Below are 56453 nucleotides of genomic sequence, written 5' to 3'. Positions count from 1 at the left end.
TACAGCATGTGCAGGGCCAACACGGCGTCGACGGTGTTGTCGGCGAAGGGCAGAGCTTGGGCGTCGGCCACCAGGACCGGTTTCTCGACGTCGGTGAGGATGCCCGCCGAGATGTCCATCCCGACGACCTGAAGGTCGGGCCGGTTCTTGTGTAGGCGGTTGACGAACTTGCCGTTGCCGCAGCCGACGTCGAGGACGATCCCGCCCGTACCGGCCAGCTCTTCGACGACGATCCCGGGCAGGTCGTACTGCGGCTGCTGCCACCGGTAGATGAACTGGCGGGCGGCCAGGTGGCGTCCGTCGGCATAGGCGCTGTTCGCGAGGATCGTCTTGTCGGCGACTGCGGCGTCCTGCTGTGCAGTGTTGCTCGTCACTGGGGCAGCTCCGGAGGATTCGTGAGTGCGGGTCGAGAGCAGGCTTCTCTGACATTCTCACGGAGACCCAGGACGATCGGGGAGCCTGCGTAGGCGGGCTCGGCGAGACGAGTGCTCAGTGCCCGAAGACGGCTGGAGATGCTCGCTGTTCGCCGGTCCGGTGCGGCGTCCAGCACCACCAAGAGCTTCTCCTGCACGCCGTCGAGGTCGCCGTGGGCGAGGTGGGCGTTGGCGAGGTCAAGGCGGGCGGCCAGCAGGTCGCCCGAGGACTGTTCCTGCTGCGGTGCGGACTCATACAGGGCGATGGCCCTGGAGGACGCCTCGATGGCGCGGTTCACATGCGACCGGGTACCCAGGGCAAGGAGGGCGGTGCCCGCATAGGTCCACTGCTTGGCCTCGGGAAACGTGAACACGCCGGGAAGATCCACGGCGACTACAGTGCTCCGCGCCGCCTCGGCAGCTTCCACGGCTCGTAGCGCGCTCGCGGTGTCGCCGAGCGCGGCGGTGGCCCGCGCTTCGAGGCTGAGCAGACGAGCTGCGATCGTCCCGCTGTCCGCGTACGGCAGTCCGGCTCTGGCCAACTCGGCGGCCTGGCGGTGGTCCTGCTGCCAGTAGGCGATCAGGGATTGGACGGATCGGATCCAGGCCCGGAGACCGTTGTGGCCGGCTGACTCCGCGCAGCGCCAGGCCGTTCGCGAATGCGTAGCCGCAGCTGCGTACTGGCCGAGGTCGAGGGCGACATGGGTGGCCAGGCCACAGAGGCGTCCGGCCTGCAGGTAGAGATGGCTTGTCTGGTGGGGGTGTTGGCGGCCTCGGAGTAAGTCGAACACTCCTCGCCGGAGGGCTCCGATGTCGTGGAAGAGCTCGGATACCGGCTTGCTCACGTAGTCCCCTGCAAGCCTTGCGATGTCCGCGTCGGTCTGTTCGAGCAGCGTGTCGTCCACGTTGGACGCGCTCGCGAAGCGGAGGAAGAGTGCGGACTCTTCCGAGTCGGCTGCCACGGCCGATACGAGGTCGTTGTCGTGGCCCGTCCGCCGAACAGGAGCAAGCGGCGCGCTGCTGGACGGTGGAACTGCTTTGGCGGCTGGAGGGGGTGATGCCAGCAAGTCGGCCAACTGGTCGACCGAGAGTTTCAGGGCGCGGGCGAGCTTCGGCCGCATCCAGGGCTGTGGGGCACCCCTGCCGCTCTCCCATCGCCCCACGGTTGTGCGGTCCACATCGAGGGCTTCAGCCAGTGATTCCTGGGTGTGGCCGACAGCCTCCCTGCGCTGGATCAGCCGGGACCTCCTGGATGCCATCCCGCGTCCTCCAGAGGTACGTCGGTTCGTCTGCAGCCATAACAGGCCAGGTCATGCCCGGGTTCGCAGCAAGGATGCCTCATCGCCGCTTCAATTCTGCTCTGTTTCACCGGCGTTGGAGGCGGTTCTGTAGATACCTGCCGGGTGAATCCCGGCGCGAATCGGCCCGCTGCCGACCTCGTTCCGGTGAAAGGTCCGCGCTCATGTCCGTCGCCACTCGCCAAGCGGTCACCCCTGCCCCGTTCGGCTTTCGCGTGCTGCCCACTGCCGAGGCCGTACCGAACGCCCGGCGGCGGGTGATACGGGCCGTGCGCAGTTGGGGACTTCCGCTCGCGGAGGACGCGCTCCGCGATGTCGAGTTGCTGTCCAGCGAGCTGATCACCAACGCTGTGTCCCACACCCACGCCCCGTGCGTCGTGTGCGTGTCCTGGGACGGTGAACGGCTGCGCGTCGAGGTGACGGATGTCGGCCACGAACTGCCGGCTGCCGGCGGGGTCGATCTCGACGCCACCGGCGGGCGAGGACTGTTCCTGGTGGCAGCGCTCGCGACGAACTGGGGCGCCGAGCCGGACCCCGCCGGCAAGCGGATCTGGTTCGAGGTCGGCACCACCGCCGCAGTCTCGGGCGACGAGCGACTCACCGCACTGGTGAGGGCCCCGCCCCGAAGGCACGGGACGTCGTCCCGACCAGTGCCTGACACGACTTCCTCCCGCCCCGACGCGGGCTTGGGGGGATGCAGGTGGCCGCGCCGGCCAACGGCCGAGCGGCACAAGTACCTGAGGTTCCTTGCCAGCGGCTTTGTCCTGGCAACGGATCCATCGCTGCACCAACGACGGGGCTGGGCAGCCGCCCGCCCCATGATCCCGAAGGAGTGCTTCATGCCCGAGAACCTGACGACCAGCACCGAGCCGGACGGCGACGGCCTGCTGGTCGCCCGAGCGAAGGTCGCCGCGGCTCGCTCGCGCGGCGAGCAGCCGTCGGACGGCGGCTCCACCGGCCGAACCGACACCAACGACTGACGGCTGCATCACGATGGCCGCCGAGCACTTCTCGGTGGTTGAGCGTCTGGGCGGGGATGACTTCCTCGCCCGGACGCTCGGCCGCAGCTTCAAGGTCGCACGCGGTGAGGCCGCGTCGCTCGCCGGACTGATGAGCTGGGATGACCTCAACGCCATCCTGACCCACCACCGGTTCGAACCCCCTCGCTTCCGCCTCGCCGCCAACGGGGAGCAGGTGCCCGCGCACACCTACTCCCGGCCGATCACCACCCGGCGGAGCACCGTCTGGCACCAGCTCCAGCCCTCCGAGCTGCACAAGAGGCTCGCCGAGGGTGCGACGCTGGTCTTGGACGCCGTTGACGAACTCCACCCCGGCATCGGGTCCCTGGCCGGCCAGCTGGAGCGCTGGCTGCGAACCGGCGTACAGGTCAACCTGTACGCCTCCTGGACCGGCACCGAGGGCTTCGGCGTCCACTGGGACGATCACGACGTGGTCGTCGTCCAGCTCGACGGCGCGAAGCGCTGGCGAATCTACGGACCGACTCGCACAGTCCCCCTGCACCGCGACGTCGAGATGCCCGAGCCGCCGCCGGACGAGCCCATTGCCGACCTGGTGCTCAACGCTGGTGACATGCTCTACCTGCCCCGGGGCTGGTGGCACGCCGTCGCCGCCTCCGAGGGCCAGCACTCGCTGCATGTCACGTGCGGGCTGCAGAGCACAACAGGCGCCGATCTGATCACCTGGCTGTCGGAAATGCTGCGCGCCCACGAGGCCGTCCGAGCGGATGTCCCGCGCTTCGGCACCACCGAGGAGCAGCGAGCCTTCCTCGACACGATCGGCAAGCTCCTCGCGGCCGAGCTGGAGAGCGACGACCTGCTCGCCCGCTTTTCCTCCGCCCGCGATGCCACCGAGCGAGCCCGGCTCGCGCCGTCGCTGCCCCACATCATTGCGGCCCCGCCGGATGCCGACCTGCAGGTGCGCCTGGTCACCACGCGGCCCGCGCTCGCGGCCATGCCCGACGGTACCGTCCGGTTTACTGCCGGAGGTGAGGAGTGGACGTTTGCCGCCAAGGCCGAGCCGATGCTCGCGCTCCTTGCCGACGGGGAACCTCACCGGCTGGCCGATCTCGCTCAGGCCGCAGGCATCACTCTCGGCCAGGCGGCCGGTGTCGTGACAGAACTGGTCGACGGCCAGGCCGCCGCGATCGGAGGCCCACGATGACCGCCCGGCTGGGCCTCGGCACCTATCGCTGCCTCGATGTGGCCGAGGCCGCGCTGATGGCCGCCTCCCGAGGTGCCGACTGGGTGGACACAGCGCCCAACTACGCAGGCGGCCAGGCAGAGATGTCTCTCGCCGTGATTCTGGCTGCCTACCCGGATCTGTGCGTCTCCACAAAGGTGGGCTTCGTCCCGGCCGGCGCCGGGCACATCGGTGTGCGAGCCGGTGCCCTGTCCCCAGCGGACGCCGAACGCGGGCACTGCCTCGCCCCGGGCTACATCGCCTGGCAGCTCGCGCGCACCAAGCTCATGCTCGGCCGGGTACCCGACCTGGTGTTCGTGCACAACCCCGAACATGCCTGCCCGGACAGCGAGATCACCGGCAGGCTCTACAACGCCTTCCTGGCTCTGGAGGAGGCATGCAGCCAACAGATCATCAGCGCCTACGGAGTGGCAACCTGGCGCGGTTTCAGCAGCGGCCTCTTCGACGTGCCCACGCTGGTCGAACTCGCGACCAAGGCGGGCGGGCCGAGTCATCACCTGTGGGCCATCCAGCTCCCGGTCTCCCTCGTCCACCTCGCGCCCGTTGCCCAGGCTCTCGACGGCCGCGGTCCGTTGGCCGACGCCCTGGCCGCGGGACTGGAAGTGTTCACCTCCGCCCCGCTTCACGGCGGCGAAATCCCTGGCCTGGTGACCCCGGAACTGTCCGAGCTGATCACTCCTGGCAAGACCCCTGCCGAGACCGCCCTCGCCGTCGTTGCTTCAGCCCCAGGGGTGAAGCGCGTGCTCCTGTCGACGGGAAACCCGGAACACTGGATGCGGGCCGCCGAAGCCGTCGGCCGACCGCCGTTGTCTCCGGACGTACTCCGAAGGGTCGTTGATGTACTCGGTACCTGAGCCGGACACCGCCAGGCGGATGCGCGGAATGCATGCCGCAGCAGCAGCGGCGCTCGACGCGACGCCGGTCGGCTCCCACGAAGCGTGGGGCTGGCGCGGTCGTACCCTCAGCCGCCCGGTTGCCACGGCGTCCGGCGAGGGCTGGCTCCGCCTGGTGTCCGCCCCGGCTGCCAAGGCCGGCGGGAAGCTCTGGGAGGGACCGCAGGAGGCAGAACGGCTCATGCCTCCTGCGGTACCCCGGCCGCGCCTGCGGGAGCGGCGTACCTGGACCGAGGGCGGGCACGGCTACCTGGCGGAGCTTTACGACAAGATCACCGCTTCGACCATCGCTACCCACGAGCCGATCCTTCGGGAAGCGCCCGACCTGGACGACGCCTGGTGGGACTCGCTCAGCACCGCCCTCGACGCCATTGCCACCGTTCCCAGCAACCGGGTGGCGGTTCGGCAGGAATATCTGGACCGCGCCATGCCCCAGTACCTGGGCATCCCCGTCAACACCACCGTTCCCGCCTGGGCGACGGCCCACGGCGACCTGCACTGGGCCAACCTCACGAGCCCTACGCTCACCGTGCTCGACTGGGAGGGCTGGGGCGTCGCGCCCGCAGGCTACGACGCAGCCCTCCTATACGCCTACAGCCTCCTCGTCCCGGAGACTGCCGCCGAGGTCCACCGCCGCCTCGCTCACGTCCTCGCCACCCCAGCCGGGCTCTTCGCTGGACTGGTCGTCATCACCGAACTGCTCCAAACCACCACGCGAGGCGACAACCTCGGCCTCGAGGGGCCCCTGCGTACGTGGCTCTCGGAGATCACCAGATGAGAGCACCTCTGCGAACGGCGCAGGCGCCACGACGGCCGCTCTCACCATCGGCGACGCTCTGGAACCATCACTTCGCCGGCCGAGATCGAGCGGCGACAGTCGCCATGGAGATCTTTCGCAACGCCATCGAAGGCAAGGTCGGTGCAGCGTAACCTGCAGATGTGACAGATCATCACGTGCCAGCAGTCTCAGCCCCAGGGCCGCCTAACTTCCAACTGCATACACTCGGATGGCGCGCCTTCCAGGACTTGGTGGCAATGATCTTCCGCGAGGTGATTGGGCAATTCTTTCAGCCCTTCGCGGACAGTGCGGATGGTGGAAGGGATGGCGCCTTCTACGGCGAGTGGAGAAGTCATCCCGGCGCCATGTCGGAAATACCTTCAGGGGCTGGCGCTTTCGTGATCCAGTGCAAGCACACTAATCGCGACTCCACGGTAACCGCTGCGGGCCTTCGGGACGAATTTGCCAAGGTCCCACGACTTGTACAAGCTAACCTGTGCGAGACATATATCCTGGTCAGCAACGCGCGACTCAGCGGCAACGCCGAGGAAGCAATCGTTAGCAGGTTGAGAAAATTGGGGGTGAAGTATCCCCTAGTTCTTGGCGGGCGCTGGTTAAACCAAACAATCGCCGCAAACCCGCGCCTTCGGATGCTAGTCCCGCGCATATACGGGCTGGGTGACCTGTCGCAAATTATCGACGAACGAGCTTACGCCCAATCCCGCGCCTTCCTTAATTATCTAAGCGACGACCTGTCAACATTTGTCACCACGAGGGGCTACTATCGCGCCGCTGAATCGCTTTCCGCCGAAAATTTTGTCTTGCTTCTCGGCGAACCTGCGGTCGGCAAGTCAGCAATCGCAGCAGCTCTAGCTGTCGCCGCGATTGACAATTGGGGTTGCAATGTCGTGCTCGCAGGCAGCGCCATTGAGGCAGTCGACCACTGGAACCCCCACGAGCCTAATCAATTCTTCTGGATCGACGATGCTTTTGGCTCTGTCAGGCACGAACGAGGAATGACAGACGAGTGGTGTCGTAGACTTCCGAAGATAATGGCCGCCGCAAGCATGGGGGCAAAGTTCGTCTTGACCTCGCGAGATTATATCTACAAGGAAGCTCGCAGATACCTCAAGGAGTATTCTTACCCACGCTTTCGGGAGGGCAAGGTCGTCGTAAGCGTGGAGGATCTGGACTACGTTAGCCGCCAGCAGATACTCTACAACCATCTTCGAATGGGTGATCAACCGACGCGATTCTTGTCGTGGATCAAGCCACACCTAGAAGTAGCCGCTTCGGTCGAGCCGTTTCGCCCGGAGGCGGCACGACGCCTGGGATCTTCAAGATTCACCCAAGGCTTGTGTATCACGCGGAGACGCGTTCAGGAGTTTATGGCGGACCCGGGATCTTTCCTTCGGGACGTATACGCCGGCATGGAGCGGTCTCATATTGGCGCTCTGGCCCTCGTCTACATGGCCGTTAATCTTCCCAGCCCCATCTATCTAAGTGATTTCCAGTCCGCCGCCCTTACTAGAATCGGGTGCTCATCCGCCAGCGCCCTCCAATCGCTCTCGCAATTGGAGGGAACATTCCTGCGCTACGGAAGCTCCGATTCCGACGGGGGCGCGGACTGCTGGTCTTTTCGACATCCAACGCTACGCGAGGGGTTCGCCGCCTTGATGGCGGAGGATCCCACCATGTTGGATCTCTTCATTGAAGGGATCCAAGATGGCTCTGGGTTGTCACGCCTTGACGCGCTCAACGGAAAATCCGTGGGTACGCTCGTTAGGATTCCACCCAAACTCTACCCCCGCCTTTCCGAGATCCTTTGCCAAATTCGACCGAATACCCAAGATTATAGGTCTTGGAGCCAGTATTGTCGATTCCTCGCATACCGCTGCAGCGACGGCTTCCTCACGCTTCACATGGCGCGAGATTGGTCCCTGGTCGAGGTATTGCTGAAAATTAGGCCGATCCTAGCGCTTTCCCCAGAGGTTGATGTACTCGCCAGACTACGGACCGCAGGAATTCTCGACGAGCACACAAGGCATCGCGCATTGAAGGAAATCAAGAGGATTACGGAAGAGTTTCCCGATGGATCATGGTTCGACTCTCCCGACTTTCGACTACTGATGGATCCGGGTGAGCTAATGGCCATTTCGCTCTCGGCCCGCAGATCCATCATTCCGCGCCTCGGCGAAATTTTGAGAGATTGGTCCGATCGGGCCCCCCAGGATGGCGACGCCACCTCCCATTATCGCCCTCTCTGCGAATCTTTCTACGCTTTTCAGGAGCTCATGAGATCGGATGACTCTGCGGTGTGGGAGCTCGAGAAGGCGCTCAGAGCTATCGACGAGATCAGCCGCCCTGAAAGGTTCAAGAATCAACAGTTGCTCACTCAGTCCGGCGTCCTCCACTCACCTAACGAGGAGGATCTCCATCCTGGATCAGTAGCTTCTCGCAGCACCTTCGACGATTTGTAGCAAGCAGGCTCTAACCTGCGCGTTTCACTTGGGGCCGTGTCCGGATCATGAGCGGGAACGCGAAAGTGCCTTCTGAACTGGGACGATGAGGCTTGTCTAAGGTCTCCGTCAGCCCAGCAGGAAGGCACTTTCTACGTGCACACTACCGGGTCACGTCCCCGGCTCGTCGTCTCCACCGACGGGCGCGGGGTCGTCAGCCACGCCGGGTCGCGCCTGCTGGCCGATCTCGCCGATGCCACCGGCCTCACGCAGGCCTTCGGCGACGCCCTGCGTCGGCTCCGCCCGCGCGGCACCGGCCACGAACCGGGCCGGATCGCCGCCGATCTGGCGGTGATGCTCGCCGACGGCGGCGAGGCGATCGCCGACCTCGCGCTGCTGCGCGACCAGCCCGAGGTCTTCGGCCCGGTCGCCTCCACCCCGACCGCGTGGCGGCTGCTGGCCGGCATCGATCCTGCCGCGCTCGCAGCGTTGCGCTCGGCCCGCGCCGCCGCCCGCGAGATCGTCTGGCTGCAGGCCGGCGAGACCCGCGACGGGATCCCCGCTTCTCACGCGGGCGGACGTGAACTGCCGGGCCTGGTCCTCGACATCGACGCCACCCTGGTCACCTGCCATTCCGAGAAGGAGCACGCGGCACCGACCTACAAGCACGGCTTCGGCTACCACCCGCTGCTGTGCTTCCTGGACAACACCGGCGAGGCCCTGGCAGGTGTGCTGCGGCCGGGCAACGCCGCGGCCAACACCGCCACCGACCACATCAGCGTGCTCGATGCCGCGCTTGCCCAGATACCCGACGCCCACCGCCACGGCACCGAGATCCTCATCCGCGCCGACAGCGCCGGCTCCGCCAAGGCCTTCCTGGCCCACATCCGAGCCCTGCGCTCCCGCGGGATCCGGGCGTCCTTCTCCGTCGGATGGTCCATCACCGAGCCGGTCCGCCGCGCGATCCGCCACCTCCCGGAACGGGTATGGCATCCCGCCCTCGAACAGGACGGCTCCCTGCGCGACGGCGCCCAGGTCGCCGAGCTGACCGGCCTGGTCGACCTGCCGGGCCTGCCCGAGGGCACCCGGATCATTGTCCGCCGCGAACGCCCGCACCCCGGCGCCCAGCTCACGCTGTTCGACCTGGACGAGGGCATGCGCCACCAGGTCCTCCTCACCGACACCCCCAACGGCCGGGGCTCCCTGCAACTACTGGAGGTCCGCCACCGCGCCCACGCCCGCATCGAAGATCGGATCCGCTGCGGCAAGACCACCGGATTCGGCCGCTTCCCCTCCCGTCACTTCCAGATCAACGCCGCCTGGCTCGAGCTGTCCCTGGCCGCCATAGACCTGCTCGCCTGGGCCCAAACCCTCCTGCTGGACGGAGAGTTGGCCACGGCCGAGCCGAAGAAGCTCCGCTACCGGCTGCTGCACGCCGCCGCCCGCATAACCCGCGGCGCCCGCCGACTACACCTTCGGATCGCCACCACCTGGCCCTGGCGCCACGACCTGGCAACCGCCTTCACACGACTGCAGGCCCTGCCCCGACCCGTCACCTGATTTCCCCGACCATCCCTGCCCACCCACGAACCGAGGACCTTGGAGGCACCGGCCACGCGTCGGGCCCTCGGCATGCCCCCACACCCCCACACAGGCACAACACGTCGCCAGTGCCATCAACCGAGCTCAGCCAGGCCCAACTGAAAAGCGGAGGCTAATGCTGCAAACTGTCCAATCGGGCAAATGGCATGCGTTCGTCGCTATACCTCTGAATCAGTCCCAGCCGCCTGTGTCGCCCACTGCCAGAAAGCCTCCGTCTGCTCAGGCGATGGCGAGACGGCGACGCCGAAGATGGCGGGCAGGGCAGCACCGCTCGGCTGGTGGCTACCCGCCCTCGCACGGCCACCTGCTGGTTCGCCTTCGCCTTCCTGGGCGTGCCACGTGCGTACGAATGCCGTAGGACCGTAGTACGCGACAACTTGCTCCGCCCCGAGGGCGCGGGCCGGGGTAAGGATGACTTACCCCACAACTTGCTCCGCCTGCGGCATCAGTCCGGTCACTCCCGGCGGCCTGTCCATCGCGGTGTTCCTGGACGACAGGACGGCGTTGCAGTCGTCCCACTCGTTGCATGGCTGGTCAGGGTGGTACGGGTGGTGATCCAGGGACGGTAGGACTCGTTGCGGGGAAGTAACCCGTCCCCGCCCTGAGCTGGGCGGGGACGGGTGGTACGGGTGGTAGTGGGTCAGGTGCCGGTAGCGGGTTGCTCGACGGGCTCCGGGCAGTAGCGGCTCCAGGGGTCGACAAAGCTGTTGCGGGTGAAGCCCTTGCGCTGGGTGTCGCGGTCGAAGCGGATGTTCGCCGAGCTGATGCCGTAGTCCTTGAGCAGGAGCTGCAGGCCGCGCGCGGTCAGGCCGTTGATGCCGTGCTCGGCCCAAGGTGCCTCGCTGTCGGCGTTGAGGGCGGTCAGGAGGTGCTCGGTGGACAGGGCGTCCGGGTTGCCGCCTGCGGCGAAGACGCGGCGGATGTCGGCCAGGATCCTGGTCTTCAGGCCGCCGTCCTCGTCCTGGCCGGACTCGTGCGCGGTCATGGCGCGGCAGGCCGCTCGGGCGCGGGCGGGCCAGTCGCCACCGGCGAGGTCGGCGACCGACACCAGGGGCTCCCAGGTGTCGGCTGCGCGGTCCTCGACCGGCATCGACGGCTCCATGTCGGTTGCCGTGTCGGTCAGGGGCGTCAGCCAGCCTCGAAGGCCGTTGCGGGTGCGGTGCAGGGCTGGGGTGTCCCGCTTGGAGCGGAACGCGGCGACCTGCTCGCCCGGTGCGCGGCGGCGCATGCGGATGACCACCGAGCGGTCCATGATCGTGTCCGGGAGGTCGCCGATACCGGCCAGGGCCGCCATGGCGAAGGTGGGGAACTTCATCGGCTTGTGATCGGGTCCGGACACCCGCAAGGTGGGCCGGTTCCGCTGGTGACCGGCGTTGAGCAGACCGCGCAGGTCCTCGTTCTTCTCCGCGGCCTTGATGCTGCCGAACAGGGTGTCCGCCTCGTCCACCAACAGGGTAGGCGGCTTGTCGGTGATCGACCGGAAGATGGCGGCCGGGGTGGCGTTGACCGTGATCAGCGGGTCGTGGACCGTCTCGGTGATCACGTCGAGCAGCCGGGACTTCCCGCACCGCTTGGCAGGGCCGATCACCGCCAGACGCGGGGCGTGCTGCCACGCGGGTTGCAAGTGTGTAGCGGCCACCCACAGGGTCACCGCGTCCAGCGCGTGGGCGGACGGCAGGATGACGAACCGGGCGATGGCTGACCGTAGTTCGGACAGCAGCTCCGCGCCTGGGGTGGGCGGGCTGACCGGACTGACCGGGTCAGTGACCGGCTCGGTGGTGACCCGGTCGGTCAGGGCACCGAGCTCCCGGTCAGTCCGTTCGGTCAGTATGTCGTTCTGACCGACCGCCGGTCGGTAGTGACCGGGTTGACCGGGGATGGCAACGGCGGGCCAGCCCTCCGCCGGGTCTCCCGACGCAGGCTGGCGGGAAGTAGAGTTCACGGTGAAGCTCCTCGCTGGTGCGCACGACCTCGCCCGTCGCGCTGCCACCGGTTGAACTGATTCGCTGATCTGGGGACTTCGTCCGGCCCTTGGTGTTGGTAGCACCGAGGGCCATCGCGTTCCCGGCCTGCCGAACCGACGAGCCGACTTGGCTCAACTCGCAGGCGGGTGGAGTGCGTTGCGCCGGTTTGCGACCGGCGGGCGACGCGACGATACGACCGCCCTGGCGGAAGATCCACTGCTCCGGCGGCAGTCCTCTCACGGCAGACAAGCTCGTGGTTCGACCTGCAGCCTTGTCGTCACGCAGCCGCACCGTCCGGCGCGACGTCGATGCCCAGCACCCGCAGGAGGTCTGCGGTGATCACCCGGTACTTCTTGCCCAACCGCAGCACGCGGCACGGGTAGGCGTCCCGCCTCGCCAGCTCGTAGCCCTTGCTGCGGCCAAGGCCGATGGCGCGGTTGGCGGTGTCCAGGTCGGTGGCGGCCGGCAATGCGAGCAATTCCGCCCGGCTCATGCCAGTGAGCTCCTGGTTGCCCGTCTCAGTTCGCACAGCTGTCTCCATTCACAGGGGGCGAGCCCCGGTCGGCGGCCCCGGCACGTCCGGGATCGAGGAGCAGCTTGCATCCCAATAAAGTGTCGATATGACACACGACGAAGTGGAATCTTGGTCGTCGCAGGTCACGAGAACCGTGATCGCCGAGGTTCGTAGGCGCCGGAGGGAGCTGGGTATGACCGCGCAGGACCTGGCCGACGCCTGTGACGAGCTGGGCCACCCCATCCCGCGCAACGTCATCGCGAACTGGGAGTCCGGGCGCCGGCTGACCCTCACCGTCCCGGAGCTGCTCGTGCTCGCCAAGGCGGTCGACACGCCGCCGGCCGCCCTGGTCTTCCCGCTCGGCGGGAGCACCAACGTGGACTGCCTCCCGCACAAAAGCCGAGACCCGTGGACGGCGTTCAGCTGGTTCACCGGCGAGGACCTGGGCTTCGGCGACGCGGCCGCGTTTCGCGAGTACGCGGACGTCGAGCACCGCATCCGGACCGGGCACCACGACGCCTGGCAGCTCCAGTTCTCCGGCGCGAGGGAGGACTGGCCGCACGGCGCCGAAACCAAGTTCGGCCGCCTTGTGAAGGCCGTTCGCTCGGGGCTCGTGCCGATCCGACACCGCATGCGCGAGCTGGGGCTGGCTCCCCCTCCGCTCCCCAGCCACCTCGCATTCCTCGACACCGACCACAAGGACGACCAGTTGAAGGAGGGAACCCCGTGAAGGGCTCCACCTACCACCGCTGCTACTGCCGGGACGCCGACACCGGTAAGCCGCTAGATGAATGAGTCCGATTGTTGGGCTGGCCGCGACCATGACGAAGGGTGCCCGTTGGTTGGTTTGTGAAGACGAACCTGGACACCCTTCTGACGGCACTGTACGTGTTCATCGACGATCACATGGCCCCTCGTCACCGGATCGGGCGACCTCCGAGGCTCTCGGATGCGGAACTGCTGTGCCTGGCCGTGGCGCAGGTACTGCTCGGCTTCCCGTCGGCGAGGCACTGGCACCGCTTCGCGAGTGGCCGGCTGCGGCACCTGTTCCCGTACCTGCCGGGGCAGTCCGGCTACAACAAGCGTCTGAACGCGGCCGGCCCGCTCATCCCGCAGGTCGTCGGCGCACTGGCCCGGCAGGTGCCGACCTGGCACGACGACCTGCGGCTGATCGACTCCACGCCGCTGCCCTGCGCGGCCTCCCGTGAGACGGTCAAGCGCTCGGCCCTGGCCGGCACCGCAGGGTACGGCTACTGCGCCAGTCACTCCCGCTTCTTCTGGGGTCTGAGGCTCTACCTGTTGACCACGGCCGAGGGCATGCCGGTCAGCTGGTGCCTGGCCAACCCGAAACTCGGCGAGCGCGAGGTCATGGAGGCCATGCTCGGCCGTGACCGACACCTCGTGCGCCGGGGCCAGGTGATCCTCGGCGACAAAGGCTTCGCCGGAGCCGCGTTCGAGGCCTTCGTCACCGACGAGCTCGGCGCGCACCTGGTCCGGCCCGACCGCAAGGGCGAGCCTGCCCGATTCGGCAGGCTCGCCCGCGTCCGCCAGTGGATCGAGGCGGTCATCGACACCCTCAAGGGCCAGCTCAGTCTCGAACAGCACGGCGCACGAACCGAGGCCGGCGTCTTCGCCCGCACCGGTCAACGCCTGCTCGCCCTCGCCGCCGCGATCTGGCACAACTGGAACACCGGCGCCGCGCTCAAGCGCTCACTCATCGCCTATGACCACTGAGGACATCGGACTCATTCATCTAGGCAAGGCCTGCCCGAAGCTCAGCAGCCGCAAGCACGGCTCCTACGCGGTCCGCCAGGAGCTGCCCAACCGCGAGGACGGCTCACGCCGGTCCTTCAACCGCTCCAGCTACGAGTCCCGGAAGGCCGCCCAGGCCGATCTCGACCAGGTCCGCGAACTGCTGCACATCCCGGACTCGGACGACCCCGAGGGTCTCGCGCAGATCGCCGATCTGCTGGAGACGGTCGCCCACGAGAAGGCTCCGCTGCCCGACGTCGAGGAGACCCGGCGCCGACTCGCCTCCGGGCAGGACCTCCAGAACCGGCTGACGGTCAGCGAGTGGCTCGACCAGTGGCTGGCCGGCAAGCGCGGCCGCCAGACCGCGATCAGCCGCGACGAGAGCAGCATCCGGCTGTACATCAAGCCGCGGGTCGGCCACATCCGACTCGACCGCCTCCGAGTCCGGCACCTGGAGGAGATGTTCGCGGCCATCGAGGAGGCGAACATCGAGATAGCCGAGGCGAACGCCCAGCGGCAGGCCGCCATCGACGAGCTGGCGCAGATCCCCTGGAAGGGCCGGGATTTCCGGGCGCAGCGCAAGGCCCTCAAGGCCGCCATCGCCGAGATGGAGCCGTTCCGGCGGACCGTCAGCGCAGCTACCTGCCAGCGGATCCGCTCCACCCTCCGCGCGGGCCTCAACGCCGCGATCCGGCGGCAGATCATCACCTTCAACCCGGCCTCCCACGTCGAACTGGAGTCCGCGAAGCGCCCCAAGCCGCTGGTGTGGACGGAAGAGCGGATCGAGCAGTGGCAGCTCACTGGCGAGCGGCCGTCCCCGGTGATGGTCTGGACCCCGGAGCAGACCGGCGTGTTCCTCGACCAGGCCGCCGGTGACCGCCTCTACGCGCTGTTCCACCTCATCGCCTTCCGGGGGCTCCGGCGTGGCGAGGCGTGCGGCCAGCGGTGGGCCGACACCAACCTGAAGGTCGGGCTCCTCACGGTGGCCAAGCAGCTCGTCGTGGACGGCTGGGCGGTCTACGAGGACAACCCCAAGACCGACGCAGGCGCCCGCACCATCGCGCTCGACTCCGAGACCGTGGCCGTCCTGGAGGCGCACCGCGAGCGGCAGCGAACCGACCGCGAGCAGTGGGGCGACGCCTGGGTCGAGACCGGCCGGGTCTTCACCAAGGAGAACGGCGAATGGCTGCACCCGACCACCGTCACCGACCGGTTCCGCGAGCTGGCCGAGGAGGCCGGCCTGCCGCCGATCCGGCTGCACGACCTCCGGCACGGCGCGGCCACGCTCGCTCACGCGGCGGGCGCGGACCTGCACACGATCAAGGAGATGCTGGGCCACTCCTCGATCGGCATCACCTCGGACACCTACACGACCCTGCTCCCCCAGGTCGACCGGGCGATCGCCGAGGCCGCAGCGCAGCTCGTCCCCCGGGCGAACAAGCCGCGCAAGGTTGCCCAGTCCACCGCAAACCCCCAGCCCACCAGGCCATCCGCTCACGCATCGCTCACGCAAACGGCCTCGGACGAGAAGTCCGAGGCCGGCGATGGAGCCCCCAGAAGGCCAAACCTGCAGCTCATCCGGGGTGGAAACGAGAGCCCCCTGTCGGGTTCGAACCGACGACCCCCGCTTTACAAGAGCGGTGCTCTGGCCAGCTGAGCTAAGGAGGCACGGTGACCGTCCGCGAGGGATCACGGCGGCACCGGGGGCAGTCTACCGGGCCCGGCAGGTGGGGTGGGGGGATATCCGGGGGTTGGCGGGGTGGGTGGGCGTGATGGAACCGATGCCGAAATCGGGCGGGCTGGGGGCTGACAAGCGACGGAGGCGCAGGTAGCGTCGCCCGGAGTCGGTTCGCGAGATGGTTCAGACCACTGGTCGGGCTGACGGAGACGAACGACCGCCCCTTTACTCGGATCGTCCGGCACGTTCCTGCCGGTGAAGGAGAGAACGACCATGGCTTCTGTCACGTACGACCAGGCGACCCGCGTCTACCCCGGGGCGGACAAGCCCTCGGTGGACGCGCTGGACCTGGAGATCGCGGACGGCGAGTTCCTCGTGCTGGTCGGCCCCTCGGGCTGCGGCAAGTCGACCAGCCTGCGCATGCTGGCCGGTCTGGAGGACGTCAACAGCGGTTCCATCCGGATCGGTGACCGGGACGTCACGCACCTGCCGCCGAAGGACCGGGACATCGCCATGGTGTTCCAGAACTACGCGCTGTACCCGCACATGACCGTCGCCGAGAACATGGGCTTCGCGCTCAAGATCGCCGGCGTGAACAAGGCGGAGATCCGCACCAAGGTCGAGGAGGCGGCGAAGATCCTCGACCTGACGGAGTACCTGGACCGCAAGCCGAAGGCGCTGTCGGGTGGTCAGCGGCAGCGTGTCGCGATGGGCCGCGCGATCGTGCGCCAGCCGCAGGTCTTCCTGATGGACGAGCCGCTGTCGAACCTGGACGCGAAGCTGCGCGTCTCGACCCGTACCCAGATCGCCGGCCTGCAGCGCCGCCTGGGCATCACGACGGTGTACGTCACCCACGACCAGACCGAGGCGCTCACCATGGGCGACCGGGTCGCGGTGCTCAAGGGCGGCGTGCTCCAGCAGGTCGACACCCCGCGCAACATGTACGACAAGCCCTCCAACCTGTTCGTGGCCGGCTTCATCGGCTCGCCCGCGATGAACCTGGTCGAGGTGCCGCTGGTGGACGGCGGCGTGAAGTTCGGCGGCTCGGTGGTCAACGTCTCGCGCGACGACCTGGCCGGCGCCGGCACCGACAAGTCGGTGACGGTCGGCATCCGCCCGGAGCACTTCGAGATCGTCCCGGCGGGCGGCATCGAGGGTGTCGCGGTGACGGTGAACGTCGTCGAGGAGCTCGGCTCCGACGGCTTCGTGTACGGCACCACCAAGATCGGCGGCGAGGACAAGGAGCTGGTCGTCCGCGTGCACGGCCGGCAGATCCCGGCCCGTGGCGAGACGATCCACGTCGTGCCGATCGCCAACGAGACCCACGTGTTCTCGACCAGCTCGGGCGCCCGTCTGAGCAGCTGAGCACGGCGCGCCCTGCCGGTCGGTCGACCGGTCGGGCAAGCCGACACGACGGAGCCCGTCGGACCGTTCCTGGTCCGGCGGGCTCCGTCCGTACACCCCCACGTCAACACGGTGTGGGGACGAAACCGGACACGGTGTCACTCGATGGTGTCACGGAGGGCGATCCGGCCCGTACCCACCGCTACTCTCCTGAGGGTGAAGCAGCTTGTACGCCGTATCGGCCAGACCGTCGCCCTGACCCTGCCGGTCGTCCTGGTGACCACCGGCACCCTCGCCGTGACCCGGGTGCCATGGGCCCCGCCGACCAACCTCGACCAGCAGGTCGTGGCGGCGTCCAGTGGCGACGGCGCCGGGATCGGGCGTTCCGCCACCGCCACCGCGGGCACGTCCCCGGACGGGCTCGCCCCGCAGGAGTCGCTGCGGGTGGTGCTGCTGGACGAGCTGCGGGCCAAGAACCCGTCCGCCGCGCTGGACCTGCTGGAGCGCTCGATGCGCGAGCAGCCGTCGCTGACGCCGTACTGCACCTCGCTCGCCGGGGAGCTGGGCAAGGCGGCGGTGCGCAAGTACCAGGGCGACGTCCAGCGGGCCCGGTCCTTCGCCCGCCCGGTCTGCGACGGGTCGTTCGCGGCGGGCATCGCCGGCTGACCTCTCAAGGCCGCGGGCCGCGGGCCGCGGGCCGACGACGCCCGCGGCCTCGGGCTCCCGGCTCCGGCGGGCGCCCTATTGTTCAGGCATGACCGCTGACTCCGGCCCCACCGCCGACCTCGCGTCCCCGCCGACCCACCCGTCCCGGCCGACCACGACGCCCGTCACCCAGGCCGTGATCCTGGCCGGCGGCCAGGGCTCGCGGCTGCGGCCCTACACGGACGACCGCCCGAAGCCGCTGGTCGAGATCCCCGGGACGGGCACGCCGATCCTCGGCCACCAGCTGGCCTGGCTGGCCTCCGAGGGCGTCACCGACGCGGTGGTCTCCTGCGGGCACCTCGCCGCCGTGCTGGAGGAGTGGCTCGACAAGGCGGATCTGCCGCTGCGCGTGCGCACGGTGGTCGAGGAGGAGCCGCTCGGACGCGGCGGCGGCCTCAAGTACGCGGCCAAGGCGCTGCCCCGCCCGGACGAGCCCTGGTACGCCACCAACGGCGACATCTGGACCCGGTTCAGCCTGCGCGACATGGCCGCCTTCCACCACGAGCGGGACGCCGTCGCGACGCTCGCGCTGGCCCGGCCGCGGATCCCGTGGGGGGCGGTGGAGACCGACCAGTTCGGCAACGTGCTGGACTTCATCGAGGCGCCGCCCTCGCCGTTCCTGATCAACGCCGGTCTGTACGTGTTCAGCCCGGAGTTCGCCGAGCTGCTGCCGGACGTGGGCGACCACGAGCGCACCACGTTCCCGCAGCTGGCGCGCAGCAAGCGGCTGGCGGGCTACCAGCTGCCGCAGGGCGTGTACTGGCGCGCCATCGACACCGCGAAGGACCTCACCGAGGCGGCCAAGGAGCTCGCCTCCGGGGCCGGCCGCGCACCGCAGTAACCACCGCCCCCCAGCCTCCCCCGCCCCGCGCACGACGATCGGCCGGGTGCTCCACCAAGGAGCACCCGGCCGATCGCGTCCACGGGCCGTCAGGTGGACGTGGGCGCCCCCGGGTGGGAGGAGCGGGAGCCGCCGGACAGGTCGGCGAGCGGACCGCTGCCCAGCACCCCGCCGAGCAGCCCGGGGCTCGCCCCGGAGCTGGGGCTGGGCTTGGACGCCGCCCCCGAGCCGGCGGGGGCCGGGGTGCTGCGCTGGGCGGGCGAGGAACCGGCCGACGGCGCGGCGGCGGACGGCGCGGCGGGGGCCGGGGTCGTGCCGGCCCCGGTCTCCGCCTTGGCGGAGTGCCCCTTGCCGCTCGGCGTCGGGCTGCCCGGGCGGGTGGCCGGGGCGGAGGAGGGCGGGGTGGTCGGGCTCGGCGTGGGGGTGGCCGGGCGCGGGGCGGGCGAGGGCGAGGTGGACGAGCCCTGGCCGCCCGGGGTGCCGGTCGGGGCGCCGCTGGGCCAGACCGGCGTGCCGTAGTCGGTGGCCGGACGGGCCGGCGCCTGGTGCGTCCGGGCCCCGGTGCGCACCGCCGCGCCGAGCATCGAGCCGAGCAGCAGGGTCGCCCCGACCACGACCGTGGTGACCACCGTGCCGCGGCGCAGCACCCGGCGGCGCAGCGCGGCGGGGGCGTCGGCGCCGTAGCGCCGCCAGGCCTCCAGGTTGAGCCGCCCGTCCAGGGAGGCGAACGGAGCTCCGGCGATCAGCAGCGGGCTCCAGGCCGCCAGGAAGATCAGGTCGGGGGTGTCGTAGACCGGCACGGCCCGCCAGCTGACGGTGAACAGCAGCGCGGCGGAGAGGAGCATCGCCGCCCCGGCCGCGAGCCGCTGCCAGAGGCCGAGGAGGGTCAGCACGCCGACCACGACCTGGGTGAACGACACCACCAGGCCGGCGCCGACCGGGTGCGCCATGGCGAAGGCCAGCAGCGGTTCGGCGACCTTCCAGGGGTGCAGCGAGGCGAGCCAGCGCATCATCGAGCCGCGTTCGCCGCCGTCGAAGTAGACCGGGTCGCAGAGCTTGCTGAACCCGGCGTAGACGGACAGCGAGCCGAGGACGGCGCGCAGCGGCAGCAGGACCAGGCCGAGGTCGACCCGGCGGCCGGGGTACCAGGGCTGCTTGCCCTCGGCGGCCGTCGCGGAGACCTCGGGGAGTTCGCCGCTCGGGGTCCAGCCCTGCGGTGCGCCGACCGGGCCGATGCCCGCGTCGGTGGCGGTGCCGGCGCCCTCCCTGGGCTGGCGCGGGACGGTCCGGGCGCCCGAGTAGGACGGGATCACCTGGGTGTCCGACATGCCCGGGCCGCCGTCGTCGGGTCCGGAGCCGGTGAGCCGGACGGCGTCCAGCAGCTGGGTGGCCGCGAGGTCCCCGGGGGGCGCCTGCCCGGTCCAGGTGACGGCGGTGACCCGGCCCTTGCGGCGCGGCGCACCGCCTCCGACAGCCCCTGCGAGCGCCGGGACAGCGGAGGCGGGCACCACGACCTGCGGGGTGACCAGCGGACGGCGGATCAGGCCCTGGTTGGCGTACGGGTCGCCGAACGCGGCGCCGGTGGACAGCAGTCCGGCCGGGGCCTCGATCAGCGGCGCCACCGGGGCGCCGAGCCGGAGCCGGAAGCTCGCCTGGGTGATGCTGAGGCGCGCGGGGTCGGACGGCACCTTGACCGTGTCAAGGCCGGGGCCCGCGTCTATCCCGGTGCTGCCGCCGCCGAACAGGGGGCGCCGAGGTGTTCTGGTGTCCACGCCCGTCTAACCGGGTGACCACCGCTTAGGACACTCTCCCGAGTGGATGTCCGGCGCATACTTGAAATGATCATGAGAAAAGCGATCGGGCCTGGTCGGGCCCGATCGCTTTTCACTCGGATTGCGGAGAATTCAGAAGTTCCCCTGCGCCCCGCACACCGGCTGTGATCAGCGCTTGGCGCGCAGCCGCGCGGCCTCGTAGAGCACGATGCCCGCCGCGACACCGGCGTTCAGCGACTCGGTCAGCCCGGACATCGGGATCCGCACCCGCATGTCGCAGGTCTCCGAGACCAGCCGGGACAGGCCCTTGCCCTCGCTGCCCGCGACGATCACCACGGGGCCGGTCAGCAGCTCCAGGTCACCCAGCTCGGCCTCGCCGTCGGCGGCCAGGCCGACCACCATGAGGCCGGCCTTCTGGTAGGCCTCCAGGGTGCGGGTGAGGTTGGTGGCCCGGGCGACGGGCAGGCGGGCGGCGGCGCCGGAGGAGGTCTTCCAGGCACCGGCGGTCATGCCGGCCGCGCGGCGCTCGGGGATGACCACGCCGTGCGCGCCGAAGGCGGCGGCGGAGCGGACCACGGCGCCGAGGTTGCGCGAGTCGGTGACGCCGTCCAGCGCGATGATCAGCGCGTCCTGGCCCGAGTCGGAGGCCTCGACCAGCAGGTCGTCGGGGTGCGCGTACTCGTACGGCGGCACCTGGAGCACGAGGCCCTGGTGGTTGAGCCCGCCGGTCATCTGGTCCAGCTGCGGGCGCGGGGCCTCCATCAGCGGGATGCCGCGGTCGTTGGCGGCCTGGAAGGCCTCGCGGACGCGGTCGTCGGTGTCGACGAACTGCTGGACGTACAGCGCGGTGGCCGGGACGCCGCCCTGGAGGGCCTCGACGACCGAGTTGCGGCCGAAGACGAGCTCGGCGCTGCCCGCACCGCCCCGGCCGCCGCGACCGGCGCCGCCGGCGCGGCGCATGCCGGCGCGGGCCTTGGCGTCCCGCTCGCGCTTGACCGCGGCGTTGGCGGCGCGCTGCTTCGGGTGGCCCTTGCGCTCCGCTCCGGGCGGGGTCGGGCCCTTGCCCTGGAGCGCCTTCCGGCTGTGGCCGCCGGTACCGACAGACGCGCCCTTCTTCGACCCGGGGTTGCGGCGGTTCCTGCGCTGGCTGTTGCCGGCCATGGCTGTACTTCCTGTCTGTCCGGCATGCCCGGCCGCCCCGTTCTGTCCGGCGGCGGCCGACTGCATGCGCTACGTCATGCGGGAGGGCCGCACCGGTCCGGTACGGCCCACCCTCACCCCGATCGTCAGATGGGGTTACTGGCTGTTGATCGTCCAGCGCGGGCCGGACGGGGTGTCCTCGATCACCAGCCCGGCCAGGCCGAGCTGGTCGCGGATGGCGTCCGCGGTGGCGAAGTCCTTGCGCTGACGCGCCGCCTGCCGCTGGTCCAGGACCAGGCGGACCAGCGAGTCGACCACACCGTGCATGCTCTTCATTGTCCCAGGCTCGCCGCGCTCCGACCCGGCCCACTGCGGGTCGAGCGGGTCGAGACCCAACACTCCGAGCATCGCACGGACCTCGGCCAGACGCGCCACCGCGTTCTCCTTGTCGTCCGCGTTCAGGGCGCTGTTGCCCTGGCGGACGGCGGTGTGCACGACGGCGAGCGCCTGCGGAACGCCCAGGTCGTCGTCCATCGCCTCGGCGAAGGCCGGCGGCACCTCGGGGGCGGCGTCGACCGCCCCGCAGCGCTCGACGGTGCGCTGGATGAAGCCCTCGATCCGGCCGAAGCCGGCCTCGGCCTCGCGCAGGGCGTCCTCGCTGTACTCGATCATCGAGCGGTAGTGCGGGGTGCCCAGGTAGTAGCGGAGCACGATCGGACGCCAGCGCTGGACCATCTCGGAGACCAGCACCGAGTTGCCCAGCGACTTGCTCATCTTCTCGCCGGCCATGGTGACCCAGGCGTTGTGCACCCAGAAGCTGGCGAAGGCGTCGCCGTAGGCCTTGGACTGGGCGATCTCGTTCTCGTGGTGCGGGAAGATCAGGTCCAGCCCGCCGCCGTGGATGTCGAAGGCCGGACCGAGGTACTTGTGGACCATCGCCGAGCACTCCAGGTGCCAGCCCGGCCGGCCGCGGCCCCACGGGGTCTCCCAGCTCGGCTCGCCCGGCTTGGCGGCCTTCCACATCGCGAAGTCGCGCTGGTCCCGCTTGCCGGTCTCGCCCTCGCCCTCGGGCTGGCGCAGGTCGGCCAGCTTCTGGTTGGAGAGCGCGAGGTAGTCCGGGTACGACTTCACGTCGAAGTAGACGTTGCCGTCGGCCGCGTAGGCGTGGCCCGTCTCGATGAGCCCCCGCATCATCTCGACCATCTCGGGGATGTGCCCGGTGGCCCGCGGCTCGACGGTCGGCGGCAGGCAGCCGAGCGCGGTGTAACCGTCGTTGAACGCCCGCTCGTTCTCGTAGGCGATCTGCCACCACGGGATGCCGAACTCGCGCTCCTTGGCGATCACCTTGTCGTCGATGTCGGTGACGTTCCGGGCGAAGGTGACCTGGTAGCCGCGGTAGGCGAACCACCGCTGCATGATGTCGAAGTTGAGACCGGACCGGATGTGCCCGATATGAGGCGCCGACTGGACGGTAGCGCCGCACAGGTAGATCGAGACACAACCCGGTACAAGCGGGACGAAGTCGCGTACCTGGCGGGTGCTGGTGTCGTACAGGCGAATGCTCACAGCGTCAAGCGTAGTGGGCAGGAGGGGGTGCCCCGCGACATTCCCCGGGAATGATATGCAGCACTCCCGGGGAACCACGGGCCGCGCGGGCCGGTCAGATGTTGCCGACCACCTTGCGCGGGCTGAGCCGGACGACCACCCGGACGTCGTCCGGGCCGTCGAACCCGTACTCCTCGCCGCGGTACTTGCGGGACAGTTCGTCGATCAGCTCCCGGCCGCCCTCGGTGGTCATCGTCGCCGAGCCGCGCACCTCGACGTACTCGTACGGGTTCTCCGGCGGGTTGACCACGAGCGAGATGCGCGGGTCCCGCACCAGGTTGAGGTGCTTGCGGCGGCCCTGGACGGTGGAGAACAGGATGTCGTCGCCGTCCCGCGTGACCCAGACGACCGAGGACTGGGGGCTGCCGTCGGGCTGGATCGTGGACACCACGGCGAAACTCTTGCGGTCGAGCAATTCCTTGGCGGGGCCAGAGAGTTCGACGCCCATCGAGAACCTCTTCTCATCGTCGGCGGTACGGCCCGAGGGGAAGCCCCTGCCCGGGCCCGAAACCGCACACTACCGACCGATCCCCCGCCACACCGGGTGAACACTCGTCAGGGCCCGGCTATTCCGGCCCTGCTGACCGCGCCCTGCTGACCGCGCCCTGCTGACCGCGCCCGGCTCAACGCCGTTCGTACACCAGGGCCGTGGCGATCGCGGCCAGCCCCTCGGCCCGACCGGTCAGGCCCAGGCCGTCCGTCGTAGTGCCGGACACCGACACCGGCGCACCGGCCGCGGCCGACAGCGCGGCCTGCGCCTCGGCCCGCCGCTTGCCGATCTTCGGCCGGACGCCGACCACCTGGACCGCGATGTTGCCGATCTCGAAGCCCTCGGCGCGCACCAGTCGGGCCGCCTCACCGAGCAGCTTCACCCCGGAGGCACCGGCCCACTCCGGCCGGTCGGTGCCGAAGTGCGCGCCCAGGTCGCCGATCCCGGCGGCCGAGAACAGCGCGTCGCAGGCCGCGTGCGCGGCGACGTCGGCGTCCGAGTGCCCGGAGAGCCCGACCCCGGCGTCCGGCCACTCCAGTCCGGCCACCCAGAGCGGGCGGCCGGCCTCGAAGGCGTGCACGTCGGTGCCGATGCCCACGCGCGGCAGCACGGGGGCCGGAGCCCGGTCGGCGGGCGTCAGCGGGTCAGTAGGCATCGGCGGCCCTCCGGCGGGCGAGTACGGCCTCGGCGAGCACGAGGTCCAGTGGACGGGTGACCTTGAACGCCTCCTCGTGGCCGGGCACCACGACGACCCGGCCGCCGTAGCGCTCCACCAGGCCCGCGTCGTCGGTGACCGGCGGCACGCCGTCGACGCCCGCGGCCTCCTCGGCCAGCGCCTTGGCGTGCACCCCGACCAGGGTGGCCCGGTCGAAGCCCTGCGGGGTCTGGACCGCGCGCAGGGTGGCCCGGTCGGGCGTGTCGAGCACCGGCTCGGGGCGGCCCGGGCTCGGCTCGACCCGCTTCACCGTGTCGGCCAGCGGCACCGCGGGCACCACCGCCCCGGCCCCAGCCCGGACGGCGGCCGCCACCGCGTCCACCACCTCGACCGGGACGAGCGGGCGGGCCGCGTCGTGCACCAGGACGATCTCCACCTCGGCCGGGATCGCGGCCAGGCCGAGCCGGACCGACTCCTGGCGGGTGGCGCCACCGGCGACCACCCGGATGTCCTTGCCGTCCAGCCCGTGGCTGTCCAGCAGGGCGACCACCTCGGCCACCCCGTCGGCGGGCGCGGCGACCACGACCAGGCCGACCGCACGGCTGCGGGCCAGCGCCCGCACGGCGTGCACCAGGAGCGGCACGCCGCCCAGTTCCCGCAGGGCCTTCGGGGCACCGGGCCCCAGCCGCTCACCGCGTCCGGCGGCGGGCACCACTGCTGCTGCGACTGCTGCTGAGGCGTTCAGGTTTCACTCCTTCGGAGAAGTGGGTATGGCCTTGGCGTGCCCGGCGGGCGCTACGGGCCCCTTCCGAAGAATTACGGTCCAACCGTCCGCCGCACAATCCCGCAGAATCGGTCTTGCAGGGCGGAGAACGGCCTTGCCGGGCCTGGACCGGCTCGGGGCGGGGGCGTCGTCCGGACACGCCTCAGCGCCCGAAGTGCCACTGCACCACCCCCGGACGCTTCGTCCTGGGAGCGGCGCGCCGACACCGGGCGCTGTGAGCGTTGGGCGGCAGCCCGACTGCGCTACGAGGCCAGCACCTCGTCGAGCAGCGTCTCCGCCTTGTCCTCGTTGGTGTTCTCCGCCAGCGCGAGCTCGCTGACGAGGATCTGGCGCGCCTTCGCGAGCATCCGCTTCTCGCCGGCCGAGAGGCCGCGCTCGCGCTCACGGCGCCAGAGGTCGCGCACAACCTCGGCGACCTTGATAACGTCGCCAGAGGCGAGCTTCTCCAGGTTCGCCTTGTAGCGACGGGACCAGTTGGTCGGCTCTTCGGTGTACGGTGCGCGCAGCACCTCGAAGACCCGGTCCAGACCCTCCTGGCCGACCACATCGCGCACGCCGACGAACTCCGCGTTCTCAGCGGGCACGCGGAGCGTCAGGTCTCCCTGCTGCACCTTGAGCACCAGGTAGGTCTTGTCCACACCTTTGATCTGGCGAATTTCGATGGCCTCGATCAGCGCGGCCCCGTGATGGGGGTAGACCACCGTGTCGCCAACCTTGAACGTCATGTGACAGGACCCCTTCCGTGGCTTTCCAGAATAACACGCTTTTCAGCGCACCCGAAGGGCGTTTTCGCAGGTCAGGGCCGGTCTCGGGGCTTGACAAGGACCCCCATGACGTGCTGCGACCGGTGTTCGAGGGAGGCTTCCCGCAGGTCGGAGGCGGTTCCAGCGTTCGGCGAAACCCTGGGCAACACCCTGGAAACCATGATTGGATCTTGGGTTTTCACCGTTTATCGGGCCGTATCCACATCGTTATTCGATCTTGGTCGAAGCTTGTCCCGAGAGTGACCCGGACACGCCACAAGTGCGGCCGGACGGCCGCCCCGCGAACCCCGGGAGTGCGACACGGGGACCACCCCGTGAGGAGCGCATAAGTGAGGTCGATAATCTGAGGCCTGACCTATCGACACGTTGACTTAGGAGAAGCCGCCGCCGTGAGCCGCAGCCTTCGACGCGGCAGCATCGCCGCCATCGCCGCCATCGCCATCGCCTCGCTGTCGTCCTGCGCCGCCGGCAACACGCCGGACACGCTGCAGGTCAAGCCCGACAACGCGGCGGCAACCCTCGGAACGAACCTTCGGCTGAACAACATCGTGGTCGTCACCGGGGACGAGTCCTCGGGCGAGCACAACGGTCCCGCCAACGTGACCGTCAACATCGCCAACACGGGCAGCACCCCGGCGGAGCTGCAGTCCGTCACCGTCGGCAACGGTGCCACCGCCGCGTTCTCCGACGCCGCGGGCGCCCCGCTGTCCACCATCGTCGTCCCGGCCGGCGGCGCCGTGGCGATCGGTGGCGAGGGCAACCCGTCCGCCAAGGTCGCCTCGGTCGGCGTCCAGGTCGGCGGCTTCGTCCCCACCTCGTTCACCTTCAAGGACGGCCAGAAGGTCGACGCCCAGGCCGGCGTGAGCCCGAACAAGGGCCTCTACAAGGGCTTCGGCCCGACGTCGGCCCCGGCGGCCGTACCCACCAAGGGCGCCACCACCCCGGCCGCTCCGGCCACCCCGGCCACCACCGGTGCGGCCACGCCGTCCGGTACCGCCTCCCCGGGTGCCACCCAGTCCGCCGGCGCCCACTGACGCACCACCCGGTGTCCGGCGGGCCCTCCCGGGCCTGCCGGACACCAACGCGAAGGCCCCCTCCGGCGACTGCCGGCGGGGGCCTTCCGCGTCTGTCCGCGCCCGCGGTTTACGGCTCGAACTTGTAACCCAGGCCGCGGACCGTGACCAGGTAGCGCGGGGCGCCCGGGTCCGGCTCGATCTTGGCCCGCAGGCGCTTCACGTGGACGTCCAGGGTCTTGGTGTCGCCGACGTAGTCCGCGCCCCAGACCCGGTCGATCAGCTGCATGCGGGTGAGCACCCGGCCCGCGTTGCGCAGCAGCATCTCCAGCAGGTCGAACTCCTTCAGTGGGAGGTCGACCTTGGCGCCGTCCACCGTCACCACGTGCCGGTCGACGTCCATCCGGACCGGGCCCGCCTCCAGGGCGCCCGGACCGCCGCCGTTCTCGCCGGCACCGCCGTCCTCACCGCGGCGGCGCAGCACCGCCCGGATCCGGGCGACCAGCTCACGGGTGGAGTAGGGCTTGGTGACGTAGTCGTCCGCACCTATTTCCAGACCGACCACCTTGTCGATCTCGCTGTCCTTGGCGGTGACCATGATCACCGGCACGTTGGAGCGCACCCGCAGCTGACGGCAGACCTCGGTGCCCGGCAGGCCCGGCAGCATCAGGTCGAGCAGGACGAGGTCGGCGCCGTTGCGCTCGAACTGCTCCAGGGCGTCGGGGCCGGTGGCGGCGACGGCCACCTCGAAGCCCTCCTTGCGGAGCATGTACGACAGGGCGTCGCTGAACGACTCCTCGTCCTCGACCACCAGTACTCGGGTCACGATCAGGCCTCCGGGGCAAGCTGGGGGGTTGCGTCTGACAGGGGGTGTTCCCGCTCCCCCGTGGGGAGCGGACGGTCCGTGCGGCCTGTGGTGGCCGTCCGGTCCGTGGTGAGGGTTCTGGTGGGCGCGGCGGCGGCGCCACGGCCGCCGGTGGCACCGCGGGCGTCGAGGTCGCCGCTGTCGTCGAGGTCGTCGCCGTCCTCGGCCTCGGGCGCCTGCCCGGCGGGCAGGCGGATGGTGAAGGTCGAACCCTGGCCCTCGACGCTCCACACCGAGACCGTGCCGCCGTGCGAGGCGGCGACGTGCTTGACGATGGACAGGCCGAGGCCGGTTCCGCCGGTCGCCCGGGAGCGGGCCGGATCGACCCGGTAGAAGCGTTCGAAGACGCGCTCGCGGTCCTTCTCCGAGATGCCGATGCCCTGGTCGGTGACCGAGATCTCGATCAGCTCGCCGTCCGCCTCGCCGAGCGCCGCGGCGCTGGAGATCCGGCGGGTGGCGATCGCCACCCGGGTACGGGGAGGACTGTAGTTGACGGCGTTCTCGACCAGGTTGCCGAGCGCCGCGGCGAGCTGGCCGCGGTTGCCGTGCAGGTAGAGCCCGGCGATGCCGCCGGCCGTGATCAGGATCTGCTTGGCGGCGGCCTGCTGACGGCAGCGGTCGATCGCCTCGGCGATCAGCTCGTCCACCGCGACGGGCTCCGGGTCCACCATCAGCCGGTCGTCCTGCACCCGGGAGAGGTCGATGATCTCCTGGACCAGGCTGGCCAGCCTGGTCGCCTCGATCTGCATCCGGCCGGCGAAGCGCTGCACCGCCTCCGGGTCGTCGGACGCGTCGGCGACCGCCTCGGAGAGCAGCGACAGGGCGCCCACCGGGGTCTTCAGCTCGTGGCTGACGTTGGCCACGAAGTCCCGGCGGACCGCCTCCACCCGACGGCGCTCGGTCTGGTCCTCGACCAGCACCAGCACCAGCCGGGAGCCCAGCGGGGCGACCCGGACGGAGACCGCGAGCGGCTCGCCCGCACGGGCCACGCCGGGGCGGGGCACCTCCAGCTCGACCTGGCGGATCTCGCCGTCCCGGCGGGTGGCACGCGCCAGCGAGAGCATCTGGTCCACGGCGACCGCGCCGCCGCGCACCAGTCCCATCGCGTACGCCGCGGAGCTGGCCTTGACCACCTCGTCGCCCTCGCCCAGCACGATCGCGCAGGAGCGGAGGACGGAGAGGACGGTGTCCACCCCCGGCGGCAGCGGGGGCTCCGGGGTGCCGGTGCCCAGGCCCTGGTGCCGACCGTGGTGTCTGCTGCTGGTGCCGCCGTACCTGCCCCTGGCCTGCTCGCGCTCGCTCCAACGGAAGGCGATGGAGGCCGTGAGGCCGACGCCGAGCCCGGCTATGGCGCAGGCAGCGGCGGCGGCCACGTTCACGTCCATGTGGCCAGCGTAAGCGCACGGCCAGGCCACTCCCCAAGGGCCCGATCAAGGCATCGGCCACGCGTTGCCGAGAATTCACCTTCACGTGGCCGCTGATTCACCACACCGGCCGTGCATCGTCGCCCGGACGGCCCAGAGTTGGCCATGCAGCCCGTGTGGGAGTGGGCGGCGGGCCGAACCACCGGCCGCCGTCTCAGGTGTGCGCGTACGATTCGCGCCACCAGCAGCGGTCACCCGGACGACAAGACGATCGTCGGACGGGCCGGCCGGTCGGCACCGCCACCGACACAGCTACTGAGGAGAGAGCATGCGCGACGCGTACCACGAGGAACTCGATGCGATCGGCGACAGCCTGGTCGAGATGGCCCGCCTGGTCGGCTCGGCCCTGGGCCGGGCCACCACCGCACTCCTGGACGCGGACCTGGCACTGGCGGAGAGCGTGATCGCCGCCGACGAGAAGATCAACGACCTCCACCACGAGCTGGAGAACCGCGCGATCGACCTGCTCGCCCGCCAGCAGCCGGTCGCCACCGACCTGCGCATCGTCGTCACCTCGCTGCGGATGAGCTCCGACCTGGAGCGCTGCGGCGACCTCGCCCGGCACGTCGCCAAGGTCGCGCGGATGCGCTACCCCGACTCCGCCGTGCCCGGCGACCTGCACTCCACCGTCCTGGAGATGGGCCAGCTCGCCCAGCGCCTGGTGGCCAAGACCGGCCTGGTGATCGCCACCAAGGACGTCGACAAGGCCCTGGAGCTGGAGCAGGACGACGACGCGATCGACTCCCTGCACCGCGAGCTGCTGTCGCACCTGATCGACGACCGCTGGCACCACGGCATCGAGACCGCCGTCGACATCACCCTGGTCGGCCGCTACTACGAGCGCTTCGCGGACCACGCGGTGTCGGTCGCCAAGCGCGTGGTGTACCTGGTGACGGGCGAGCACGTGGCCGAGTTCGTGGCCGCCTCGGAGGCCGCGGCGGCGGAGTGACCTCCTGCGGGTGCGGTGCGGCCGCCTCGGGGCTCGGCAGCTCGGGACTCGGCGCCTCGGGGCTCGGGCTCGGGCTCGGGGCTTCAAGGGGCGGCCGCTCCCCCTGCGGGGTGAGTAAACCTGCGACAGGGGTGGTGGGGGCGCACGACGCCGGTACATCCCACCACTGCGCGCCTGTTGACGCTCCCTCCGATCGGCGGCTTCACTCGACGTTGGGGGCACAGGACTGTGCCCGTCACTAGGAGGGAACAGCTCGATGAAGGCCAACCCCACCCGACCGGCACGCGCCCACGAAACCGTCGAGCCGCCCACCCCGAAGCTCCTGCCCGTTCTCGCGGCCGGCTGCGGCTGTGGCCCCGGCTGCGGCTGCGGCTGCCAGTCCGGCGCGCCCTGCCAGTGCGGCGGCGCGGACGGCGGCTGCTGCGGCGGCCACTGAGCGGTCCACCGCCGAGGAGTCCCCGAGGTGCACGGCCGTCGGCCGTGCACCTCGTCGCGCGTCCTGGTGCCGCGCGTCCGCGGCACGGCGTCCGCCGTGCCGCCCCGGGCGTCAGAACTGGACGTCGGTGCAGGAGTAGAAGGCGTTCCCGGTGTCGGCGATCGTCCAGACCGAGACCACGACCTGGTGGCCGGTGCGCCCGCTCGGGACGGTCCCGGTGTGGCTGAGCGTGCTGGGCACCTGCTTCCCGCCGTACGGGGCGATCAGGAAGGGCGTCAGGTCCAGGCTGTCCCGGGTGACCGGCTGGCTCGCGTCGTAGCCCGGCTTGGTCAGGTAGTAGCGGAAGTCGGTGGTCGCGTGCCGGGCGGTGAACGTCCAGGTGAAGGTGAGCTGCTGCCCCGCCGTCACCGCGGTGGTCGGCCAGGCGCCGCCGTGCGGGTCGTCCAGCTCGGCGAAGCGGGAGTTGCCGCCGGCGCAGATGGTGCCGTCGGCGGGCCCGGAGTCCGGGAAGCCCTTGGGGCCCTCGACGCTCTGCGGCTCCCACTGGATGTCGCCGCAGTCCCACGACACCCCGCCCGCTCCGCAGAGCGCGGCCCTGCTGGGCGGCGTCGAGATGTACCCGTGGGACTGCGCCGGGACGGCGAGGCTGAGCGGCACCGCGAGGGCGGCGACCACCGCCCCGACGATGTGACGTGTGCGCATGATGCTCCTCCGTGGGGGTGGATGGAGAGTGCGCCGTGACGCAGACGCGCGCGCGTGGGGGCGCGGCGGCCGGGACGGGGAGATCCTTGGCATGCCTGCGGCAGTCCGGCGCCCTCACCGTAGGAGCGGACTCCGCCACCCGTCAATGGTCTGAACCACTATTGGGACGAGCCCGGATCCGGCCGCCGACACCAACCACAACTCGGCTTCCGCACAGGCCGGTTGAACGACGAAGGCCCCGCCCCCGGCGAACCGGGAGGCGGGGCCGTTTCGCCAGGTGGGTTACTTCTTGCCCTGGTTCTTGACCGCCTCGATGGCCGCGGCGGCGGCGTCGGCGTCGAGGTAGCGGCCGCCCTTGGTGACGGGCTTGAAGTCGGCGTCGAGCTCGTACACGAGCGGGATGCCGGTCGGGATGTTCAGGCCGGCGATGGCCTCGTCGGAGATGCCGTCGAGGTGCTTGACCAGCGCGCGCAGGCTGTTGCCGTGGGCGGTGACCAGGACGGTCTTGCCGGCGGCGAGGTCCGGGACGATGGCGTCGTACCAGTACGGGAGCATCCGGTCGACGACGTCCTTCAGGCACTCGGTGCGCGGACGCAGCTCGCTCGGGATGTCCGCGTAGCGGGCGTCACCGGCCTGCGAATACTCGGCGTCGTCGGCCAGCACCGGCGGCGGGGTGTCGTACGAGCGGCGCCACAGCTGGAACTGCTCCTCGCCGAACTCGGCCAGGGTCTGGGCCTTGTCCTTGCCCTGGAGCGCACCGTAGTGTCGCTCGTTCAGGCGCCAGCTGCGGCTGACCGGGATCCAGTGGCGGTCGGCCTTGTCCAGGGCGATCTGCGAGGTGCGGATCGCACGGCGGAGCAGCGAGGTGTGCAGCACGTCCGGGAACAGGCCCTCGGCGGCCAGGAGCTCGCCACCGCGCGCGGCCTCCTTCTCGCCCTTCTCGTTGAGGTCGACGTCGACCCAACCGGTGAACAGGTTCTTCTGGTTCCACTGGCTCTCGCCGTGGCGGAGCAGGATGAGTCGGTACGTCGTGTCAGCCATGGCCCCCAGCTTAGTGGAGGCAGGAAAAGCGCTGGTCCGGACCTACGGCAGATGTGTAATGTGTGCACCGCCTATCTGACACTTACATACGTCGGCTGACCGGACCTGCCCGTGCCGCTCGGCGGACGCCTGCCCCGGGAGCCCCCCACATGCCCGTCGCCCTGTTCACCAACCCCCGGATCCGAAGGCTGATACAGGAGACGGTGGGCGGGCTACCACGGGAGTTCTGGTGGCTCTGGGTCAGCACACTGGTGAACAAGCTGGGCGCTTTCGTGCTCACCTTCCTCGCGCTCTACCTGACCACCAACCGGGGGTACTCGGCCTCCTACGCGGGCCTGGTGGCCTCCCTCTACGGCCTCGGCTCGGCGGTCGCCGCGATCGGCGCCGGCGTGCTGACCGACCGGATCGGCCGGCGCCCGACCCTGGTCGCCGCCCAGCTCGGCACCGCGCTGTTCACCGCCGTGCTCGGCTTCACGGACGGCCAGGTGGCGATCGCCACGGTGGCCTTCCTGGTCGGCCTCTGCAACAACGCCACCCGGCCCGCGACCTCGGCGATCATCGCCGACCTCGTCCCGGCCGAGGACCGGGTCCGCGCGTACTCGCTGAACTACTGGGCGATCAACATCGGCTTCGGCCTCTCCGCCGCCGTGGCCGGCCTGATCGCCACTCACGGCTACCTCACGCTCTTCCTGCTCGACGCGCTCTCCACGCTGGTCTGCGCGGTGGTGATCTTCATCCGGATCCCCGAGACCAAGCCGCAGGACTCGCCCCAGCACGGGAAGGGGGCGGACGAGCCGACGGTCGGCCTCGGCGCGGTGTTCCGGGACGGGCGGTTCATGGCCGTCGTCGGGCTCAACCTGCTGCTCGCCCTGATCCTCCAGCAGGGCAGCACCACCCTGGCCGTCGACATGGGCGCCGCGGGCATCAGCTCCACCGAGTACGGGCTGGTCATCGGCCTGAACGGGCTGCTGATCGTGGTGCTCCAGATCCCGCTCACCCGGTGGATGGAGAGCCGCTCCCGGACCGCCATGCTGATAGCCAGCTGCCTGATCACGGGCTGGGGCTTCGGGCTGGCGGCGCTGGCCGGGTCGTCCGCGTGGCTGTTCGCCCTCTCGGTGGCGGTCTGGACGGTCGGCGAGGTCCTGAACGCGCCGACCATCATGGGGCTGGTCGCCGAACTGGCGCCGACCCACGCGCGCGGCCGCTACCAGGGCGTCTACTCGCTCTCCTGGTCGCTCGCCTCGTTCCTCGGCCCGGCGATCGGCGGTCTGCTGCTGCAGCACGCCGGCTCCGCGGTGCTCTGGGTCGTGTGCGGGGTCTGCGGCACGGTCGCGGCGGCCGGGCACGTGGTGCTCGGGCGGCGCACGGACGCGACGGCGGGCCGTGCCGGGGCGGTGCCGGAGGCCGCGGTGGCCGAGGTGACGGAGGTGCCGGTGACCGAGGCGGCAGCGACCCTGACCGTGGCGGTGACCGAGGTGACGGAGCCCGAGGTGCCGGAGCCCGCCGCGGAGAAGAAGGCTCCGGCGGGCATCTGAGGGCGCCGGCCCCGCTGCCGGGTCAGTCGGCCGCCGGGGCGGCCAGGTGGGCGAAGGCGGCCAGGTTGCGGGTGGACTCCCCGCGCTTGGTCCGCCACTCCCACTCGCGCCGGATCGCCGAGGCGAAGCCCAGCTCCAGCAGGGTGTTGAACGGCTCGTCGGCGTTCTCCAGCACCGTCCCGAGCAGCCGGTCCACGGCGTCCGGGGTGAGCGCCTCCAGGGGCAGGCGGCCGGCCAGGTAGACGTCGCCGAGCGGGTCGATCGCGTACGCGACGCCGTACAGCCGGGTGTTGCGCTCCAGCAGCCAGCGGTAGACGGCCTCGTGGTTCTCGTCCGGTCGGCGGATCACGAAGGCGTTCACCGACAGGGTGTGGTCGCCGACCCGCAGCGCGCAGGCGGTGCTCAGCTTGCGGGTGCCCGGGAGCGTCACCACCAGCGTGAACGGGTCGGTGGCGGCGGGCTCCCAGGCCGCTCCGGCGTCGTCCAGGGCGGTGCGCAGGAGGGTCAGGGCCTCGTCCTTGGTGCGGATTGCCATGGGGGTGACGTTACTCGGCGGTACCGGGGGCGCGCACCAGCGGTGCGTGCCCCCGGCGGCCGCAGTCGGGCCGCAGTCAGCTCGTGGCCCGACCGCGGTAAGGCCGCAGTCAGGCCGAGGTCAGGCCAGCCGCCGCCGGGCGGCGGCCAAGCGGCCGGCCGGGCGGGCCAGGCTGCCGGCGTACACCTCGGCGGTGCCGGCCGCGGCGGTGTCCCAGCCGAAGCCGGCCGCGTGCCGGGCCGCCGCCGCGCCGCGCCGGGCGACCAGGCCCCGGTCGGTGACGTACGGCTCCAGCGCGTGCGCCCAGGCCGCCGGGTCGTGGCCGTGCACCAGCGTGCCCGTCTCGCCGTCCCGCACCGCGACCGGCAGGCCGCCGACCGAGGCCGCCACCACCGGGGTGCCGCAGGCCTGCGCCTCCAGCGCGACCAGCCCGAAGGACTCACTGTACGAGGGCATCACCAGCGCCGTCGCCGCGTGGTACCACTGCGCGAGCTCGGCCTGGCCGACCGGCGGGTGGAACCGCACCACGTCGCTGATGCCCAGCTGGGCGGCGAGCTTGTGCAGGCTCTCCGGCCGGGCCAGTCCGGTGCCGGACGGACCGCCGACCACCGGCACCAGCAGGTGCTCGCGCAGCCCCGGGCGGCGCGCCAGCAGCTCGGCGACCGCCCGCAGCAGCACGTCCGGGGCCTTCAGCGGCTGGATCCGGCCCGCGAAGAGCAGCACCGCGGCGTCCTGCGGCAGGCCCAGCCGGGCCCGGGCGGCGGCCCGCGCCGACGCCCCGCCGGGGCGGAAGACGTCCAGGTTGACGCCGGGGTGGACGACGGCCAGCTGGTCCGGTCGGGCGGCGTAGTGCAGCGCCAGCTCGGCGGCCTCCTCGGTGGTGTTGGCGATCAGCCGGTCGGCCGCCTCGACCACCTGGGTCTCGCCGATCACCCGGGCCGCGGGCTCGGGCGTGTCGCCCTCGGCCAGCGCGGCGTTCTTGACCTTCGCCATGGTGTGCATGGTGTGCACCAGCGGCACCCCCCAGCGCTGCGCGGCCAGCCAGCCGACCTGCCCGGAGAGCCAGTAGTGCGAGTGCACCAGGTCGTAGTGGCCGGGGCGGTGGCCCGCCTCCGTCCGCAGCACCCCGTGGGTGAAGGCGCACAGCTGGGCGGGCAGGTCCTCCTTCAGCAGGCCCTCGTACGGGCCGGCGGTGACGTGCCGGACCAGCACGCCGGGGGCCAGCTCGACGGTGGGGGCGTCGTCCGAGCAGATCGCCCGGGTGAACACCTCGACCTCGATGTTGAGCGCGGCCAGGCGCTTGGCCAGCTCGACGATGTAGACGTTCATCCCGCCGGCGTCCCCCGTGCCGGGCTGGTGCAGCGGCGAGGTGTGGACACTCAGCATCGCTATCCGGCGCGGGCGGCGGCGGCCCGGGACGAGCGACTGGAGCCGGCCCCGCGCGGGCGCGGCGGGCTGGGCACGGCGTACCGAACGGACGGGGTGCTGGATCACCTGGCTGAAGCCTCCTCTGTGCGGCCCGTCTCGGCGGCCCGCGCACGGGCCGCCCGCTGTCCGGTGTGCGCTGCCCCGTCCCGGGCACACATCACCACCAGACAGCCAACCACCCGGCCCGCGTCCGGCATTCCCGGTCCGGCCGACGAGATGCCGGACGGGGCGACGTCCCAGGTCACAGCGGTGCCGACGCGGACCCGACTACCCTTCCAGGCATGGCTGCCTCCTTCGACTCCGCGACCGCACCCGCCCGTGGGCGGACCGGACGGCCGGTGGGGACGGTCACCCGGGGCACCACCAACACCAACCGGCTGCGGCGGATGGACCGCTGGATCGCCCACACCCTCGGCCGCACGCTGCGCGCCGGCGGGCGCCCGCCGGTGGCGGTCGACCTCGGCTACGGCGCCGCGCCGTGGACGGCCGTCGAACTGGCCGGGCGGCTGCGCACGGTGCGCCCGGACGTCCGGGTGGTCGGGATCGAGATCGAGCCGGAGCGGGTCGCGGCCGCGCTGCCGTACGCCGAACCGCCGCTGCTCACCTTCCGGCGCGGCGGCTTCGAGGTCCCGCTGGACGGCGGCGCGCCGGCCCAGCTGATCCGGGCCGCCAACGTGCTGCGGCAGTACGACGAGTCGGCGGTGGCCGGGGTCTGGGAGCGGCTCTGCGCCCGGCTGGCCCCGGACGGGCTGCTGGTGGAGGGCACCTGCGACGAGATCGGGCGACGGCACGTCTGGGTCGCGCTCGGCCCGGAGGGGCCCCGGACGGTGACCTTCGCCGCCCGGCTGGGCGGCCTCGGCCAGCCCTCCGACCTGGCCGAACGGCTGCCGAAGGCGCTGATCCACCACAACGTGCCGGGCCGGCCGGTGCACTCCTTCCTGGCCGACTTCGACCGGGCCTGGGCAGCGGCCGCGCCGTACGGGGCGTTCGGGGCGCGGCAGCGCTGGGTGGCGGCCTGCACGGCGCTGGCGGGCGACTGGCCCCTGGTGGACGCGCGCGGGCGGTGGCGGCAGGGCGAGGTCACGGTGCCCTGGAGCGCGCTCGCGCCGTAGCGGGCCACGCGGCCGGGGACGCCGGCCCGGCACGGACCGGGGCCGGTGCGGGTGAGCGACTCACCGCATTCACTCGAACGAGTTATCGAATACCACTGGCGTGTTGACGCCCCATCACGTCACGATGGACGCCGCCGGACGACCTGCCCGTGCGCCGTCGCCGCCCGGCGCCACGGCGTCCACCTGCGGCCCCCGACGTCACCCTCGACCAGGGTGATCCGCGTCACCATCGCCCGTCCCCTTTCCTCCCCCGCCACCACGGGGATGCCAGCCGTCGTCCGAGTCAGATCACCGCACCGCCACCGGCGTGGCAAAAACCACAACGGCGCCGGTCGGCCAGAGAAATCCCCGGAGATCACGTTATGGTCGCGAGAAGTTCCCCGGCGCACGGTGCCAGGCGGGCACTGCGGACGGGCGCTGACCGTTACGCACTCGGGGAAAGGGAGGAACCACCGATGCCCGCAACGGGAGACGGGCGGGCACCTGGTGCCACGAGCCTGTCGGGCGCCCAGGCCGGCGCCCCCGTTGACCATGCCCGCAACCGCCCGGCCCCGACCGGCCCGACGCCGGCCGGCCAGGTGACGGCCGCTCCCCCGATACCGCACCCCCGGCACCAGACCGGACACACCTCGGCCCCCGCCGACGCCCCCGCCGCGGCCGCCAGCAGCACCGCACCGCTCAAACTGCTGGTGATCGAGGACGACGCCTCCGACGCCCAGCTGATCAAGGCGGCGGTCGCCGACAGCGGCACCTCGATCGAGATCCACTGGGCCCGCGGGCTGGAACAGGCCACCGAACTGCTCGCCGTGTCCCCGTCCGGCACCCGGCGCGGGCGCTCCCGCGGCAGCAATTTCAGCTGCGTGCTGCTCGACCTCGCCGCCCCCGCCGACCTGCCGCACCCGTCCGACGACTCCGACGGCCTCGAAGGCCTGCACGAACTGCTCCGCCGCGCCCCGCACACCGCGGTCGTGGTGCTCACCGACGCGGCCGGCGCCGAACTGGGCGCGGCCGCCGTCGCCGCGGGCGCCCAGGACTTCCTGATCAAGCACGCGACGGACGGCCCGCTGCTGGGCCGCGCCCTGCGCTACGCCGTCGAGCGCAAGCGCGCCGACGAGTCGCAGCGCCGCCTCGTCGAGGCCGAACTGCGCGGCCAGGAGAACGCCCGGCTCCAGCGCCACCTGCTGCCCACCCCGCTGCTCGACGGCGCGGGCCTCTCCTTCACCCGGCGCTACCGCCCGGGCCGCCGCCGCGCCCTGCTCGGCGGCGACTTCTACGACGCCGTCCGCACCGACGACGGCACCGTCCACGTCGTGATCGGCGACGTCTGCGGCCACGGCCCGGACGAGGCCGCGCTCGGCGTCGCCCTCCGGATAGCGTGGCGCACCCTCGTCTTCGCGGGCCTCACCGGCGAGGCCCTGCTCACCACCCTCCAGCACGTGCTGGAACACGAGCGGCGCAGCGACGAGATCTTCGCGACGCTCTGCATGCTCGTCATCGAGCCGGGCGGCGCCAGCGGCGGCCTCGACTCGCTCGGCACCGGCGAGCCCGCCCGGCTCTACCTCGCCGGGCACCCGGCGCCGCTGCTGCTCGGCCGCGACCACCAGCCGGTCACCCTGCCCGCCGATCTCGCCGGTCCGGCGCTCGGCCTGCTGCCGTGCCACGACGGGCAGGCCGCGTGGCCCGCCCAGCAGCTCGAACTCCAGCCCGGCTGGCGGTTGTTGCTCTACACCGACGGGCTGATCGAGGGCCGGGTCGGGGCCGGCTCCCGCCGCCTCGGCCAGGACGGGCTGGCCGACCTCATCGGCGACCACCAGTCCGCCGGGCTCACCCGGGGCCGGCTCGTCGACAGCGCCATCGCCGAGGTCGAGGAGCTGAACGGCGGCGCGCTGACGGACGACGTCGCGGTGCTGCTGCTGGAACGCAACCCGGTGCAGCTGATCCTCGGCTGAGCCGGCAGCGACGACCGGAGCCGGCCGGAGCCGGGTACGGCGAGGCCCGGGCGGGTGAACTCCCCGCCCGGGCCTCGTCGTTGCCTGATCGTTGCCCGATCGCGCGGCCTACCAGGGGCCGTACGGACCGGTGTTGCTGCGGCCGCCACGGCCGCCGCCACCGGTCAGCTCCCGGATCGCCGGGCGCACGTCCACCATGTAGACGATCGACGCGACCAGCCCGGCGAGCGTCCCGATGCCGGTGAAGAAGTTCACCCCGAACAGCAGGTCCCAGCCGAAGGCGATCGCCAGGATCGCCAGCCAGAACGGCTTGGTCTTCTTGTCCGCCGCCCGGTAGGCGTCCTCACGGCGGGTGACCGCGTCGCCCAGGGCGAACAGCTTGAAGCCCAGGATGGCGACGGACAGCCACCAGATCGGGTTCAGATAGGCCAAGTCCAGAATCTGGGCTACTCCGCCCATCACGCTCTCCTCTGTCTCTCGCCTCCGGCGCTCCGGCCACCGCCCATCCTGGCACGGTCGACCGTCCGCTCTCCTGTCAACGTCCAGCGGTCACCGGATGTGCCCGTCCGGCGGCCCTTCCCTCACTCCGCGCGGTCGGCGGCCTTCCGGGGGCGGGCGGCCTTCTTCGGGGCGGGCCGGGCGTCCGCGGCCGGGGCGGTGGCCGGGGTGTCGGTGTCGTCCTCGACCAGCTCGGCCTCGACCGGCTCGGCCGCCCGGGCGAGCTCGGATTCCCCGGCCGGCAGCCCCGGCTCGGCGGGCGCGCCCGGGCGGGCCCGGTCCACCACGACCTTGCCGCGCTCGGCCAGCTCGTCGTACGTCTCCTTGGCCTTCACCGCCAGCTCGACCGCGCGGCCGACCTGCTGGAGGGCGAAGCCCTGCGCCCGCTCCTGCAAGGTCCGCAGGTCGACGGGGAGCGTCGTGACGGTCTCGGTGACCTTGGCCTGCGCCTCGGCCAGCTTCGTCTGCGCCTCCTGGAACCGGGCGGTGGCCTTCTCCTGCGCGCCCTTGCGGTCCGCGGTGAGCGCCTCCACCCGGCCCGGCACCTCGCGCAGCTTCTCGTACGCGAGATCCCCGGCGCCGGCGATGGCGTACAGCGGGGTCGGGTCGCTGAGGGTCTTCTTGATCTCGTCGGTGATCGGCATGCTTACCGGTCCTCCCGGTGGGTGTTCTGGGTGACTGAGCCGTCGGTCGTCGGGCCGGAGGCTGGTGGAACGCCGGTGCCGGTGCCGGCCGCGGGCGACCGCTCGGCCACCGCGCCCCGCTGGACGGCGTTCTCCTTCAGGAAGGCGTCGTAGACCGCGAGCAACGCCTGCTTCTGCTGCTCGTTGATCAGCGGATCGGCCAGGATCGAGGCCCGCAGCTCCAGGCCCTCACCTCGCCGCTCCTCCAGGATCCCGGCCTGGACGTACAGCGTCTCCGCCGAGATCCGCAGCGCCTTCGCGATCTGCTGCAGGATCTCCGCGCTCGGCTTGCGCAACCCTCGCTCGATCTGGCTGAGGTACGGGTTCGACACGCCTGCGGCCTCCGCCAGCTGGCGCAGTGAGTACTGCGCGTTCCGGCGCTGCTCGCGGATGTACTCGCCCAGCGAGCCGACGTTCAGTGAGGCCATACCGGCAGACTGCAACATCCTGCTTGCAGATGCAAGCAGGATGCTAACAACAGCAAACGGCGGGCGGGCTCAGCCGAGGTCGGGGACGCGGACCGGCATCAGGAGCGAGAAGGTGCCCTCCCGGCCCGGCGTGCGGATCGCCAAGGGGGCGATCGGGCCGCCGAGTTCGAGCACCAGCTGCTCGGGCCGGCCGACCCGCAGGGCGTCCAGCAGGAAGTCGCGGTTGACCGCCACCCTCAGGTCTCCGGACGCGGATCCGGGGCCGGGCTCGGCGCCGGCCACCGCCAGGCGGCCGTCCGCCGTCAGGGTGAGGACGGTGACCGCGCAGTCCGCGCCGTTCGGGCCGGAGGGCAGGGTGCGGGTGGCGCCGGTCTCGACGGCGCCGCGCAGTTCGGCGGCGGACAGGTCGATCCGGTGCTCCGGTTCGAGCCGGGTCAGCGCCCGGTGGTCGGGGTAGTCGAAGTCCAGGGCCGCGCCCTCGATCCGGTGGCCGCCGGTCTCGGCCCGGACCAAGCCGCCGCCGAGGGTCACCTCGACCTCGGCCGCACCCGCGCCCGCGCCGAGCAGCGCGCGCAGGGCGTCGACCAGGGCGGTGGGGACGATCGTGCCGCCGTCCGTTGTGGCGGGCGCCGTGGCGGCGGGCACCTCGGCGAGCGCCATCCGGTAGCGGTCGGTGGCGACCAGGCGCAGCACCGGGCCGTCCGGTTCGAACAGCACCCCGGCGAGCGCCGGGGTGTCGGGGTCGCCGCCGACGGCGAAGCGGACCGCGTCCAGTGCGGCGGCCAGCTCCTCGGCGGGGACGGTGAGGCGGACTTCGGCGGGGGTGGTGGTCATCGGTTGCTCCCTCTGGTCGATCATGACGCGGATCAGGGAGAGCTCGCGGCGGGCGTCGGCGAGGCCGTCCTCCAGCCGACGCAGGTGCCCGTCGAGCACCCGCGCGGCCGCGCCCGAGCCGGGCGCCGCGCCGAGCACGGCGCGGATGCCGGCCAGCGGCAGGCCGACCCGGCGCAGCCGGGCCAGCAGACGGGCGTCGGCGAGTTGCCCGGGCCGGTACCAGCGGTAGCCCGTCTGCGGGTCGACCCAGGCGGGGGTGAGCACCTCGGCGCCGTCGTAGTAACGCAGGGTGCCGACGCCCAGGCCGCTGGCGCGGGCCAGCTCGCCGATGCTGTGCAGCTCGCTCTCCATGCCGGTGACTCTGCGGGCTCGACCAGGTCGAGGGTCAAGCCCGGCCGGTGAGGTGGGCGAGCTTCGACGGGTTGCGGACGATGCGCAGCTCGGCGATCCGGAGCCCGCCGTCGGGCCCCTCGACGAAGTCGAACACCGAGACGGCGTCGATCGCGCCGTCCTGGGTGACCAGCAGCCCGGGCTGGCCGTTGACCAGGACCGGCCGGAGCTCGGCGCCCTCGCCCAGCTGGCCGAGCACCCCGAGCAGGAAGCGGGCGACGTTGTCGGCGCCGGTGACCGGGCGCAGCGCGGCGCGGACCACGCCGCCGCCGTCGGTCCAGGAGGTGACGTCGGGGGCGAGCAGGTCCAGCATCCGGTTGAGGTCGCCGCCGACGCAGGCCGCGAGGAACTCGTCGGTGGCGCGGCGGCGCAGCTCCGGCGGGGCGTCGTAGCGCGGCCGGCGGGCCCGGACGTGCGCCTTGGCCCGGCTGCCGACCTGCCGGCAGGCAGCCTCGGTGCGCTCCAGCGCCTCGGCGATCTCCCGGTAGGAGAAGCCGAAGGCCTCGTTGAGGACGAAGACGGCCCGCTCCAGCGGGGACAGGCTCTCCAGCACCACCAGCAGGGCGAACGAGACCGTCTCGGCGCGCTCGACGTCGGCGGTCGCGTCCGGCTCGGCGACCAGCGGCTCGGGCAGCCAGGGGCCGACGTAGGTCTCGCGGCGGACGGCGGCCGAGTCGAGCCGGTTGAGCGCGAGGTTGGTGACCGTCCGGGCCAGGTAGCCGCCCGGGTTGGCGACCGGGCCGGTGACCCCGCTCCAGCGCAGCCAGGTGTCCTGGACCAGGTCCTCGGCGTCGGCGACGCTGCCGAGCATCCGGTAGGCGATACCGAAGATCATCCGGCGGTGCCGCTCGAAGTCGTCGAGGGCGGGGTCGGTGAGGGTGTCGGTCACCGCTCCGACGCTACCGCACGGGCGGCGGCGAGCCGAGGCCTCGTCAGCCGCGGAACGCCTCGTACGCGGGGGCGAGCAGGGTGGCGAGGTCGCGGCCGCGCACGGTGACGCCGGAGCGGCCGAGACGGCGCAGCGAGGGCTCGTCGGGCTCCTCCTCGGGCCCGGGCGGGGCCGGGCGCAGGGTGAAGCCGCCGCCCCAGTAGGCGGCGACGTTCACGGCGGCGACGTTCACGGCGGCGGCGTTCCCGGCAGGGGCGTTCCCGGCAGGGGTGTTCCCGGGTTGGGCGTCCACGGGTTGGGCGTTACCGGCGGGGGTGTTCCCGGGTGGGACGGGGGCGGGGTGGTCGGGTGTCATGCGTCCTCCTCGGCGACGGCGTCCTCACGGGTGAGCGCGACCAGTTCACGCAGCGCCTCGACCGGCAGGTCGGTGAGCCAGCGCTCCCCCTCCCCCACCACCGCTGCGGCCAACGAGCGCTTGGCGGCGAGGAGTTCGTCGATCCGCTCCTCGACGGTGCCGACGCAGACCAGTCGGCGGACCTGGACGTCCCGGCGCTGGCCGATCCGGAACGCGCGGTCCGTGGCCTGCTCCTCAACCGCCGGGTTCCACCAGCGGTCCAGGTGGATCACCTGGTTGGCGGCGGTCAGGTTGAGGCCGGTGCCGCCGGCCCGCAGCGAGAGCAGGAACACCCTTGGCCCGTCCGGGGACTGGAAGCGCTCGACCATCTCCTCGCGGCGGGCCCGGGGGACGCCGCCGTGCAGGTAGAGCACCTCCTCGCCGAGCCGGCGGGCCAGGTACGGGCGCAGCATCGTGCCGAACTCGGCGTACTGGGTGAAGACCAGCGTCCGGTCGCCCTCGGCCAGCGCCTCCTCCAGCAGCTCCGCCAGCCGGGCCACCTTGCCCGAGCGCTCGCCCAACGCCGATCCGTCTTGCAGCAGTTGAGCCGGGTGGTTGCACACCTGCTTGAGCTTGCCGATCGCGGCCAGCACGGTGCCGCGCCGCTCCACGCCCCGGATCCCCTCGACCCGCTGCAACAGGTCGGCCACCACGGCCTGGTAGAGCCCCGCCTGCTCGGCGGTGAGGCTGCACCAGACGGTCATCTCCTGCTTGGCCGGCAGCTCGGCGGCCACCGCCGGGTCGGACTTGAGCCGGCGCAGCACGAACGGGGCGGTGCGGCGCTGGAGTTCGGCGGTGCGTTCGGGGCTGCGGTGCAGTTCGACCGGGATCGCGTAGCGCTCCTTGAAGCGCTCGGCCGGGCCGAGCAGCCCGGGGTTGGCGAAGTCCAGGACGGCGTGCAGTTCGGCGAGCCGGTTCTCCACCGGGGTGCCGGTCAGGGCGATCCGGTGGCGGGTGACGGGCAGCGCGCGGACGGCCCGGGACTGGGCGGTGCCGGAGTTCTTGACGTACTGCGCCTCGTCGGCGACCACCCGGCGCCAGCGGATCGCCCGCAGCGCGGCGAGGTCGCGCTGGACCAGCCCGTAGGTGGTGATGACGAGGTCCACGCCCCGTACGGCTTCGGCGAGTCGGTCGGCGCCGAGGCGGCCGGAGCCGTGGTGGACGTGGCGCCGCAGCGCGGGGGCGAAGCGCTCGGCCTCGCGCTGCCAGTTGCCGACCAGGGACATCGGGCAGACCAGCAGGGTGGGGCCGGACGCCCCCTCGGCCTGCTCGGTGGCCAGCAGGGCGAGGGTCTGGACGGTCTTGCCGAGGCCCATGTCGTCGGCCAGCACGGCCCCGAGGCCGAGCCCGGCCATCGCCCGCAGCCAGGCCAGGCCGCGCTCCTGGTAGGGGCGCAGGGTGGCCCGGAAGTCGGGCGGCAGCGCGGGGGCGGGGGCCGGGGCGGCGCGCCCGGCGAGCAGGTCGCCGAGCGGGCCGTCCGCGCGGACGGCGGTGACGGGCAGCCCGGCGACGGTCGCCTCCGGATCGAGGGCCAGCCGCAGCAGGTCGGCGGTGGCCAGCACGCCGTCGCGCCGGTCGGCGAGGAAGGCGAGCGCGGCGGCGATCTGCTCCGGGTCGGCCTCCAGCCAGGTACCGCGGACCCGGACCAACCCCTGCTTGGCGGCGGCGAGTTCGGCCAGTTCCTGCGCGGTGAGCGGCGCCCCCTCCGGGCCGAGCGCGGCCTGCCAGCGGAAGGCGACCACGGCGTCCCGGTCCACCTGGGAGGAGACGGCGAGCGAGCCCGGCGCGGGCGGGGTGGTGGCCCGCAGGGCGAGCCCGAGCCTGGGTCGGCGGCGCCACCAGGCGGGCAGCAGCACGCCGAAGCCGCCCTCGGCGAGGGCGGGTGCGGCGGTGCGCAGGAAGTCCAGCGCGCCGGCCCGGTCGAGCGGCAGGGCGGCCGGGCGGGAGCGGTGCCGCAGGCCGTCCAGGGCCGGCCAGCGGTGGGCGGCGCGGGCGAGCTCGGTGACCAGGACGTCGGCCGGGTCCGGCGCCTTGCGGGCCAGCGCGGCGTGGGCGGCGCCGCCTTCGTGCAGGTCGGCGGCGCGGACCAGCAGGGAGGGCTCGTCGACGGCCTGGAGCAGGAATTCCAGCTGCCAGGCGTCGTCGGAGGGCCGGCCCTCGGGGTCGTCCGGGTCGGGACCGAGCGGCTCCAGCAGGCGGAAGCAGAGCCGGAGCGCGGGCGCGGTGGGCTCGGCGGCGGCGTACCAGGCGGCGATTCGGCGGCGCAGTTCGGCGAAGCCCTCGGACCGGACGTCCGTGAGGCCGCCGTCCGGGGTGGTCAGGGCGTGCAGCCAGCGTTCAGCGGCGGCCCCCACCGCGGCGACCGTCGTGGCAGCGGCCTCCACCGCGACGGCCGTCCCGGCGTCGGCTGGAGCAACACCGGGTCGGGCGTCGCCGGTTCGGGCACCGCCCGGGCCCAACGGGGACGCGCCGGCCAGGGCGGCCCGGGCCTCGGCGTCCACCAGCGCGCCCAGCGCGGCGTCCAGCAGGGCCTCGCCGGTGCCGGCGCCGCCGGTCGGCCACTCCCCCAGCAGGACGGGCGGGCAGGCGTCCGCCAGCGCGGCGGCCTCCCGGCGGCCCGCCGGGGTGGGGTCGGGCCGCCAACGGGCTTGCGGGCGGCCGTCCGCCAGGACGGGCAGCGGCAGCACCCGGCCCCGGCCGACCGTTCGCCAGGCGAGGTCGTGCACGCCGGTCAGCCAGCGCAGCGAGGGGCCCTGGACGACCTCGACGCGCCCGGTGCCGGGCAGATCGGTGCTGGTGACGGCCCAGTGCGGGTCGAAGACCTCGCCGAGCAGTTGGGCGGCCGCCCCGGTGTCGAAGAGCAGCGCGGGGACGCGCCAGGGTGTCAGGACCGCCGCACCCCGGACCGGGGTGACCGGCAGGTCGGGCGAGGGCGCGGGCAGGGCGCCGGTGGTGGGCAGCAGCAGGGTGGCCCAGCGCTCGGGGGCCTGGCCGGCGAGCCAGCCTAGGCCGGGCCCGATGCCGCCGAGGACGGCGGCGAGTTCGCCGGCCGGGCAGGCGTAGGGGTGGGCGCGCGGGGCCGCCCGGCCGGGGCGGGGCTCGGCGGTGCCCGGGTGGGAGCGGGCGTCCTCGGCCCACAGGGCCAGCCGTCCGCCCGCCCGCCAGAGCGCGTGCAGGACGAACATGCGGGAGGCCTTCCGGTCGGCGGAACCGTCCTTCGCAGCCTAACCGGGCGGTCCGACAGTGCCGCTCCGCCAAGTCTTTCGCGAAACGCCGAGCGCTGTGGTTGAAATTTGAACGAAAGCGGCCTACGCTGAAGTCAACAAGTTGAAGCCTAAACAAATGGCTTCGGACCCGAGGAGGAGCCATGGGCCTGTTCAACCGCACCAAGACCGCCGCCCCCACCGCCGTCGCCGAGACCCCGGCCGGCCCGGACCTCGCCCACCTGAGCGGCGACTGGACCATCGACACCACGCACAGCGAGGTCGCCTTCTCGGTGCGCCACGCCATGGTGACGAACGTCAAGGGCCGCTTCACCGAGTACGACGGCAAGCTGCACCTGGACGGCAGCACCCCGGGCAACTCCTCCGCCGACCTGGCGATCAAGGTCGCCAGCATCGACACCAACCAGGCCCAGCGCGACGAGCACCTGCGCACCGGCGACTTCTTCGCCGCCGACACCTACCCGGAGATCCGCTTCCGCAGCACCTCGGCCGAGCGGCTGCGCGGCGACACGTACCGGATGAGCGGCGAGCTGACCATCAAGGGCACCACCCGCCCGGTGGTCCTGGAGCTGGAGTACACCGGCAGCGCCACCGACGCCTACGGCGCCGAGCGGGTCGGCTTCGAGGGCAACGCCGTCCTCGACCGCACCGAGTTCGGCCTGACCTACAACGCGGCCCTGGAGACCGGCGGCGTGCTGATCGGCGAGAAGGTCAAGCTCAGCTTCGACATCTCCGCCGTCAAGGCGGCCTGACCCGGCCGTCCACGGCTGCCATCCGGGCCACCGGACCCGCCGCGCGGCCCGGTCCGCCCACCCGCCGCCCCTGCCGACCCCCCGACGGCAGGGGCGGTGTCGCGTCCCACGGTTTCCGGCGGCTGGTCCCGGCGGCCCGGTCCCGCCCGGCCCCGGCACCCGGCTCCGGCGCCTGGCCCGGTCACCCGAGCAGCGCCGCGTCCGCCGCCGGCAGCCAGCTGCCCGCCGGCCGCCGCAGCCAGCCCTCGGCCGCGCCGAGCCCGGCGGCCGCCGCGCCCAGCGCGGCCAGCCCCGGGTGGCGCTCACCGGGCCGGTGCACCAGGCTGACCAGACTCAGCGGCACCGGCTCCACCAGCGGCACGTTCACCACCCCCGGAATCCTCGGCCCGCCGACGGTGGTCAGCATCGGATCGCCGTGCCGGGCCAGGTAGCGGGCCGTCTCGTCCACGCCCACCGGCGGCACGTACGGCGCGGCCGGCGTCAGGCCGTGCTCGCGCAGCAGGCGGACGCCGAGATCGGCCCACTCGGTGGTGGCCGGGTTGCCGGCGCAGACGTCGACGGGGTGCCCGGTCAGCTCGGCGACCCGCAGCACCGGACGGTCGGCCAGCGGGTGGGTGTCCGCCATCATCACCGAGATCCGCTCCAACCGGACCGGCCGCTGGGCGAGTTGGTCGCGCAGCGGGGCGGGCAGTCCGGCGAACCGGCCGAAGGACACGTCCAGCCGGTGGGCCAGCAGTTCGGCGGCGGCCGCGGCGAGGCCGCCGTGGAAGCGGGCCAGCAGTTCGCCCTCCGGCCAGGCGGCGCGGGCGCGTTCGAGCACCCGGTCGGCGGTGAGGTCCGGGCCGGTGACGTCGCTGTTGAGGTCCAGCAGCAGCGGCCGGGCCGCGGCGCCCGCCAGGATCTCGTCGTGCAGGGCGAGGAGCCGGCGCGCCCGGGGCAGCAACCGCTGCCCGGCCGGGGTGAGTTCGACGCTGCGGGTGGTGCGGGTGAACAGCGCGTCGCCGAGCAGCCCTTCCAGGGTCCGGATGTCCCGGCTGAGCGCCTGCTGGGCGACGTGCAGCCGCCCGGCGGCCCGGCCGAAGTGCAGGCTCTCGGCGGTCGCGACGAAGCCGCGGAGCAGGCGGGGGTGCAGGTCACGGGGCATGGGCGGCAGATTAACAACACCCTGCTGTGAATGCGGCGGAACAGGTGTTGGACCGCCACCGGGCACCGACGGGAGGCTGGGGCCATCCCCCCTCGACCTCCCCCAGGAGCCCGATGCCCTCGCGCGCCCTCCTCACCTCCTACCGACGGCTGTTCGCGGCCCCCGGCGCGGCCGCCTTCACCCTCGCCGGGCTGCTCGGACGGCTCGCGCTGTCGATGAACGGCGTCTCGCTGGTCGTGCTGCTCGCCGAACGGCGCGGCTCGTACGCGCTGGCCGGCACCGTCTCGGCCGCCGGGCTGGTCACCGGCGCGATCGGGATGCCGCTGCTCGGGCGACTGGTGGACCGGTACGGGCAGGCGCGGGTGACCGTACCGGCCGCGCTCTACAACGCCGCCCCGCTCGCCGCGCTGCTGATCTGCCTCCGGCTCGGCGCACCCGACTGGACGCTCTACGCCTGCTGGGCGGCCGGCGCGGCCGCGCCCAACCTCGGCGGCATGGCCCGGGCCCGCTGGGCACACCTGTACCGGGCCGACCCGGCCGCCCGGCACCTGGCCAACTCCCTCGAACAGTCCCTGGACGAACTCTGCTTCATGGCCGGGCCCGTCCTCGCCATGACGCTCTGCACGGCGGTCGCCCCGGAGGCCGGGCTGCTCGCCGCCGGGGCGCTCGGCACCACCGGCGCCCTGCTGTTCGCGGCCCAGCGGCGCACCGAACCACCGTTGCCCGCCCGTTCGGAGGGCGACCGCCACGGCTCGCCGCTGCGGGTGCCCGGGCTGCGGGTGCTGCTGCTCGCCTTCCTCGCCACCGGCGTCGTCTTCGGCTCGACCGAGATCACCACCGTGGCGTACGCCGACGCACTCGGGCACAAGGCGGCGGCGGGCGCGCTGCTGGCCCTGGTCGCGGGCGGATCCTGCCTGGCCGGGCTGCTGTTCGGGCTGCTGACGCCGCGCCGGGCGACCGGAGTGCGCTTCCTGTCCGGGGCCGCGGCGATGGCCGGGGTGCTGCTGCTGCCGCTCGCCGCCGGACTGGGCGGGGCCGGGCTCGGCCTGCTCGGGGTCGCGCTGTTCGCGGCCGGCACGGCCACCGCGCCGACCATGGTGACCGGGATGACGCTGGTCCAGGAGCTGCTGCCGGGGCGGCAGTTCAACGAGGGGATGGCGGTCGCGGTGTCCGGCATCGTGGTCGGCATCTCGGGCGGCGCGGCGCTCGCCGGCGCGGTCGCCGAGCACGCCGCCCCCGGTACCGGCTACGCACTGCCGGCCTGCGCCGCCACGCTCGCCCTGCTGATCGCCCTCGCCGGACGACGGCACCTGGGGCAGTCGCGGCGCACCCCGGCGGACAGTGCCGAGCGGGCTGTCAGAGCCTCGGTCTAGCGTTCGGGGCATGGCGGGAATCACCTATGTCCAGGGCGACGCCACCGCGCCACAGGGCTCGGGTGTGAAGGTGATCGCGCACGTCTGCAACGACCTCGGCGGCTGGGGCAAGGGCTTCGTGCTCGCACTGTCCAGACGCTGGCCCGAGCCCGAGGCCGCGTTCCGGCGCTGGCACCGGGAGCGGGCGGGGAACGACTTCGGGCTCGGCGCCCTGCAACTGGTGCAGGTCGAGCCGTACGTCTGGGTGGCCAACCTGGTCGGCCAGCGCGGCATCCGGACGGGGCGCTCGACCGGGGTGCCGGTCCGGTACGAGGCGATCGACACCGCGCTGGCCGCGCTGGGCGACCGCGCGCGGGAACTCGGCGCCTCCGTCCACATGCCGCGGATCGGCTGCGGGCTGGCCGGCGGGCGCTGGGAGCGGGTCGAACCGCTGGTGTCCGCGCGGCTGGTGGAGCGAGGGGTGCCGGTGACGGTCTACGACATCGGCTGAGCCGGCGCCGCCTGTGCTGACACCGCCTGCTCCGCGAGGCTCTCGGCGGGCCAGCTGTACACGTACTCGGGCAGCACGTACCCGCCCGGGAACACGCCCTCCTGCACCCGCGTCCGCACGCCGCCCTCGCGCTCGTAGAAGGCGATCGCGCGGATGTTGTCGCGCAGCACCTCCAGGTACAGCTCGGCCCCGGGGTGCCGCTCGGCGACGTGGGCGCGGGCCGCGGCGAACAGCGCGCGACCGATGCCGCCGCCGGTCCGCCCGGGGCGAACGTGCAGGTTGTCGACCAGCACCCGGCCGTCCGGCTGCGGGACGAGGTAGATGAACCCGACCGTCTCCCCGGCCTGTTCGGCGATCAGCAGTTCGGGCTCGGCGGCCGGATCGCCGTAGTCGACGGTCAGCCGCAGCTCCCACAGCTCGCGCCGCTGGACGGGCAGCCCGTCGCCGAGTGCGTCCGCGGGGACGATTCCGCGGTAGGCGGTGCTCCAGCTGTGGGCGTGCAGGTCGGCGACGGCCGCGGCGTCCTGCGCTCCGCCGTGCCGGATGGCGGTCTGCACGGGACTGATCATGTGACGAGCCTCCCACAGATTGGAGTTGAACATGTTCAAGCGGAGCCTCTACAGTGCTCACATCATTTTGAACGCGTTCGAAATGGCGGGGGTGGTGGATGTGGCACCGAGCGCGGAGGGGACGCCCGGTGCCGCGTCCACCGACACGGGTCGGAGCTTCGTCTCCGGTTAGGCTCGTGCCCGTGGACGACCTGGCAGCGACGAACCGAACGGACGGCACGAGCGGTGCGGCCGCGACCCCGGCCGACACCCCGACCGACCCTGCGGCCACGCCCGACACCGTCGGCGGGCCCGGTACCGACAGCGGACCCGGTACCGACAGCGGGCCCATGCCCGGCGGCCGGGCGCAGCCGAAGACCGACAAGAGCGAGCAGACCCGGGCACTGATCCTGGAGACCGCGATGCGGCTCTTCCAGGAGCGCGGCTACGAGAAGACCACCATGCGCGCGATCGCCACCGAGGCGGGCGTCTCGGTCGGCAATGCTTACTACTATTTTTCGGCGAAGGAATTCCTGATTCAGGGGTTCTACGACCGAATGACGTACGACCATGCGGCGGAAGCCAGGAATCGCATGGCCCATACGCGCAATTTCGCCGAGCGCCTGGAAATCGCGCTGACCTCCTGGCTCGACACGGCCGCGCCGTACCACGAGTTCGCCGCGCAGTTCTTCCGCACCGCTGCCGACCCGACCAGCTCGCTGAGCCCGTTCTCCAACGAGTCCCACCCGGCGCGGGCGACCGCTGTGGAGCTGTTCCGCGACGTGTTGCAGGGGTCGGAGCTGGCACCCAAGCTGGACGCCGAGCTGGGCGAGCTGCTGCCCGACGTGCTCTGGCTGCACCTGATGGTCGTCGTGCTCTACTGGGTCTTCGACCGGACCGAGGACACCGAGCGGACGCGGGAATTCGTCCGCCGGTCCACTCCCATGGCGGCCCGGGTCATCAACCTCTCGCGGTATCGGGTGTTCCGCCCGATCGTCCGCGATGCCAAGGGCCTCATCCAGGACTTCATCCTGCCGACCATCGGGAAAACCGCCGTCAAGTAGCCCCCCCCCGAGGACAGCTCGGATGCACCGGGGGCCGGACCGCAGCACTGCGATCCGGCCCCCGGCGTAGCGGCGGCTCAGAAGCCGTCCGGGTTCCAGGGCTGCAGCGGCGTGCGCAGCAGCAGGTCGGCGGCGGCCGCCGCGCCGGGGCGCAGTTCGGTGAGCAGGCCGGCCGCGAGCAGCCGGGGTGCCGTCTCGCCGCCCAGGTAGAGCGACGCCAGCGCGGAGGCGTCCAGGGCGAGGTCGGCGTCGTCCGTGGTCCGGGTGCAGCGGCCGGTGCCGTCCGCGGCGACCTCGATCGTCCAGCGGCCGGAGGCGTAGCCGAGCCGGTCCTCGACCTCCAGGACCACCCGGCCGGGCGCGCCGTACGTCCGGGCGTCGAACGCGGCCGCCACGTCCAGCACCCGCAGCCAGGTGAAGTCGGCGTTGTCCACGTACGGGGTGGCGGCGCGCGGGTCCTGGAGCAGCAGCGGCAGCGGGTCGTCCGGGCCGATGTTCTCCGCGACGACCTTGCGCACCCAGTCGACGGAGAGGACGAAGCGCCACAGCTCGGCGGCGGTCGCCCGGTCGAGGGCGAGGAAGTCGGCCACGGTCAGGGTGCAGTTCGGGTAGCTGCCGTCCCAGGTGTCGTCGACCCGGTAGGCCACCAGGCCGGTGACCGTGCCGTCGGCGTCCCGGTGGACGGCGACGAACGGCTCCTTGAACTCGTTCCCCGGCACCTTGAGTTCGCCGGTGTTCCGCTTCCACCACAGCTCGTCGCGGGCGATCGCGCCCGGCTGGGTGCGCCGCCAGCGCTCGTGCAGGTCGGGGCCCAGCTCGCGGGCCTGCGCCATGGTCGCGAAGTCGATCCGCCCGCCGGGCACGGTGGGCAGGCCGTCGCGCAGACCGCGGGTGCGGTGCAGGTCGATGTTCCAGCCGTGGCCGCGGGTGGCCGGGCCGAAGCCGTAGCGGCCGTAGATGTTGTACTCGGCGGCGATCAGGATGGCGACCGCCGAACCGCGCTCGGCGGCGGCCGCGAGGTCGCGGCGCATCAGCGTGCCGAGCAGGCCGCGGCGGCGGTGGGTGGCACTGACCGTCACGGCGGTGATGGCGTCGGCCCGGACGGCGGCCCCGCCCGGGACGGTCAGCTCGACGTCGAAGCTGCGGAAGGTGGCGATGCAGCGGTCACCGTCGAAGCCGGCCAGCATCCGGCCCGGCTCCCACTGCAGGCGGCGGAAGTCGGCAGAGCTCTCCGCGTGCGAGCGCAGGAAGCCCAGAGCGAGCGCCCGGTCCCACGCGGCCACCTCGCTCTCGGCGATCGCGCGGATCTGGAGGCCGTTCACGATGTCGACGGCCCCGTCATCGGTTGTGTTGCCCATCGGGCCACCGTACGGGCGCCGCTTTCGGGCGGCATCCCATTTATTCCGTGCCCGATGCGTAGTGCTCCCCGGGCACCACCACCCAGTGGTTGCAGTGCAGGACGCGGTCGGCGAAGTCGACGTCCTGCTCGCCGAGCAGCCGGAAGCCGAGCGCCCGGCAGATCCCGTTGGACGGGCCGTTGGCCGTCGCCGGGAAGGCGTGCACCGGGCCCCACCGGCCGTCCCGGGCGGCCGCGTCCAGCAGTTCCCGGACGGCCGCCTTGGCGAGGCCGCGCCCCTGGAACTCGGGCAGCACCATCCAGCCGATCTCGGCCACGGCGGCGCCGTCCTCCTCGTGCGACCAGAGCGCGACGGTCCCGGCCGCCACCTCCGGTCCGGCGCCGTCCGGGACGATCACCTTGATCCACGAACGGTCCTCGGCGACCTCCACGACGTCCTTGCGCAGCCGCTCCCGCACCCGCTCCTCCGGCAGCGGCCCGCCCAGCTCGGCCATCATCACCGCGTCGCACCGCATCCGGACGTACGCCCCGGCGTCCCCCGCCTCGACGTCCCGCAGCCTCATCGCGTCTCCTCCCGAGTGGTCGACGCGGCCACGCTAGCGCCCACCGCCGACAGCCCCGGCGCGAGCCGGGCGCAGAAACGGGCCGGGCCCGGCGGGCGGGCGCAGGAGCGGGCCTGGCGCTACGGGCGGGCGTAGAAGTCGGGGGTGCCCATGATCCAGAGGCTGGCCTGTTTGACCGGCTTGCCGACGCGGGGGGCCTCGATCATCTGGTCGTCGCCGATGTAGAGGCCGACGTGGTAGATGTCGGCGGCGCGGCCGGTGTCCGTCCAGAACACGAGGTCGCCGGGGCGCAGCTGCTGGTAGCTGACCGGGGTGCTCTGGGCGTACTGGTCGGCGGCGAAGTGGTTGAGCTGTTTGCCGCCCTCGCGCCAGGCCATCATGGTGAGCCCCGAGCAGTCGTAGCCGGCCGGGCCCTCGCCGCCCCAGATGTAGGGCAGGCCGATCTTGGAGCGGGCGAAGGCGATGGCGGCGCCGGCGCCCTCGGCGGACCACGGGCGGCCGGCGGCGGGGGGTGCGGCCGGGGTGGCCTTGGCGGCGGCCTCAGCGGCGGCCTCGGCAGCGGCGGCCGCTTCGGCGGCGGCTTTCTCGGCGGCTTTCTCGGCGGCGGCGCGGGCGGCGGCCTCGGCCTCGCGGGCGGCGACCGCCTCCAGGGCCTCGCTGCGCCGGCGTTCCAGGTCGACGGTGGTGTGCCGGGCGGCGGCCAGGTCGGTGAGCAGTTGTTCGCGGCGGCGGTCGGCGGCGGTGACCGCCTCCTGCTGGGCCGCGAGCCGGGCCTCGGCCCTGGCCCTGGCGGCGCCGACCTCGGCGGCGGCCTTCTCGGCGGTCTCGGTGGCGGCGCGGGCGGCGGCGGAGGCGCGGGTCGCGGCGGCGGCAGTGGAGGTGGCGGCGTCGAGGATCTGCCGGGTGCGCTCGCTGGCGACGCCGATCACGGCGGCGCGGTCGCCGGCTTCGCGCGGGCCGTGGGCGCCGAGCAGGGCGTTGAGGGCGGAGAGTGCGGCGCCGGCGCCCTGGCGGTACGTTTCGGCGGCGAGCTGGGCGGCGTCCTCGGCGGCCGCGGTGCGGTCGGCCTCGGCGGCGGTGGCGCTCCGGGTGGCGGCGGTCTCGTCGGCGCGGGCCCGGGCGAGGGCGAGCTGGGCGCCGTTGTAGGCCTCGACGGCCTGTTCGGCGCTACGGCCGGCCTGGTCGAGTTCGGTCCGGGCGGCGGCGAGGCCGGCTTCGATGGCGGTGACGGAGGCGGCGGTGCGGTCGGCCTCGGCGCGGGCCCGGTCGATCTCCCCGGTGGTCGGGTACGGGTCCTCCGTCCGGGCGGGGCCGGCGGCCGGCTCGGGGTCCGCCGGGGCGGCCTGGGCTGCGGGGAGCAGCCCGAGCAGGGCGGTGAGGGACAACAGGAGGGTCGGCAGGAGCCTGCGCGCCACGAGACATCCCCTTCTCACGGGTCCGGAGGGGACGGCGGCGGACGGTCCGCGGCGCTCGGGCGGGGCGGCCGGGCGGAGCAGGTCCGACGAATCATCCCATCACATGACAGAACGGTCACTCGCCGATCATGTTCTCAACTCCGGCGCTTTTCACACCTCTAACGCACTCCGCCGGGCGGGTGACCATCAGATGATCTGACCGCCAGTCACCTTCGGTCAGACGCGCAGGGTATGCGAACTACCGGTGGATCCGGCGGGTGTGCGGCCGCAGGCGGGGGTGTCGCCCGGAGCAGTGCTCCACCCCGGTCGGACGAACCGCGTACGTCCGATTGCGCCCCGCCCGGATCGCGCGACGGCGCTGCTGCGCCCCGAGGGCCGGGCCCCCGCCGGGGCCGCCCGCGCCGTACGGCCCACCCGCCGCCGGGGGGTTCGCCGCCCCGGCCCCGGCGGCGGCCGCCGAGCGGCGGTCCGCCAGCCGCGCCTGACGCCGGGCCAGTGCCCGGGCGGCGTGCGCGTCGAGGTGGGCGGTGGCCCGGGCGGACATCCGCTCGGCCACCCGGTGGGCGGCGGGGTGGTTCGCGGGCACCTTGTCGGGGGCGCCGGCGATCAGGTCGAAGAGCCAGGTGCGGGCCCGGTCCGCACGCCGGTGCAGCAGGCGCTCGCGCCGGAGCGCACGGGCCCGGCGGCGCGGGCGCGTGGCGTACCGCCAGCGGGCCCACGGGCTGCTCGGGCGGGCCAGCCGGATCGCCCCGATCCAGGACAGGCCGGGGACCATGATGCCGAGCAGGCCGGTCCACATCTTGCCCTTGATCAGGGTGATCACCGAGGCCAGGGCGTTCACCGAGATCACCGTGATCAGGCCCCACCTGGTCTCCTGGCTGGGCACCACGCCGAGCGGCACGTACCCGACCAGCAGCAGGGCGGTGAACAGGATCCCGAAGATCACCGCGTCCACCGACTTGCGGCCCTGCTCGCTCCAGTACACGTCGTCCAGGTGCAGGATCAGCGCGAACTCGTCCAGCACCAGGCCGCAGCCGATGCCGAAGACCAGCCCGAACCAGTCGATCCACGGGTGCCCGCCGTACGTGGCGAACACCCCGACGCCGCCGACCAGCAGGAAGCCCAGGCCGAACACCATGTGATGGATGTGCAGGCCGCCGGGGGTGACGTTGCGGAACCACCACCGCACCTCGGCGCGGATCATCCGGACGCTGAACCGGATGCACACGAAGGAGGTGATGAAGCCGACCAGCAGCAGGAACAGCGGCTGTTTGTGCGCGGCGACGATGTGCTCGCGGTAGCCGTCCAGCAGTGTGGTCATGCGTCTTACCTTCGTTCCTGGTCCTGCGTGCGGCCTGCCGTGACATGGCCCGGAGCCCAACACCGGTCCAACGCGGGGTCAGAACCCGCGGGTGCGTTTGGCCGCCCGGCGCGGCACGACCGGGTACAGCGACGGGCGCTCGCCGCCGACCGGCAGCTTCATGAACATCCGGGCGATCTCACCGCCGAGGTTCACCCCGATCGCCAGCGCCATCGCGATCGCCGCCGCCCGGGAGACGGACACCAGGCCCGCGCTGGCGTGGCCCTGGGCGAAGGACAGCATCCCCAGGTAGAGCGCCGAACCGGGCATCAGCGGGCCGATCGCGGCGGTCACGTACGGCAGCGCCGAGCCGTTGCGGTAGCGCGCCATCAGCTGGCCGAACAGGCCGACCAGGCCGGCCGCCACCCCCGTCGCCACGATCGGGGA

The 56453-nt window shown here is 72.3% G+C and carries 52 protein-coding genes, 1 tRNA gene and 1 pseudogene (2 of these 54 cut by a window edge); 22 read left to right on the top strand and 32 right to left on the bottom strand.

Annotated features, from left to right (window positions below; translation table 11 throughout):
* Both OG556_RS19745 and OG556_RS19740 read right to left on the bottom strand, forming a co-directional pair.
* Positions 1-374, bottom strand: partial view of a class I SAM-dependent methyltransferase gene (locus tag OG556_RS19745; protein WP_371518252.1) — the start only. Its footprint begins 445 nt before the window's first position; 374 of the gene's 819 nt are visible here — the first part of the coding sequence; its start codon is at positions 372-374; its stop codon lies off the left edge, out of view.
* The gene (locus OG556_RS19740) at positions 371-1672 is read right to left on the bottom strand and encodes a helix-turn-helix transcriptional regulator (protein WP_371518251.1); all 1302 of its coding nucleotides are present in this window, start codon (positions 1670-1672) and stop codon (positions 371-373) included. The genes OG556_RS19745 and OG556_RS19740 overlap by 4 nt, the downstream gene beginning before the upstream one ends.
* 203 nt (positions 1673-1875) lie before the next feature.
* On the opposite strand from OG556_RS19740, the gene OG556_RS19735 reads away from it, so the two are divergent.
* The 6 genes from OG556_RS19735 to OG556_RS19710 all read left to right on the top strand — a co-directional run bounded on the left by OG556_RS19735 (position 1876) and on the right by OG556_RS19710 (position 9621).
* Entirely contained in the window at positions 1876-2691 is an 816-nt protein-coding gene (locus OG556_RS19735) for an ATP-binding protein (RefSeq protein ID WP_371518250.1), read from the top strand.
* 13 nt (positions 2692-2704) lie between these two features.
* Positions 2705-3892, top strand: coding sequence for a cupin domain-containing protein (locus OG556_RS19730; protein WP_371518249.1), 1188 nt, complete (start codon positions 2705-2707; stop codon positions 3890-3892).
* Complete coding sequence (locus OG556_RS19725) at positions 3889-4785, top strand: aldo/keto reductase (protein WP_371518248.1); 897 nt, start codon at positions 3889-3891, stop codon at positions 4783-4785. Before OG556_RS19730 ends, OG556_RS19725 begins: the two co-directional genes overlap by 4 nt.
* 19 nt (positions 4786-4804) lie before the next feature.
* Positions 4805-5602, top strand: coding sequence for a hypothetical protein (locus OG556_RS19720; protein ID WP_371518247.1), 798 nt, complete (start codon positions 4805-4807; stop codon positions 5600-5602).
* Positions 5603-5859: 257 nt separating this feature from the next.
* The gene (locus tag OG556_RS19715) at positions 5860-8082 is read left to right on the top strand and encodes a hypothetical protein (protein ID WP_371518245.1); all 2223 of its coding nucleotides are present in this window, start codon (positions 5860-5862) and stop codon (positions 8080-8082) included.
* Between the two features lie 135 nt (positions 8083-8217).
* Complete coding sequence (locus OG556_RS19710; RefSeq protein WP_371518244.1) at positions 8218-9621, top strand: IS1380 family transposase; 1404 nt, start codon at positions 8218-8220, stop codon at positions 9619-9621.
* Between the two features lie 682 nt (positions 9622-10303).
* On the opposite strand, the gene OG556_RS19705 is transcribed toward OG556_RS19710, so the two are convergent.
* Together OG556_RS19705 and OG556_RS19700 are read right to left on the bottom strand one after the other, a co-directional pair.
* Positions 10304-11605, bottom strand: coding sequence for a DUF3631 domain-containing protein (locus tag OG556_RS19705; protein ID WP_371518242.1), 1302 nt, complete (start codon positions 11603-11605; stop codon positions 10304-10306).
* Positions 11606-11904: 299 nt separating this feature from the next.
* Complete coding sequence (locus OG556_RS19700) at positions 11905-12120, bottom strand: hypothetical protein (RefSeq protein ID WP_371522761.1); 216 nt, start codon at positions 12118-12120, stop codon at positions 11905-11907.
* Between the two features lie 127 nt (positions 12121-12247).
* On the opposite strand from OG556_RS19700, the gene OG556_RS19695 reads away from it, so the two are divergent.
* The 3 genes and pseudogenes from OG556_RS19695 to xerC all read left to right on the top strand — a co-directional run.
* On the top strand, positions 12248-12871 hold the full coding sequence (locus OG556_RS19695) for a helix-turn-helix domain-containing protein (protein ID WP_371518239.1): 624 nt from the start codon (positions 12248-12250) through the stop codon (positions 12869-12871).
* 119 nt (positions 12872-12990) lie between these two features.
* Positions 12991-13875, top strand: a complete 885-nt coding sequence (locus OG556_RS19690; protein WP_331744010.1) for an IS982 family transposase — start codon at positions 12991-12993, stop codon at positions 13873-13875.
* Positions 13865-15433: pseudogene (gene xerC, locus OG556_RS19685) on the top strand (tyrosine recombinase XerC); the annotation flags it as partial. The gene OG556_RS19690 and the pseudogene xerC, both read left to right, overlap by 11 nt.
* Positions 15434-15487: 54 nt before the next feature.
* Here the strand turns inward: xerC and OG556_RS19680 are convergent.
* Positions 15488-15561, bottom strand: a tRNA-Thr gene (locus tag OG556_RS19680).
* A gap of 283 nt (positions 15562-15844) precedes the next feature.
* Here OG556_RS19680 and OG556_RS19675 point away from each other — a divergent pair.
* The 3 genes from OG556_RS19675 to OG556_RS19665 all read left to right on the top strand — a co-directional run bounded on the left by OG556_RS19675 (position 15845) and on the right by OG556_RS19665 (position 18461).
* Positions 15845-16936, top strand: a complete 1092-nt coding sequence (locus tag OG556_RS19675; protein ID WP_371518237.1) for an ABC transporter ATP-binding protein — start codon at positions 15845-15847, stop codon at positions 16934-16936.
* A 195-nt stretch (positions 16937-17131) separates the two neighbouring features.
* Positions 17132-17581 carry a hypothetical protein gene (locus OG556_RS19670; protein WP_371518235.1) on the top strand — a complete coding sequence of 150 codons (450 nt, stop codon included), beginning with the start codon at positions 17132-17134 and terminating at the stop codon, positions 17579-17581.
* 88 nt (positions 17582-17669) lie between these two features.
* Positions 17670-18461, top strand: a complete 792-nt coding sequence (locus OG556_RS19665) for an NDP-sugar synthase (RefSeq protein ID WP_371518233.1) — start codon at positions 17670-17672, stop codon at positions 18459-18461.
* Positions 18462-18550: 89 nt separating this feature from the next.
* Here the strand turns inward: OG556_RS19665 and OG556_RS19660 are convergent, their stop codons facing one another.
* The 7 genes from OG556_RS19660 to OG556_RS19630 form a co-directional block, all read right to left on the bottom strand.
* Positions 18551-20149 carry a DoxX family membrane protein gene (locus OG556_RS19660; RefSeq protein WP_371518231.1) on the bottom strand — a complete coding sequence of 533 codons (1599 nt, stop codon included), beginning with the start codon at positions 20147-20149 and terminating at the stop codon, positions 18551-18553.
* A gap of 252 nt (positions 20150-20401) precedes the next feature.
* Positions 20402-21394: a 23S rRNA (guanosine(2251)-2'-O)-methyltransferase RlmB gene (rlmB, locus tag OG556_RS19655; RefSeq protein ID WP_350878370.1), complete on the bottom strand. Its 993-nt coding sequence runs from the start codon at positions 21392-21394 to the stop codon at positions 20402-20404.
* 135 nt (positions 21395-21529) lie between these two features.
* Positions 21530-22939 (bottom strand): cysteine--tRNA ligase, encoded by a 1410-nt coding sequence (cysS, locus tag OG556_RS19650; RefSeq protein ID WP_371518228.1) that lies wholly within the window; start codon positions 22937-22939, stop codon positions 21530-21532.
* 94 nt (positions 22940-23033) lie between these two features.
* A complete protein-coding gene (locus OG556_RS19645; RefSeq protein WP_350878368.1) occupies positions 23034-23426 on the bottom strand; it encodes a PPOX class F420-dependent oxidoreductase in 393 nt (130 codons plus the stop codon).
* Positions 23427-23601: 175 nt separating this feature from the next.
* The gene (gene ispF, locus OG556_RS19640; RefSeq protein WP_350878367.1) at positions 23602-24123 is read right to left on the bottom strand and encodes a 2-C-methyl-D-erythritol 2,4-cyclodiphosphate synthase; all 522 of its coding nucleotides are present in this window, start codon (positions 24121-24123) and stop codon (positions 23602-23604) included.
* Positions 24113-24868: a 2-C-methyl-D-erythritol 4-phosphate cytidylyltransferase gene (gene ispD / locus OG556_RS19635; RefSeq protein ID WP_371522759.1), complete on the bottom strand. Its 756-nt coding sequence runs from the start codon at positions 24866-24868 to the stop codon at positions 24113-24115. The genes ispF and ispD overlap by 11 nt, the downstream gene beginning before the upstream one ends.
* Positions 24869-25149: 281 nt before the next feature.
* A complete protein-coding gene (locus OG556_RS19630; protein ID WP_030244332.1) occupies positions 25150-25632 on the bottom strand; it encodes a CarD family transcriptional regulator in 483 nt (160 codons plus the stop codon).
* A 428-nt stretch (positions 25633-26060) separates the two neighbouring features.
* On the opposite strand from OG556_RS19630, the gene OG556_RS19625 reads away from it, so the two are divergent.
* A complete protein-coding gene (locus OG556_RS19625) occupies positions 26061-26705 on the top strand; it encodes a DUF461 domain-containing protein (RefSeq protein WP_371518225.1) in 645 nt (214 codons plus the stop codon).
* A 109-nt stretch (positions 26706-26814) separates the two neighbouring features.
* Here the strand turns inward: OG556_RS19625 and OG556_RS19620 are convergent, their stop codons facing one another.
* Positions 26815-27510: a response regulator transcription factor gene (locus tag OG556_RS19620; RefSeq protein WP_030061050.1), complete on the bottom strand. Its 696-nt coding sequence runs from the start codon at positions 27508-27510 to the stop codon at positions 26815-26817.
* Between the two features lie 2 nt (positions 27511-27512).
* Entirely contained in the window at positions 27513-28934 is a 1422-nt protein-coding gene (locus tag OG556_RS19615; RefSeq protein ID WP_371518222.1) for a sensor histidine kinase, read from the bottom strand.
* Positions 28935-29241: 307 nt separating this feature from the next.
* Here OG556_RS19615 and phoU point away from each other — a divergent pair, with 307 nt between their 5' ends.
* Both phoU and OG556_RS19605 read left to right on the top strand, forming a co-directional pair.
* Positions 29242-29922, top strand: a complete 681-nt coding sequence (gene phoU / locus OG556_RS19610; RefSeq protein ID WP_350878362.1) for a phosphate signaling complex protein PhoU — start codon at positions 29242-29244, stop codon at positions 29920-29922.
* Positions 29923-30178: 256 nt separating this feature from the next.
* Positions 30179-30358, top strand: a complete 180-nt coding sequence (locus OG556_RS19605) for a hypothetical protein (protein ID WP_063348791.1) — start codon at positions 30179-30181, stop codon at positions 30356-30358.
* Positions 30359-30469: 111 nt separating this feature from the next.
* On the opposite strand, the gene OG556_RS19600 is transcribed toward OG556_RS19605, so the two are convergent.
* Positions 30470-31060, bottom strand: coding sequence for a lytic polysaccharide monooxygenase (locus OG556_RS19600; RefSeq protein WP_371518219.1), 591 nt, complete (start codon positions 31058-31060; stop codon positions 30470-30472).
* A 282-nt stretch (positions 31061-31342) separates the two neighbouring features.
* A complete protein-coding gene (locus OG556_RS19595; RefSeq protein WP_063348789.1) occupies positions 31343-32101 on the bottom strand; it encodes a phosphoglyceromutase in 759 nt (252 codons plus the stop codon).
* A gap of 149 nt (positions 32102-32250) precedes the next feature.
* On the opposite strand from OG556_RS19595, the gene OG556_RS19590 reads away from it, so the two are divergent.
* Positions 32251-33636: an MDR family MFS transporter gene (locus OG556_RS19590; protein ID WP_371518217.1), complete on the top strand. Its 1386-nt coding sequence runs from the start codon at positions 32251-32253 to the stop codon at positions 33634-33636.
* A gap of 22 nt (positions 33637-33658) precedes the next feature.
* Here the strand turns inward: OG556_RS19590 and OG556_RS19585 are convergent, their stop codons facing one another.
* Together OG556_RS19585 and mshA are read right to left on the bottom strand one after the other, a co-directional pair.
* Entirely contained in the window at positions 33659-34171 is a 513-nt protein-coding gene (locus tag OG556_RS19585) for a YbjN domain-containing protein (RefSeq protein WP_371518216.1), read from the bottom strand.
* A gap of 120 nt (positions 34172-34291) precedes the next feature.
* On the bottom strand, positions 34292-35662 hold the full coding sequence (mshA, locus tag OG556_RS19580) for a D-inositol-3-phosphate glycosyltransferase (RefSeq protein ID WP_371522757.1): 1371 nt from the start codon (positions 35660-35662) through the stop codon (positions 34292-34294).
* A 218-nt stretch (positions 35663-35880) separates the two neighbouring features.
* On the opposite strand from mshA, the gene OG556_RS19575 reads away from it, so the two are divergent.
* Complete coding sequence (locus tag OG556_RS19575) at positions 35881-36711, top strand: class I SAM-dependent methyltransferase (RefSeq protein ID WP_371518214.1); 831 nt, start codon at positions 35881-35883, stop codon at positions 36709-36711.
* A 455-nt stretch (positions 36712-37166) separates the two neighbouring features.
* Positions 37167-38660 carry a PP2C family protein-serine/threonine phosphatase gene (locus OG556_RS19570; protein WP_371518213.1) on the top strand — a complete coding sequence of 498 codons (1494 nt, stop codon included), beginning with the start codon at positions 37167-37169 and terminating at the stop codon, positions 38658-38660.
* A gap of 108 nt (positions 38661-38768) precedes the next feature.
* Here the strand turns inward: OG556_RS19570 and OG556_RS19565 are convergent, their stop codons facing one another.
* From OG556_RS19565 to OG556_RS19535, 7 genes are all read right to left on the bottom strand, one after another.
* Complete coding sequence (locus tag OG556_RS19565) at positions 38769-39119, bottom strand: DUF2516 family protein (RefSeq protein WP_063348783.1); 351 nt, start codon at positions 39117-39119, stop codon at positions 38769-38771.
* A gap of 122 nt (positions 39120-39241) precedes the next feature.
* Positions 39242-39802, bottom strand: coding sequence for a hypothetical protein (locus OG556_RS19560; protein ID WP_371518212.1), 561 nt, complete (start codon positions 39800-39802; stop codon positions 39242-39244).
* Positions 39803-39804: 2 nt separating this feature from the next.
* Positions 39805-40269, bottom strand: coding sequence for a helix-turn-helix domain-containing protein (locus OG556_RS19555; protein WP_371518211.1), 465 nt, complete (start codon positions 40267-40269; stop codon positions 39805-39807).
* 69 nt (positions 40270-40338) lie between these two features.
* The gene (locus OG556_RS19550) at positions 40339-41454 is read right to left on the bottom strand and encodes a MerR family transcriptional regulator (RefSeq protein WP_371518210.1); all 1116 of its coding nucleotides are present in this window, start codon (positions 41452-41454) and stop codon (positions 40339-40341) included.
* Positions 41455-41488: 34 nt separating this feature from the next.
* Positions 41489-42382, bottom strand: a complete 894-nt coding sequence (locus OG556_RS19545) for an RNA polymerase sigma-70 factor (RefSeq protein WP_371518208.1) — start codon at positions 42380-42382, stop codon at positions 41489-41491.
* 43 nt (positions 42383-42425) lie between these two features.
* A complete protein-coding gene (locus tag OG556_RS19540; RefSeq protein WP_371518206.1) occupies positions 42426-42737 on the bottom strand; it encodes a hypothetical protein in 312 nt (103 codons plus the stop codon).
* A complete protein-coding gene (locus tag OG556_RS19535) occupies positions 42734-45961 on the bottom strand; it encodes an SNF2-related protein (protein WP_371518204.1) in 3228 nt (1075 codons plus the stop codon). Before OG556_RS19535 ends, OG556_RS19540 begins: the two co-directional genes overlap by 4 nt.
* 182 nt (positions 45962-46143) lie before the next feature.
* Between OG556_RS19535 and OG556_RS19530 the strand changes: the two genes are divergently transcribed.
* Entirely contained in the window at positions 46144-46752 is a 609-nt protein-coding gene (locus OG556_RS19530; RefSeq protein ID WP_371518202.1) for a YceI family protein, read from the top strand.
* 181 nt (positions 46753-46933) lie between these two features.
* Here the strand turns inward: OG556_RS19530 and OG556_RS19525 are convergent, their stop codons facing one another.
* Positions 46934-47896, bottom strand: a complete 963-nt coding sequence (locus OG556_RS19525) for a LysR family transcriptional regulator (protein ID WP_371518201.1) — start codon at positions 47894-47896, stop codon at positions 46934-46936.
* A gap of 113 nt (positions 47897-48009) precedes the next feature.
* Here OG556_RS19525 and OG556_RS19520 point away from each other — a divergent pair, with 113 nt between their 5' ends.
* Entirely contained in the window at positions 48010-49269 is a 1260-nt protein-coding gene (locus OG556_RS19520) for an MFS transporter (RefSeq protein WP_371518200.1), read from the top strand.
* A gap of 10 nt (positions 49270-49279) precedes the next feature.
* Positions 49280-49759 carry a macro domain-containing protein gene (locus OG556_RS19515; RefSeq protein ID WP_371518199.1) on the top strand — a complete coding sequence of 160 codons (480 nt, stop codon included), beginning with the start codon at positions 49280-49282 and terminating at the stop codon, positions 49757-49759.
* On the opposite strand, the gene OG556_RS19510 is transcribed toward OG556_RS19515, so the two are convergent.
* Positions 49744-50328 carry an N-acetyltransferase family protein gene (locus tag OG556_RS19510; protein ID WP_371518198.1) on the bottom strand — a complete coding sequence of 195 codons (585 nt, stop codon included), beginning with the start codon at positions 50326-50328 and terminating at the stop codon, positions 49744-49746. The two genes, OG556_RS19515 and OG556_RS19510, sit on opposite strands and share 16 nt — an antisense overlap.
* Positions 50329-50510: 182 nt before the next feature.
* Here OG556_RS19510 and OG556_RS19505 point away from each other — a divergent pair, with 182 nt between their 5' ends.
* A complete protein-coding gene (locus OG556_RS19505; protein ID WP_371518197.1) occupies positions 50511-51371 on the top strand; it encodes a TetR family transcriptional regulator in 861 nt (286 codons plus the stop codon).
* 77 nt (positions 51372-51448) lie between these two features.
* On the opposite strand, the gene OG556_RS19500 is transcribed toward OG556_RS19505, so the two are convergent.
* From OG556_RS19500 to OG556_RS19480, 5 genes are all read right to left on the bottom strand, one after another.
* Positions 51449-52729, bottom strand: a complete 1281-nt coding sequence (locus OG556_RS19500; RefSeq protein WP_371518196.1) for a GNAT family N-acetyltransferase — start codon at positions 52727-52729, stop codon at positions 51449-51451.
* A gap of 40 nt (positions 52730-52769) precedes the next feature.
* On the bottom strand, positions 52770-53291 hold the full coding sequence (locus OG556_RS19495; protein ID WP_371518195.1) for a GNAT family N-acetyltransferase: 522 nt from the start codon (positions 53289-53291) through the stop codon (positions 52770-52772).
* A gap of 119 nt (positions 53292-53410) precedes the next feature.
* A complete protein-coding gene (locus OG556_RS19490; RefSeq protein WP_371518194.1) occupies positions 53411-54706 on the bottom strand; it encodes a C40 family peptidase in 1296 nt (431 codons plus the stop codon).
* A 238-nt stretch (positions 54707-54944) separates the two neighbouring features.
* Positions 54945-56027 (bottom strand): hypothetical protein, encoded by a 1083-nt coding sequence (locus OG556_RS19485; protein ID WP_371518193.1) that lies wholly within the window; start codon positions 56025-56027, stop codon positions 54945-54947.
* Positions 56028-56105: 78 nt separating this feature from the next.
* Positions 56106-56453, bottom strand: partial view of a threonine/serine exporter ThrE family protein gene (locus OG556_RS19480; RefSeq protein ID WP_371518192.1) — the end only. Its footprint extends 1425 nt past the window's final position; only the last 348 of its 1773 coding nucleotides appear in the window; its start codon lies beyond the right edge, outside the window; the stop codon is at positions 56106-56108.

This window comes from Kitasatospora sp. NBC_01300, assembly GCF_041435235.1.
GTDB lineage: Bacteria > Actinomycetota > Actinomycetes > Streptomycetales > Streptomycetaceae > Kitasatospora.
The sequence above is the reverse complement of the archived record's forward strand: the minus strand, read 5'-3'. Positions and strand labels throughout refer to the sequence as shown.

Coding starts and splice junctions, on each gene's coding strand:
- OG556_RS19500 (WP_371518196.1), bottom strand. CDS start 52,729: ATGGGCAACACAACCGATGACGGGGCCGTCGACATCGTGAACGGCCTC.
- OG556_RS19615 (WP_371518222.1), bottom strand. CDS start 28,934: ATGGACGTGAACGTGGCCGCCGCCGCTGCCTGCGCCATAGCCGGGCTC.
- OG556_RS19495 (WP_371518195.1), bottom strand. CDS start 53,291: ATGAGGCTGCGGGACGTCGAGGCGGGGGACGCCGGGGCGTACGTCCGG.
- OG556_RS19560 (WP_371518212.1), bottom strand. CDS start 39,802: ATGCCGATCACCGACGAGATCAAGAAGACCCTCAGCGACCCGACCCCG.
- OG556_RS19520 (WP_371518200.1), top strand. CDS start 48,010: ATGCCCTCGCGCGCCCTCCTCACCTCCTACCGACGGCTGTTCGCGGCC.
- OG556_RS19665 (WP_371518233.1), top strand. CDS start 17,670: ATGACCGCTGACTCCGGCCCCACCGCCGACCTCGCGTCCCCGCCGACC.
- phoU (WP_350878362.1), top strand. CDS start 29,242: ATGCGCGACGCGTACCACGAGGAACTCGATGCGATCGGCGACAGCCTG.
- OG556_RS19605 (WP_063348791.1), top strand. CDS start 30,179: ATGAAGGCCAACCCCACCCGACCGGCACGCGCCCACGAAACCGTCGAG.
- OG556_RS19535 (WP_371518204.1), bottom strand. CDS start 45,961: ATGTTCGTCCTGCACGCGCTCTGGCGGGCGGGCGGACGGCTGGCCCTG.
- OG556_RS19675 (WP_371518237.1), top strand. CDS start 15,845: ATGGCTTCTGTCACGTACGACCAGGCGACCCGCGTCTACCCCGGGGCG.
- OG556_RS19595 (WP_063348789.1), bottom strand. CDS start 32,101: ATGGCTGACACGACGTACCGACTCATCCTGCTCCGCCACGGCGAGAGC.
- OG556_RS19570 (WP_371518213.1), top strand. CDS start 37,167: ATGCCCGCAACGGGAGACGGGCGGGCACCTGGTGCCACGAGCCTGTCG.
- OG556_RS19485 (WP_371518193.1), bottom strand. CDS start 56,027: ATGACCACACTGCTGGACGGCTACCGCGAGCACATCGTCGCCGCGCAC.
- OG556_RS19590 (WP_371518217.1), top strand. CDS start 32,251: ATGCCCGTCGCCCTGTTCACCAACCCCCGGATCCGAAGGCTGATACAG.
- OG556_RS19700 (WP_371522761.1), bottom strand. CDS start 12,120: ATGAGCCGGGCGGAATTGCTCGCATTGCCGGCCGCCACCGACCTGGAC.
- OG556_RS19715 (WP_371518245.1), top strand. CDS start 5,860: ATGATCTTCCGCGAGGTGATTGGGCAATTCTTTCAGCCCTTCGCGGAC.
- OG556_RS19550 (WP_371518210.1), bottom strand. CDS start 41,454: ATGGAGAGCGAGCTGCACAGCATCGGCGAGCTGGCCCGCGCCAGCGGC.
- OG556_RS19735 (WP_371518250.1), top strand. CDS start 1,876: ATGTCCGTCGCCACTCGCCAAGCGGTCACCCCTGCCCCGTTCGGCTTT.
- OG556_RS19510 (WP_371518198.1), bottom strand. CDS start 50,328: ATGATCAGTCCCGTGCAGACCGCCATCCGGCACGGCGGAGCGCAGGAC.
- OG556_RS19585 (WP_371518216.1), bottom strand. CDS start 34,171: ATGGCAATCCGCACCAAGGACGAGGCCCTGACCCTCCTGCGCACCGCC.
- OG556_RS19645 (WP_350878368.1), bottom strand. CDS start 23,426: ATGGGCGTCGAACTCTCTGGCCCCGCCAAGGAATTGCTCGACCGCAAG.
- OG556_RS19540 (WP_371518206.1), bottom strand. CDS start 42,737: ATGACACCCGACCACCCCGCCCCCGTCCCACCCGGGAACACCCCCGCC.
- OG556_RS19600 (WP_371518219.1), bottom strand. CDS start 31,060: ATGCGCACACGTCACATCGTCGGGGCGGTGGTCGCCGCCCTCGCGGTG.
- OG556_RS19725 (WP_371518248.1), top strand. CDS start 3,889: ATGACCGCCCGGCTGGGCCTCGGCACCTATCGCTGCCTCGATGTGGCC.
- OG556_RS19515 (WP_371518199.1), top strand. CDS start 49,280: ATGGCGGGAATCACCTATGTCCAGGGCGACGCCACCGCGCCACAGGGC.
- OG556_RS19565 (WP_063348783.1), bottom strand. CDS start 39,119: ATGGGCGGAGTAGCCCAGATTCTGGACTTGGCCTATCTGAACCCGATC.
- OG556_RS19555 (WP_371518211.1), bottom strand. CDS start 40,269: ATGGCCTCACTGAACGTCGGCTCGCTGGGCGAGTACATCCGCGAGCAG.
- ispF (WP_350878367.1), bottom strand. CDS start 24,123: ATGCCTACTGACCCGCTGACGCCCGCCGACCGGGCTCCGGCCCCCGTG.
- OG556_RS19575 (WP_371518214.1), top strand. CDS start 35,881: ATGGCTGCCTCCTTCGACTCCGCGACCGCACCCGCCCGTGGGCGGACC.
- OG556_RS19740 (WP_371518251.1), bottom strand. CDS start 1,672: ATGGCATCCAGGAGGTCCCGGCTGATCCAGCGCAGGGAGGCTGTCGGC.
- rlmB (WP_350878370.1), bottom strand. CDS start 21,394: ATGGCCGGCAACAGCCAGCGCAGGAACCGCCGCAACCCCGGGTCGAAG.
- OG556_RS19720 (WP_371518247.1), top strand. CDS start 4,805: ATGCGCGGAATGCATGCCGCAGCAGCAGCGGCGCTCGACGCGACGCCG.
- OG556_RS19695 (WP_371518239.1), top strand. CDS start 12,248: ATGACACACGACGAAGTGGAATCTTGGTCGTCGCAGGTCACGAGAACC.
- OG556_RS19730 (WP_371518249.1), top strand. CDS start 2,705: ATGGCCGCCGAGCACTTCTCGGTGGTTGAGCGTCTGGGCGGGGATGAC.
- OG556_RS19630 (WP_030244332.1), bottom strand. CDS start 25,632: ATGACGTTCAAGGTTGGCGACACGGTGGTCTACCCCCATCACGGGGCC.
- OG556_RS19525 (WP_371518201.1), bottom strand. CDS start 47,896: ATGCCCCGTGACCTGCACCCCCGCCTGCTCCGCGGCTTCGTCGCGACC.
- OG556_RS19530 (WP_371518202.1), top strand. CDS start 46,144: ATGGGCCTGTTCAACCGCACCAAGACCGCCGCCCCCACCGCCGTCGCC.